This is a genomic window from Paraburkholderia sp. UYCP14C, assembly GCF_004197395.1.
In the GTDB taxonomy this organism is placed as follows: Bacteria; Pseudomonadota; Gammaproteobacteria; order Burkholderiales; family Burkholderiaceae; genus Paraburkholderia.
Genome location: NZ_SELS01000065.1, coordinates 1 through 40,717, shown reverse-complemented (window position 1 = coordinate 40,717; position 40,717 = coordinate 1). Strand labels below are relative to the sequence as shown.

Annotated in this window: 27 protein-coding genes and 2 pseudogenes; 5 read left to right on the top strand and 24 right to left on the bottom strand. The window is 57.2% G+C overall.

The annotated features are described in order from the left end of the window. Positions 1 to 248, top strand: a 248-nt coding sequence (locus tag EVC45_RS46285) for a hypothetical protein (protein ID WP_211193534.1), incomplete at its 5' end; no start/stop codon positions are given. Between the two features lie 1,001 nt (positions 249 to 1,249). Here EVC45_RS46285 and EVC45_RS36635 read toward each other — a convergent pair. The 6 genes from EVC45_RS36635 to EVC45_RS36610 form a co-directional block, all read right to left on the bottom strand. Beyond that, positions 1,250 to 2,059, bottom strand: coding sequence for a methyltransferase, TIGR04325 family (locus tag EVC45_RS36635; RefSeq protein ID WP_129963007.1), 810 nt, complete (start codon positions 2,057 to 2,059; stop codon positions 1,250 to 1,252). 991 nt (positions 2,060 to 3,050) lie between these two features. Then, complete coding sequence (locus EVC45_RS36630) at positions 3,051 to 4,427, bottom strand: undecaprenyl-phosphate glucose phosphotransferase (protein WP_129963006.1); 1,377 nt, start codon at positions 4,425 to 4,427, stop codon at positions 3,051 to 3,053. A gap of 87 nt (positions 4,428 to 4,514) precedes the next feature. Beyond that, positions 4,515 to 5,999 carry a mannose-1-phosphate guanylyltransferase/mannose-6-phosphate isomerase gene (locus EVC45_RS36625; RefSeq protein ID WP_248295405.1) on the bottom strand — a complete coding sequence of 495 codons (1,485 nt, stop codon included), beginning with the start codon at positions 5,997 to 5,999 and terminating at the stop codon, positions 4,515 to 4,517. A 93-nt stretch (positions 6,000 to 6,092) separates the two neighbouring features. Next, positions 6,093 to 6,278, bottom strand: a complete 186-nt coding sequence (locus tag EVC45_RS36620) for a hypothetical protein (RefSeq protein WP_129963004.1) — start codon at positions 6,276 to 6,278, stop codon at positions 6,093 to 6,095. A 1,246-nt stretch (positions 6,279 to 7,524) separates the two neighbouring features. Further along, on the bottom strand, positions 7,525 to 8,793 hold the full coding sequence (locus EVC45_RS36615; protein ID WP_248295404.1) for a glycosyltransferase family 1 protein: 1,269 nt from the start codon (positions 8,791 to 8,793) through the stop codon (positions 7,525 to 7,527). A gap of 73 nt (positions 8,794 to 8,866) precedes the next feature. Beyond that, positions 8,867 to 9,877 (bottom strand): GlxA family transcriptional regulator, encoded by a 1,011-nt coding sequence (locus tag EVC45_RS36610; RefSeq protein WP_129963003.1) that lies wholly within the window; start codon positions 9,875 to 9,877, stop codon positions 8,867 to 8,869. A gap of 611 nt (positions 9,878 to 10,488) precedes the next feature. Here EVC45_RS36610 and EVC45_RS36605 point away from each other — a divergent pair. Continuing rightward, the gene (locus tag EVC45_RS36605; RefSeq protein ID WP_129963002.1) at positions 10,489 to 11,256 is read left to right on the top strand and encodes a class I SAM-dependent methyltransferase; all 768 of its coding nucleotides are present in this window, start codon (positions 10,489 to 10,491) and stop codon (positions 11,254 to 11,256) included. A gap of 152 nt (positions 11,257 to 11,408) precedes the next feature. Here the strand turns inward: EVC45_RS36605 and EVC45_RS36600 are convergent. The 3 genes and pseudogenes from EVC45_RS36600 to EVC45_RS36590 all read right to left on the bottom strand — a co-directional run. Beyond that, positions 11,409 to 12,376 (bottom strand): annotated as a pseudogene (locus tag EVC45_RS36600) (IS1182 family transposase); the annotation flags it as partial. A gap of 305 nt (positions 12,377 to 12,681) precedes the next feature. Further along, a complete protein-coding gene (locus EVC45_RS36595) occupies positions 12,682 to 13,800 on the bottom strand; it encodes a DegT/DnrJ/EryC1/StrS aminotransferase family protein (RefSeq protein WP_129963001.1) in 1,119 nt (372 codons plus the stop codon). Beyond that, the gene (locus EVC45_RS36590; RefSeq protein WP_248295403.1) at positions 13,797 to 14,417 is read right to left on the bottom strand and encodes a hypothetical protein; all 621 of its coding nucleotides are present in this window, start codon (positions 14,415 to 14,417) and stop codon (positions 13,797 to 13,799) included. Before EVC45_RS36590 ends, EVC45_RS36595 begins: the two co-directional genes overlap by 4 nt. Positions 14,418 to 14,717: 300 nt before the next feature. Between EVC45_RS36590 and EVC45_RS36585 the strand changes: the two genes are divergently transcribed. Then, the gene (locus EVC45_RS36585) at positions 14,718 to 15,668 is read left to right on the top strand and encodes a GDP-L-fucose synthase (protein WP_129963000.1); all 951 of its coding nucleotides are present in this window, start codon (positions 14,718 to 14,720) and stop codon (positions 15,666 to 15,668) included. Positions 15,669 to 15,859: 191 nt separating this feature from the next. On the opposite strand, the gene EVC45_RS36580 is transcribed toward EVC45_RS36585, so the two are convergent. The 11 genes from EVC45_RS36580 to EVC45_RS36530 form a co-directional block, all read right to left on the bottom strand. Next, a complete protein-coding gene (locus EVC45_RS36580; protein ID WP_129962999.1) occupies positions 15,860 to 17,026 on the bottom strand; it encodes a glycosyltransferase in 1,167 nt (388 codons plus the stop codon). Continuing rightward, positions 17,011 to 18,390 carry a hypothetical protein gene (locus tag EVC45_RS36575; protein WP_129962998.1) on the bottom strand — a complete coding sequence of 460 codons (1,380 nt, stop codon included), beginning with the start codon at positions 18,388 to 18,390 and terminating at the stop codon, positions 17,011 to 17,013. Before EVC45_RS36575 ends, EVC45_RS36580 begins: the two co-directional genes overlap by 16 nt. 45 nt (positions 18,391 to 18,435) lie before the next feature. Continuing rightward, positions 18,436 to 19,554, bottom strand: coding sequence for a GDP-mannose 4,6-dehydratase (gmd, locus tag EVC45_RS36570; protein ID WP_129962997.1), 1,119 nt, complete (start codon positions 19,552 to 19,554; stop codon positions 18,436 to 18,438). A gap of 55 nt (positions 19,555 to 19,609) precedes the next feature. Beyond that, the gene (locus EVC45_RS36565; RefSeq protein ID WP_129962996.1) at positions 19,610 to 21,868 is read right to left on the bottom strand and encodes a polysaccharide biosynthesis tyrosine autokinase; all 2,259 of its coding nucleotides are present in this window, start codon (positions 21,866 to 21,868) and stop codon (positions 19,610 to 19,612) included. 509 nt (positions 21,869 to 22,377) lie between these two features. After that, on the bottom strand, positions 22,378 to 24,375 hold the full coding sequence (locus EVC45_RS36560; protein ID WP_129962995.1) for a hypothetical protein: 1,998 nt from the start codon (positions 24,373 to 24,375) through the stop codon (positions 22,378 to 22,380). A gap of 99 nt (positions 24,376 to 24,474) precedes the next feature. Beyond that, on the bottom strand, positions 24,475 to 25,902 hold the full coding sequence (locus tag EVC45_RS36555; RefSeq protein ID WP_129962994.1) for a lipopolysaccharide biosynthesis protein: 1,428 nt from the start codon (positions 25,900 to 25,902) through the stop codon (positions 24,475 to 24,477). Positions 25,903 to 26,713: 811 nt separating this feature from the next. Then, positions 26,714 to 27,883, bottom strand: a complete 1,170-nt coding sequence (locus tag EVC45_RS36550) for a glycosyltransferase (protein ID WP_129962993.1) — start codon at positions 27,881 to 27,883, stop codon at positions 26,714 to 26,716. Positions 27,884 to 27,933: 50 nt separating this feature from the next. Continuing rightward, complete coding sequence (locus tag EVC45_RS36545; protein ID WP_129962992.1) at positions 27,934 to 28,803, bottom strand: glycosyltransferase family 2 protein; 870 nt, start codon at positions 28,801 to 28,803, stop codon at positions 27,934 to 27,936. Beyond that, a complete protein-coding gene (locus EVC45_RS36540) occupies positions 28,766 to 29,515 on the bottom strand; it encodes a putative colanic acid biosynthesis acetyltransferase (protein ID WP_306770834.1) in 750 nt (249 codons plus the stop codon). The genes EVC45_RS36545 and EVC45_RS36540 overlap by 38 nt, the downstream gene beginning before the upstream one ends. Then, the gene (locus EVC45_RS36535) at positions 29,472 to 31,022 is read right to left on the bottom strand and encodes a GMC oxidoreductase (RefSeq protein ID WP_129962991.1); all 1,551 of its coding nucleotides are present in this window, start codon (positions 31,020 to 31,022) and stop codon (positions 29,472 to 29,474) included. The genes EVC45_RS36540 and EVC45_RS36535 overlap by 44 nt, the downstream gene beginning before the upstream one ends. Then, positions 31,015 to 31,827, bottom strand: coding sequence for an aldo/keto reductase (locus tag EVC45_RS36530; protein WP_168991603.1), 813 nt, complete (start codon positions 31,825 to 31,827; stop codon positions 31,015 to 31,017). Before EVC45_RS36530 ends, EVC45_RS36535 begins: the two co-directional genes overlap by 8 nt. A 798-nt stretch (positions 31,828 to 32,625) precedes the next feature. On the opposite strand from EVC45_RS36530, the gene EVC45_RS36525 reads away from it, so the two are divergent. Beyond that, on the top strand, positions 32,626 to 33,879 hold the full coding sequence (locus tag EVC45_RS36525; RefSeq protein ID WP_129962989.1) for a glycosyltransferase WbuB: 1,254 nt from the start codon (positions 32,626 to 32,628) through the stop codon (positions 33,877 to 33,879). A gap of 49 nt (positions 33,880 to 33,928) precedes the next feature. Here EVC45_RS36525 and EVC45_RS36520 read toward each other — a convergent pair whose 3' ends face one another. Both EVC45_RS36520 and EVC45_RS36515 read right to left on the bottom strand, forming a co-directional pair. After that, positions 33,929 to 34,861 carry a GlxA family transcriptional regulator gene (locus EVC45_RS36520; protein ID WP_248295402.1) on the bottom strand — a complete coding sequence of 311 codons (933 nt, stop codon included), beginning with the start codon at positions 34,859 to 34,861 and terminating at the stop codon, positions 33,929 to 33,931. Between the two features lie 1,007 nt (positions 34,862 to 35,868). Further along, positions 35,869 to 36,846, bottom strand: coding sequence for a helix-turn-helix domain-containing protein (locus tag EVC45_RS36515; RefSeq protein ID WP_129962987.1), 978 nt, complete (start codon positions 36,844 to 36,846; stop codon positions 35,869 to 35,871). A 589-nt stretch (positions 36,847 to 37,435) separates the two neighbouring features. Here EVC45_RS36515 and EVC45_RS36510 point away from each other — a divergent pair. After that, a pseudogene (locus tag EVC45_RS36510) lies at positions 37,436 to 37,632 on the top strand (ISKra4 family transposase); the annotation flags it as partial. A gap of 963 nt (positions 37,633 to 38,595) precedes the next feature. Here the strand turns inward: EVC45_RS36510 and EVC45_RS36505 are convergent. Further along, positions 38,596 to 39,540: a transposase family protein gene (locus EVC45_RS36505; protein WP_248295401.1), complete on the bottom strand. Its 945-nt coding sequence runs from the start codon at positions 39,538 to 39,540 to the stop codon at positions 38,596 to 38,598. A 63-nt stretch (positions 39,541 to 39,603) separates the two neighbouring features. Then, positions 39,604 to 39,939, bottom strand: coding sequence for a hypothetical protein (locus EVC45_RS36500; protein ID WP_248295400.1), 336 nt, complete (start codon positions 39,937 to 39,939; stop codon positions 39,604 to 39,606). Positions 39,940 to 40,717 lie beyond the last annotated feature (778 nt).

Here is a 40,717-nt window from a genome sequence, read left to right as displayed (position 1 = left end):
AATTGTGCGGGACATCGCTGGAAGCGGCAAGCACGCCGTTACCCATAAACCGCTTTGAAATCAGCGACTTAAAGGACATTCTCGGAACATGTCGGAACACCCCGGAAGCCTTGCCGGGCGGAAGGCAGCAGACGCCAACCGCCGCCCGGAAAACCCCGCCAGTTGCGACTCCCACCGTTACGGATCGTCCCCTACCCATGATCCTACCCATTCTTCCCGCCAAATCGATTGCGACTGACTACGCTTGATTGTCTGGTGCAGTATCACTCGTGAGTCGAACACACCCACTCAATCAGCAACCACCCGCCGCAAACCCAACGCCGGGCCTGACTCGGGTTTCATAGCGCCCGCCGATACCGTCAGTGATACCGTCAGGTCACAGTTGTCTAACTGATCCGCCGCTGCTCATCGGTCGCTCGTCGAGGGCGGCGACGAGCGATCGCGACCGAGTTCAACCAATGCGTATTGTGGTTAGGCTAGCATCCGCCCGGTTCTCCCAAAGCTGCACAGATCTTGTGCCACGTTGGGCCTCGAAAGTTGGGCCTCATCGCGACAGCGGCTAAGGCGCGAGCCATCCACGCCGGATCGGCCACGACTACATCCTTCGATACAGCGAGATAAGCAAGCTCATGAACGCATCGCCCGCACGCGCCGAGAGCGGTGCGAGGAGGGCGTACGTCAGACACGAGACACTCACGGCGCCTACCATATCGAGCGAAAAATGCACGCCAATGTGCACGCGTGCCAATGCGACCGCCCCGCCTGCGAGCGAAATGAGCAGTCCGGCGCAAACGAGCCCCGCGAGAAGCAATGTGAGTGCGATGCTCGCGAACACCGTGGCGTGATCGCTAGGAAACGAGGAATCCGGCGCTTGTTCGACGAACGTATGGCCGAGGCCGATCGAGATGGAACGGACACCGCCATAACGAGACGTTTGGATGACCGATCCGTTCCGGTAGAAGTCGCTCGAGAATCAGGTCAAAATAGGACATTCTTCAATGAATGAAGATTTGATCGCTTCGCATTGGCGAGCTTCGGTCAATTGTTGCTGCGCACCCATGGCGGAGAGTGGTCACCCGAACAGTTGATGCGGTTGTCGCGTATCGCTGCAACAGCCGCTTCCTCTTGTCGATTTAAGGCGCCTCAACGATTCACTGCGCAGGGCTCGGACGCGCGCTTGACCGCAGAACAACCCGCTACGATTTTCTGAAAGGCCACACACATGCTACGCCCGCACTGCATGCCGCATTCACCCTGAGCAACCGATTCGCCTCGCCATTACCCGTGCGAAGTACGCACGCCCCAAATAGCGCGAGCCGACATGCGCCTGATCGAACCCTTCCCATTCGCAAAACAGGTCATAACCGACTTGGGCCATGAAGCGCGCGAACTTTTCAGTCGAGATAAAGCGGTGTGGATAGGAAGCTTTGTAGATCGACGCGGGTACGCGCTGAACGGTGATGCGGTCCTCAGGCTCATCGATGAACGGTGTACGGTCGATCACGATGCAGTTCGATAAGGCTGCCGCCTGCCGTATATGGTCGAATGGGTCATCGAGATATTGCAGTGACCCGGAGAACAGGGTGACGTCGATGGCATTTCTCGCCGCCGCGCATCCCAGGGTGGAGTAGAACTTCAGCGTGTCATCTTCGAAATCTTCGCGTCCGACTGTGACGTAGTCGCTCTGCTCGACGATGGACCACTGCAGGCCTTCGATCTGTTGCAGAAACTGTCCGTGCTGGTAATAGAAACTGCCGAGCGATCCACCGAAATCGGCGACATGAAGATTGCGCTGCTTTATGATCGCAGCGTGAAGCAGGCAACCGAGTAGTGGCCAGCGGAATTCCTCGCGCTCAAAGCAGACCGAATCACGCTCGAACGCAGCCTCGCCGCGCTTGACCTTCAAGGCCGATGCACGCACGGCCTGAAGTATTTCCGGGGCATCATAGCCGTCCGCAGCTGCGCGCGCGGCCGACCAGGATGGGTAGCGTCCGATGAACTCAGGGGTCAGACGACACAGCCAGTACGTCGGTGAAAGAAGATGGCTTGGCTTTGGCATGTTCGAACTGTCCGGTGGCCGCTCATGAGGCGCCTGACGCGCGCACCATGTGCCTTTGACTTGTGACCCGATATCCCATGCGGCTTTCCCTGTCGGGGTGCTCCCACACTCGTCCTTTCGAGCGAGGTGGTCGGGGTCATCTTAGTCAAGGGTGACTGGCCGGATGGGCTCTGGCGGAACAAAGCATGAAAATGGCCGGAAGTTGCGGGCGTTTGCATGGACTAGGAGGCTACGTTCGGGTCCAATCATTCCATCAATCGCCTCAACGATTCTGCCGATTCGATCACATATCTGGTCGTGGCACCAGAACGATCGCTTACCCTCTAGCGCGATTGACCTTTGGCGTCTGCGGAAGGCTTTAGCTTACGACTCTCCGGGACCGCACTAGAGTGCGGTGGGAAGGCGGGCGTCAGGTCTCGCACGTCAAAGCGGCCCCACGCACTCCCATTGTCCGAGTGTCCGATTCTGGTCAACGACCTGAGCCGGACATGTCGGACCCGGTTCGCCAGGAAGCGTCATTGATCCGCCGCGTCGTTCAGTCGGCCAGACGCCCGCTCCTCTTAAGGTTTGTCCAACGCCTACCCGCATGCGCTGACGCGTGCTTGGATGCCCGCGGACATGGGCAGGCGTCGAACAAACTTTAAGAAATGTACGCATAGCCCGATCGTCAGTGCCCGGGATGCGTCGCGAACGCTTCAACGTGACCGCACGCTCTTTTTTTGTCCCTTAGATTTGGGGTCCTGCGGCCAGCCTTGCGGCAGCGATGAATCACTGATTCGCCCCCGAACTCAGCCTGTCGATCATCGTGCGGATCTGGACTTGAGCTGCTTTGAACTACTGGACAGTGGAGCGGCGGGGCGGCGAGTTCAGTGCCGCGGACCTGTCGGCTACCTTTGTCGCGAGAAAGCGAAGTTCCCTGTCATCGCGTGTCTGCGAGCGATGAGATCCGTCGCGCCATACGCCGTCACTGTCACATGACGACGTCCAGCCATCAGTAAGCATTGACGCTGCACAGCCCCTTGAATACGGTTGCACCGATGATCCGCATATCGAGCCAGAACGACCAGTTCCCCAGATAGTACAGATCGTGCGCGACCCGACCTTCCATTTTCTCTATCCGGTCCGTTTCCCCACGAAAGCCATTGACCTGCGCCCAACCGGTGATGCCGGGCTTGATCCGGTAGCGATGTATATAACCCGACACAACCTTCTGGTACAGGTCGTCATGTTCGAGCGCGTGCGGACGCGGGCCGACGACAGACATATCGCCGCGCAGGACGTTGAAGAACTGCGGTAACTCGTCCAGGCTCGTGCGGCGCAAGAATGCGCCGACGCGCGTCACGCGTGGATCGTTGCGCGTGGCCTGTTGGAGCACACCGGCTTTTTCGGTGTGCAGGCGCATCGACCGGAATTTGTAGATGGTGAAGACGCGCCCATCCGCCCCCTTTCTGCGCTGCTTGAAGAGAATCGGACCGCGCGAGCTGAGCTTGACCGCAATGGCGATGCCGATCAGCAGCGGCGAGACCGCGATGAGCGCGACGAGTGCGAAGATCCGGTCGAAAATCTCCTTCTGCAGGAGCGCCCTCTGCGAAAGCGGAGATGCAAGGAGATTGATCGCGGCCATACCGAGCAGTTCCGTTACCCCGCTTTCGAATAGCGCGAGGCTGCGGACGTCTGGAATGAAGCGCACGTTGACGAGATCGTCGCGAAACTCATTCATGAAACGCAGTAGGGTTCGCTCCTGCGACAGCGGAAGCGCAAGCCACACTTCGTGCACGTTCTGCGCACGAACATGACTCACGAACTCGTCGAAGTCCTCGAAGACAGGCACGCGCGCGGTAATCGGCGAGTCGGGCGATGCATTGAATATCCCGCTCCCCCGAAAGCCCGAATGGCTCGCCCGCTCGATCTTCAGCATGATGGACTCGCAGAGGCCGCCGCAGCCGACGACCGCTACGTGATGAAAATTCATGCCGGCCTGTCGCAAATGCGCGAGCACCACATGCGTAATGAAACGGCCCGCGCTCATCAAGCCTGCGGAGACCCCGGTCCAGTAGGCGAACCAAAGGCGCGAAACATCGTCGAGCCGATGCAGCGAGAACATCAGAACGAGCGCGCAAGCCTGCACGACCAGCCAGGCGAGCGACACCCGGCACGCCAATATGAGCTTGCCGCGACCGCGCCACGACTCATATACGCCGAAGCCCGGAAACAGCGCGAGCGAAAACGCCGCCGAAAAAGCGACGAAGGGCACGTAGTAGCCCGGCTCCGCAAAATAGTCGAACCTGATCCGCGACGCGACGGTCGCGCCGCCCACTACCATGCCGACATCGAATACACGTGCGAGCAACGCCTGTATATCGCGCATGTCACCCCCTGGTCTGAAAGCCCTGCTTCAGTTGCAATCCTAAAGTTGAAAGGATTCGCACCCGATGCGCTATGCGATGCGATAGGGTCAAATTCGGCCGTAGCAGTCGTCCAGGCGCACAATATCGTCCTCGCCGAGATAACTGCCCGATTGAACCTCGATGATTTCGAGCTGCACTTTGCCCGGATTCTCCAACCGATGCCGAACGCCGAGCGGAATGAAGGTCGATTGGTTTTCTGAAAGAAGAAACTGTTCCTCGCCCCGCGTCACGAGCGCCGTGCCGCGCACGACGACCCAGTGCTCGGCGCGATGGTGGTGCATCTGCAACGACAGGCGAGCGCCTGGCGCAACCACGATGCGCTTCACCTGAAAACGCTCGCCGCGCTCGATCGCATCGTAGAAGCCCCACGGACGGCGCACCTTCCGATGAGTCTCGGCTTCAGGCGCGCGCTGCTCGCGAAAGCGCGCCACCAGCGTCTTGATGTCCTGCGCGTGAGAGCGGTCTGCGACGAGCACGGCGTCGTCCGTGTCGACGACGACTACGTTGGAAGTGCCAACGCATGCAACTAGCCGCCCGCCCTCGGCGCGCGCGTAACTTGACGTCGCGCCTTCGAAAACGACACGCCCGCTCGCCACGTTGCCGAGCCCGTCCTTCTCCATCGCTTCCCACACCGCATCCCAGGATCCGAGGTCCGACCATCCCGCCGCCAATGGCACGACCACGCCTTTGCAAGGCGAGCCGGCCGCGCCGATGTGCTCCATTACCGCATAGTCGATGGAATCCGCCGGCACACGGCCAAACTGAAACGGGCAAGGCCGAATCAGGTTGTCGTCCGCTTTGCCTTCCATGAACGCCGCGGTGCAGGCCGCATGCATGTCGCCGTTGAGTTTGGCTAGCGATTCGAGCCACACGCTTGCTCGCATGATGAAGATACCGCTGTTCCACCAGTAGGTGGCTGCGGCGACGTACTGCGCGGCGAGTTCGGTCGTGGGCTTTTCGACGAAGCGGTCGATCAGATGTGCGCCGTTTTCGAGCGCGCCGCCGATTCGGATATAGCCAAAGCCGGTATCAGGCCGTGTGGGCGCTACGCCGAGCGTCACGATCATGGTGCGTTCGGCAAATTCAGCGGCAATTGCGATAGCGCGATGCAGGGCCGGAATGTCTGAGATGGAATGGTCAGACGGCATCACCACCATGATCGCGTCATTGTCCCGGCTAACGGCTGCGAGCGCCGCGAGGGTGAGCGCTGGTGCCGTATCGCGCCGCACAGGCTCGACGATTATCTTCGCGGAGACACCGCACAGCCGCACCTGCTCTTCCGTCTCGAAGCGATGTTCCTCCCCACACACGATAATCGGTTGAGTGTCGACATCGAAGCTGCCCGCGAAACCTTCCATCCGTGTGACGGTAGCCTGCAGTAATGAATCCCGTCCAACCACACCGATCAACTGCTTTGGAAACTGCTCTCGCGACATCGGCCAGAGGCGCGTGCCTGATCCGCCCGCGAGAATGACCGGGACGATACGCCGACAGGAGTGTCCGAGCGACGCTTCTGCGGTCGCCGCTGCCATTGCGCCTTCAGAACTCACTGCGTCTTCCATGGTTCGCACCTCTGGTCTTGCGTCGATCACGTACTTCCCGGCGTCGCCAATTCGATTCATCGGTTATGGGTTGGCCGTGAGGCGCACTTTCTCCTGCTCTCCATCATAGGGATCCCGCTTGGCTTCGGTGAAAGATACGTCGTCGATGATCTCGAACCAGTGCCCACCTGACGCCAGCAAGATGACATCACCCGCGCACAGCACGCGGCTCGTCAAAAAATCCCCATCGGCCGTATAGAGCTTGACCATCCTGCCGCCCGCTCGATTAAGAACACTTCTTGCGTGCGCTCAATCCGGCGCGGGAACCTAGTGTGAAGATGCGACTGAATCACCTTTCCCGCCGAATGCTCCAGGTCAGCAAGGTGCTGAGGAAACCAACTCGTTGTCAAGAAGTTGATACCGTCCTTCGAGAACGAATCCCGAATGATCATCGCGATAGTTGCGCCCGCAGACGAGATAACCTCGAGACTTGCGTCCCCAACGATCGCTACGTTGACTGCTGCCGATAGAGTTTCCATTTTTCTCCTCGACGAAAACGTGTCGCGACTTTCCGACACCGCCAACGTCGTGCGAACCAGTCCGCTCACGGCACACGATGAGCTGAGAACGACCTCACGCGTCTGCAAGCATAGGAGCGGTTCCAGGGTCACTAGACGGGTTGACCGAATATGCCATGACGTTGGCTGAAGCGAGTCGCACGGTACAAGGTGTTCTCACGCGGGTTCATTTAGTCAATGTCATCAGTGAGAGGAATCGCAGGCCGCGACGATATCCGGGCACCGACCGCCACAAGCTGAGACCTGTCTATCCCGATCACTAACCTGAGAATCGCACGTCGGGCCTTTCAGGATCCACGCTCCGCTTGAAATCACGTTCTGATCAATGTGTCTCAATGGACGATTGGGCACCAACATGAATAAAGATTCCCGGATCTATGTCGCTGGACACAAGGGTATGGTTCGTTCGGCCCTTCTCCGGCACATTGCCAGTTGCGGGCAATCATTCCTCTCTACGTGATTGCCCGTGGGATCGGTCAAATGCAGTCACCGCGCGACCGGCCCCGAATACAGTCCGCTTGCTCGGGTATCGCATTCAACGACGGTGATATCTGTGAGTCCAGCATGTCGTAGAAACCGGTCCCTTCGTCACGCGCCGTGTTCGGCGCAGTTATAGATTTCGTTGGTGCGGACGATGTTGTCGTTTCCCCTCCACCTTGACCTGCGCAACCGTCGCACCCACGAGCGTGCGTCGCTCCACGAGATGGACCGCATGGCGACGTGTACTGACTTCGTGAAGTTGATTGCCCGACACGCGCCGACCAAACCAACGGACCACCGCGCGGAATTCTGTCGAAAGCGATGCATCGCATCGACTAAGCTGACAACCGGTTGTATGACGCCGCCCTGCCCTCGTCAATCCGGACCTCGTGCTCGGCGCGGTGACAGCAATCATTGAGTCACCACCCGGAGTCGGCAGCTATCGAATGAGCCGCACTCTAATTAATCCAGGCTTCCTCTCCCCAACATACCGCGCGGATGCGATATCGCTCGAGCACTCGTTCCAGCGTCGACAGGCGTGTTGCGTCATCGTTGCTCTCGAGACGCCGCGTGCCACGCTCGATCATCAACTGGCGCAACGCAGGTTGGTCGATCAGACTGAAAAGCGCATCTGCCATGCTATCGGGTCGAGCCAGATCGATCAGCAGTCCCGCGTCGCCGACCTGCTCACGCAGCGCCTCGAGGTCCGGGTAAAGGACCGGTACGCCCAGACTGAACGCCTCGAGTGGCGGCAGATTGGTCGGGCCGAAATATGTGGGCATCACCAACGCGATCGACTCGCGATACAAGTAAGGCACGTCGCTATCCGGAACGAAACCGAGAAAGAACACACGGTCGCCCAGACCGAGATCGGCGGCGACCGAACGCACGTATCTCAGGTTGCCGAAATCGCTTCCTGTGAAGACCGCACCTACATGGATGCCGTAGCGGGACTCCAGCGCGCGCAGTCCCTTCAATAGAAACACATGGTTCTTGTGCGACCAGAACTGCGCTGGATAGTAGGCGTATTTCAGACCGCGCGGAATTTTGTACTTCGTCCTGACATCGACGAAGTGCTCCACGTACGCCTCTTTGGAAAGCACAGTCGCGCGGGCGGGCGAAAATGGCATCAAATGGACGCGGTCGTTGTCTACTCCGTACCGCCTGACAACCTTCTCGCGGCCGGCCTGCGAATCGACGAAGATGCCGCAGGCCTTCTTCAAGGCAGATCCGTACAAAAATTCTCGACGCTCGAATTCGTGCTTGATCCGGACTTCGGGAAACTCGACTTCATCACGATGGCACAGATCCCAAACGGTGAACAGGTAGTTGAATCGCTCAATCGCCAGTGCGAGGTGGGACGGCGTTGTGAAGTACGCAATGTCCGCGCGCATCACCGAAAGCAAGCGGTCCACCGAAGCCATCTTGCCCGGTTTCCGTAGCAAGGCACGCGGACCTCCACGGCTATATATTGAACCGAGTCTCGCCGCCAGCCCGCGCAAGCGGGACACCGGAAAATAAATAGGCTCAATGCCGCTGCTTCGCAGATCGTCGATGGTGGATCGCCGCGTCGTCACATACTCAACCACGCAAAGTTCCGGTGGAAGACTCCTTAGCAGCAAGGCCGCATTCTTCGCCTGCTGATAACCCCCGCCAAAAACATGTTCATAGTCTATAAACGCGACCATGCGGATAGGCCGTTCCAAGGAATCGTTTGAATTCTTCACTCCTTGCTCCACGTTTATGAGCCATCTATATGACGATTGCGGCGCTCGACAAAGGTTCTTGCCGGGCCAGTTCCTAAGTGCCGCTCTCTGCAGGATCGGCCGTAGCGCCGCTTTTCTTTCGAAGGCGGTATTCCGTCGCCGACATCGAGAATTGCCTCCTGAACACTTTCGATAGCCGCTCGCCATTCGTCAGTCCGACCCTGCGAGCAATCTTGTCTATCGGCAAGTCGCTTCTGACCAATAGTTCGCAACTGAGAATGAGGCGCGCTTGCAAAAGATATTGCGACGGTGTGACTCCCATCTCGCGCTTGAACAGACGCAGGAAGTTGCGCTCGCTCATCGCTACCGTACGAGCCGCCTCCCCTATTGAAATCGGCCGTCCGCAATTTCGCTCGAGCCAGCGCGCGGACTCCTGCGCCTTTTCCGCCAGCGTGATCGCTCCCATGGTACTCAGCATGGTCGTCAAATTCTGATCTTTCGAAACGGTGAAGTGATCGGCCACCGCTATCGCGATGTCGTATCCAAGATCCCGCTTCACGAGCGCGAGCGAGTTGATCAGCGCATCGCCACGTTCGGTCGACGCGGCGACGTTAGACGTCTCCGGGCCCCAGATTCCCCGATCGACCCAACCCCAGTCGCGGCGAGAAATGCCCGCCGCCGTAAGAAGCAAGTCGCCGTTGCCAAGCGGGTTGACCATGCCAGTTTGCGAACATGCGATCGTCAATAACCCGATGAGCACCTCGTCGGCGGCCGCACGCTTCGCCCCGGTACCGCCCGGGATATAGAGTGCGTCGAAGCCTTGAAACCGCTGGCCGCCCAGGCGCTCGGTCCAGACGCAAACGGACGACGAACAGGCTATCATCCCACCGCAGGCAGACACCAGACGAACGCTGTAAGTGACGTTTCTTCTCTGACCGGAAGACTGCAGTTCATTGGCGATATGAAGCACCTCGGCAAGCGTGCCCGCTTCCAGCAGCGAAAAACCGTCGTACAACAAAATTCCTATTAGCTTCACCGCGGGTTCTTTAAATGGGTGATAAAGGCCGTTGTCTCCTGCATCGCCCAAGGTGCTAGCGTCGGACATGCCGTTACCTCCTCTTTGCATCGGCTCAGGATCGCTGCTCTGGCTTGCGTTGGCATGCTGGGGAGAGCCTACGACCTCGGGAGCTTAGTGTCGATTCGACCCATAACTACCGCGCTGGCGGCCAAAAACATGCTTCTGGCCGAGATCGTCGCTCTCCATATAAACATGACCATAAGATCGCCTGATTTCTTCAGCTCTAAAAGTGAGGAGCATCAAGACGCTTACCGGCGTTTCTCGACCCGCTGGGTTTTCTGAGCGATAGATGGATCCGACGACGAACACAATAGACGCGGATTCACCGAAACCACTAGGTAGCCATTCGTTCACAGGATCAAAGTCATCCCCGCACTTTATTTGCGTTTGAAACATGTCGACTTGAATAACGTCATATCACGCAATTGGACCCTCAACGGATGCGTCACCAAGGAAATGACCCAACCCGCCAACACCTTGCCGAAAACGGTCATTCACGTAATTTTCAAAGCCCCGCTGATTACGCTTTCTCATAAGCACTCGGAGCTTTGACTCTGATTGCATCCGAATAAGCAAGAGCGATTCCGCGTCAAACGTGGATCTCGCCGTCGCTGTACGACCACACATGGAGTCGCTTCATGAGCTTCAGCACGAGATACTCACAATACTATGACCTTTTCTATCATGAGAAGAACTACAAGGCAGAAGCGGCTTTTGTCACCGGATTGCTCGGCCGGCACGGAATAGTTGGAGGTCACCTGATGGATCTAGGTTGCGGCACCGGACGCCACGCGGCCGAATTCGCAGCCGCCGGATTTTGTGTTTCTGGCGTTGACATGAGCCCCGATATGCTTGCCCGAGCGGATGCCAGGTGTATCACTCTGCCACGCACCATAGCGAAGCGACTGACGTTTCGGCAAGGCGACGCGCGGATCGTGCGCACGGACGAACTCTACGACGCAGTCGTCGCGCTCTTCCATGTTGCCAGCTATCAAACGACCAACTCCGATTTCATGGCGATGTGTCACACTGCTGCGACGCACCTGCCGCCATTAGGACTGTTCGTGTTCGATTGCTGGTACGGTCCCGCGGTCCTCGCCGATCCGCCCGACGTACGCATCAAACGTGCCTCCAGCGAAGAAACCGCGGTGATGCGGATCGCCGAGCCGTCAATGCGTCCTCATGACAATACCGTCGCGGTCAACTACACCATCCTGCTAACGGACTTGAAAACGCAGTCCGTTGAGACCGTTCTCGAGACGCATGTGATGCGCTATATGTTCAAGCCCGAGATCGAACTGATGCTGGATCTTAGCGGGTTCGAGGTTCTGGACAGTGTGAAGTGGATGGGCGGCGAGTTGAGTGCCGCCGATCTGTCAGCGACATTCGTCGCGAGAAAACGGTGATGCTTCGACTCGAATACGCCGGATCCCAGAGACGGTCCGATCAAGGAAACGCCGGGAAAGTACGACGTATGGCATGTCATGGCCGAGCCTGTGTGGAAACTGCTTTTTGTTGCTGAGGCGCACGGCCAGAGATGTCGATCCTGGTTTGCTAGGTCGCGTTTGGTAAAAAGACCTTTCTTCCTCGATGCCGACGTGAGTAGTTTGGAGACATACGCCTTGATGCCGGCCAGTTCGCAAGCGCGGATATCAGGGCCGCTGAAGTAACCCCGATCGGCTAGCGCCTTCAGTTCAGACTTGCCTATCGCCTCCTTTGCTGCCTGGGCTATCCTGCTGAGTTCTCCATGATCGCCTCCAACATTGGTCACCTCGTGTTCAACGATCAGATGATGTTTCGTGTCCACGGCGACCTGTACGTTGTAGCCGACAGTTCCGGGTTTCTTGCCACCACTGGTCATGGAACGGGAATCCGGATCTGTAAGCGACAACTGTCTGTCCGGCTGCACCTTCAACTGCTTCTGATCTGTTCGAGTTCACGCATCTGCTGCCGCAGGAGGGCGATCTTCTCGTACAGGTGCACGGTCTTCACATCGAAACCTGTTGGACTGATCCGGTCTGCGGTTTCAATCGCGTCGAGGTATCGCTGAACACTTTCCTCAATCTGCTGCCGACGCTCGTCGATCTTGCCTGCTGTGTAGTTCCGGTCGCGGCTGCTCACGGCCTTAAACTTGCTGCCGTCGACGGCCACCATGTCGTGGGATAGCAGCTTCAGCCCGCGACAGAGTTCAACGAAGCGTCGGCATACGTTTCGGATGGCCGCGCCATTGTCGCGGCGGAAGTCTGCGATCGTTTTGAAGTCCGGTGCCAGACGTCCTGTCAGCGACATCATCTCGACGTTGCGCTGGCATTCACGCTCGAGACGCCGGCTGGACGGCACCCGGTTCAGATACCCGTAGATATAGACCTTGAGCATCACTGCCGGGTGGTAGGAGGGGCGGCCCGTGACGGCGGGCGTAGCGCCATTGAAGCCGAGTTCCGCGAGATTCAGTTCGTCGACGAACACGTCTATGATCCTGACTGGATTGTCCTGCCCGATGTAGTCATCGACGCATTCGGGAAGCAGTGCGGCCTGCTAGCGGTCATCGCCTTCAACGAATCGCTTCATGAGTCACCCGGTCTGAATGCGTTGATTCAGTCCGATCAGTGCGTTTTCACACAGGCTCGGCCAGCCTCGGCCATCGAGTCGAGCCTGAACCACGAGGCATGTCACATGCTGGCTAAGCGCAACGCGCCAGAGCGGCTCACCGAAAGCCCGGTGCCACCACCAGCAACCTGGATTAAGTGTTTGTTTCGCTGCGCGTCGAGGCTTATTTGCTGTGGCGAGCAGTGGATCAGCACTGTACTGAACGCCTCACGTTGCGTCATCACCTACACATGGGTGGCCAGCATGTCGCGCAGCGCGCCCACAGTGTAGTCCTGCTGTGCCTCGCTAAGCGCGAGACCACTCGGCAGATACAATCCCCTGCGACTCATGCGCTCGGCAATCGGAAAACTCTCCCCTTTGAACATCCCTTGCTTGAGAAAAACGGGCTGTTCGTGCATCGGCCAGAAGAACGGCCGCGCGCTGACACCAGCCTCCGCCAGCATGGACCGGAACTGGTCCGCGCCAAAGGGCAAACTGTCGTCCAACATCACACCAAAAACCCAATAGATATTCTCGGCATATGGCAATGCCACCGGCGCCAGCTCGATTCCCGGGACTCCGCGCAAAAGGCCTTCGTACCGCCGCCCCAAGTCGCGCTTTCGCGTGACGTGCGCATCGAGGTTCTCGAATTGCGCTAGCCCGACAGCCGCCTGAAGGCTGCTCATCCGATAATTCCATCCAAGCTCTTCGTGGACGAATCGCCTTTCGGTCTTGAAACACAGATTTCGCAAACTTCTCGCGCGCGCTGCCAGCTCGTCGTCGTCGCAGACGATCATGCCACCTTCCCCCGTCGTGATGTGCTTGTTGGCGTAGAAGCTGAAGCACGAGATATCGCCGAAACTGCCGCACTTCGCTCCGTTATAGGTTTGGCCAATTGCCTGTGCGGCATCTTCGATTACAGCGAGGCCGTACTTCCTTGCGATATCCAACAGCGGACTCATGTCCACCGGCAAACCGAAAGTGTGCACCGCCATGATCGCGCGCGTTTGGCTCGTGATCGCGCTCTCGATCTTCGTCACGTCCATGTTCCACGTATCAGGACTTGAGTCGACCAGTCTCAATCGGGCACCAGTGCGAACTATGGCCGATGCGCAGGAAATGATCGTGTGCGTGGGGATGATCACTTCATCGTCAGGGCCGAGCCGCAAAGCCGCCACAGCCACGTCCAACGCAGCGCTGCCGTTCGCGACAGCAATCGCGTGTCTGCGACCGACGTAACCCGCCATCGCACGTTCGAAACGCTCGACGAACTCCCCGTCCGAAGAAATCCACCCGCTTTCAATGCACTCCTTCAGATAAACGCTCTCTTTTCCGTCGAGTAGGGGTTCGTTAACCGGAATCATCGCCCACCCTCCTTGACTTCAAGCTCGACGCCTGGACCGTCGCTCGCTTCACTGCATCGGCTCGGACCGGTGGACGCGAAGCGCAATTTCTCGTGCTCCCCCATATAAGGCCCTTGTTTGACCTCGAAAAAAGACGCGTCCTCAAGCATTTCGAACCCGTGGCCGCCCGACGCCAGTAAGATCACATCTCCCGCGTACAGTACACGGCTCGACAGGTAGTCCCTATTGGGCGCATAGAACCTCACCAGGACACGGCCACGCTTGACGAAGAGCACCTCTTGCGTACATTCGATCCGCCGCTCCAGCTTCATATGAAGATGCGCGTCGATCACTTTTCCGCAGGGATGTTCCATGTACGCGAGTTGCTGAGGAAACTCCTTCGGAGTCAGAAAACTCACACCACTTCGCGAGAACGAATCCCGGATGATCATGGCGAGCGTTTCACCTTCGAACGAGACTACTTCGAAATTCGAGTCATCAGCGACCTCTGCGTCGCCCGTTATCGATAGAGCTTCCATTTTGATCCTCGAAGAGAGCCGGTAGTATTCCACCGGCACGCCGATCCTTCTGGGAGCGAGGCCGATTACGACATAAGACGGCCCGCGGACGTCCTTCATGCGTCCCCGAAGCATAGGATCGATTCGGCGGTCACCCCGTGAGATGGCCGAATACGGAATGAAGTTGGCCGAGCCGGGGATCAAGTTGCAACGTCCCCTCGCGCATCTTTATTTCCTCGACAACAACCGCACAGAGGCGCACAAGGGTCGCGACAAGATCTTGGCACCGTCCGCCACGACCTTGAATGGTCGATCTGCATTGCTAATCTGATCACATCGCACGTCGTAGCCCGTTGAATCCAGTGGCGGTGGCAACTCACGTTCCGACCGACGCGTCTCTCTCGACTATTGGCCACTCACATGAACAAAAACTCTCGCATCTATGTCGCCGGACATAAGGGTATGGTCGGCTCGGCTCTCCTACGGCGCCTTGCCAGTTCTGGATACCACCACCTGATCACGGCCTCGAGGCAGTCGCTCGACTTGCTGGATCAGCGCGCCGTGATGGATTTCTTCGTCCAGGAGCATATAGATGTCGTCCTCCTGGCCGCAGCCAAAGTCGGTGGAATTCAGGCCAATTGGACTCAACCCGCTTCGTTTCTCTATGAGAACCTCGTCATCGAAACCAATGTCATCCATGCCGCATTCAAGAGTCACACGCAGAAGCTCGTCTTCTTCGGTTCATCGTGTATCTATCCCAAGGTTTGTCCTCAGCCTATAAAAGAGGATTATCTGCTCACGAGCGCTTTCGAACAAACCAACGAAGCCTACGCGATCTCAAAAGTCGCGGGCCACAAACTTTGTGAAGCGTACAACAGACAATACGGAACGCGCTTCATATCGGTGATGCCGACGAATCTCTATGGTCCGAACGACAACTATGATCTGCAGGGCGGGCACGTGCTGGCCGCGCTCATCCGCAAGGCGCACGAGGCAAAGCTGAACGGACTCCAATCACTCACCGTTTGGGGATCAGGATTGCCGAGACGGGAATTCCTTCATGTGGACGATTTGGCGTCCGCGGTACTCGCTCTGCTGAGCAACGACCTGGTCGAAGGCGTGTTCAATGTCGGATATGGAAAGGACATAGCGATTGCCGACCTCGCGCGACTGGTTTGCGATGTCGTCGGTTTTTCTGGATCGCTGCGATTCGACTCATCGAAGCCGGATGGGACGCCGCGAAAGTTGCTCGACGTATCGAAGCTCGCCGCTCTGGGGTGGGCGCCCACGATTACCCTCAGGGAAGGCATCGCCTCAACCTACGCCGACTTTGAGAATAACGTGCAACGTACCGGGCTCGCTAGCGCCTGACGCATTCGAGCGGTGTCCGCGTTTTGGACCCGATGATACGGGGTTTGATGTGCTGCGATATCACGACGCTGGATTCCGTCATCGAACATTGATAGATATTCGCATCGTCGCATTTCGCCTCGTGCAAGAGGTCGCTTTTTTGAAAGTCCTCCCTGCAGTCCGATTAGCTCGGCCTGATCAAAGGCTTCAGCCTAGTCCTTGATCCGGCTGCTCAAAGCCCCGGATATTGACCTTTCTAGCCCGTTTCGCGTCAGAAGTTGGGCAGCTGCGTTCATTGCCCGTTCAATGCTCGTGCGCTTACGGCGATACGTCTGCTCCGCGTTTGCCAACGCGTCGGCGATCGACCTTGCATCCGCGGAAACAAAGCATATGGCCGCGTGAATCTCTCCCATGCTCATCGGGGGAAGTTCGGTGGAAATGACCAATCTTCCCGACGCGACATATTCGACAACCTTGAAAGGAAACACCCCATTACCCATTTTCTCTATTGAAGCATGCGGGTTCACCAGCACATCACAGTAGGAGATCAATTCGAACAATACTCTATCGTCCACCCGACCGTGGAAGTGCACCGGATACCCTTCAGCGCGCAGTCTTACGAACTCGCATGCCAGCGGACCCGCTCCGCAGACGTGAAACATGAAGCGGCCGCCGGAATTCCGGATCAGGTCGAGAACCACGTCAGCACCCTTCTCGACGCTCAGGCCACCGAAATAGCCAACCATCGTTCTAGCATCTGCCGTTCGCGAGAATGGAGGCCGTTGTCCACAAACTTCAATGAGATCGTCCGACACCACGCCCGGACACAACACTACGGGACACCCGCTGCGTTGATGTTCGCGTGTCGATAAGTGATCGTTAACCGCAAGACATAACGATGGAGCGGGTAAGACGTATCGCCATGCGATGAAGTCGAGCAGCGGCTTCGGATGCCAGCGGCGTCGAGAAAGCAACCAATCTTCGAACTGGAGGATCAGATGCGCACCAAACCGACGCGTCAGAACGCGCGCGAGCATCGACTCGAACGCGTATGCGTTATAGACCCACACGGTTTCCGGCTTGCCAACCTTTGCTATCTCATCGCTCAGAGCCGAGACTTCGAAGAGGTTCAGCATTTTACCAATGGGTCTTACGGGATAGCAGCGAAGCGAAATCTCCCGAATGTGCTGCGTGCCGATGACAGAATCCCGCACTTGTCTACGTGACCATCGCGCGTCTATGTGGCCCGTATTGATCAACAGAACATCCTTCGAAAGTTTCGACGCCAACGCCAGAAAGAACTCCACCTTGCGTGCGGCGCCCAGGTTGACGTTCGCCCCACGATTGGAGGCGCTGTATGGCGCTATGAAAACAAGCATTTCTGCTCCAGGTCGGCGATTCCTGCTTCGGTACGACGAGAGCTCGCGCTACGAGATCGACGCCTCGACAGGTACGCGCCCAAAGAGCGCCAGTATATGTCCCCAAAGCAGAGCATCAGAGTCGTCACCAGTGGATACTGCTCGAATAGGTTGACATCCATACAGGCTGCAATCGTGATCCCAATGAACAGCACATATCGTACTGACTGACGCCTCGAATGACGCGGACGGATGCGCCAGATAAACGCAGTCGCACCCGTCATGAAAATTAGCATGCCTATTATTCCGATTTGAAACTGCATCGTCACGAAGGCGTTATCAATGATCGTATTGAACCGATATTGCTCCGGGTCGATGCCCGCACGATCAAGGAGCATGACCGCTGTGTTCGTGCCGACGCCGAGGCCTCTTCCCAGGAAGAGTTCTGCTGGAGCTGCCTCTGAGAGCTGCTCCGCTATCTTCCCCAGGTTGGATAGACGGCCGCCTTCGTCAAGTTGATCAGTCAGTACATCGCCGCGGCCGACCGCTTCGACCATGTGAGAATAGCCAACGAGCGCGAGGCAGATAGCAATCGGCAGCGCCGTCACCACCAGCAACATCCGGTCAGTGCGGCTCAGCCGTCCCCCAAGTGTTTCCCAAACTACTACGCCGACGATCGCCGCGATACTGAGCATAGCGAATCGCGTGCCCGAAGAGATAGCAATCACGACCGCGACGGAAAGCAGTATAAGCCTATAAAGCGGCCGCGCGCGGTCTAGAACGAGCACCATGCTCGCAAGCGAAATCGCATACATGCCTGCTAGCGCCGCGTTACTGAACAAGCCCGTGTACCGATCCTGCGTAAATAGAACTTCCCGAACTTGTCCGAGTTGTATCCATTGCCGCAGGACAACGTAAAAGTCTAGTGCGCCAAGCGCGAGCAACGCGAGCACAAGGGCCGTTTGTCCCCGCTTATCGGCCGGCAGGAAACTCGCAAACACGAATAAGCCGAATGACGCATGAACCAGCAGAACCCAGCGCAATCCTGCAGCCAGAAAGAACAACGGTGTCCAACCTGCGATGAACGGTACAACTCCCACCGACATGATGCAAAGAATCCACGTAAAGAACATCAGAATAACCGCACGTATTCTCCCCGGAAAGCGATTCAAACCGAGCGCAAAAGGCCATCCGACTCCGATCAAGGCGATGCTCGCGTCCTTCGCGTACTTGACAGCACCCGCCTCATCCATAGCGGCCGAGTTCAGGTTCCAGACGTTTATCGCGCCGGTGCCGAGCGCGCCAAGCGCCTGATCCGCGTATTGTGCCAAGGCTGCCGCGAAGAGCGCAAAGACAACGAGTGAAAATACGAGACGCGACGACATTTGACACGCTCCTGGGTTGCATGCCGACTCGGCCAATCTTCGTCCTTACTCGTGATGCTCTAACGCCCTGTAGCCCGCCAGGGTGATCAGCGCATCGCGCTTGGCGATCTGATAGTCGGACAACACCATTTCCCGGACAAGAGCGTTGAACGTGACGGTCGGCGACCAACCCAGCTTTGTGTGGGCTTTCGACGGATCGCCGAGCAAAGTTTCGACCTCCGTCGGTCTAAAGTAGCGAGGGTCCACTCGCACGATGACCGTCCCGGGCGTGACGCGGCATTCCCGGCTGCCCACACTTTCGACGATCCCGACTTCATCGACTCCGCTTCCGTCAAACCGAAGTTTGATGCCGAGCTCCGACGCGGCCTGCTGAACGAATTCGCGCACGCTGTATTGCGTTCCAGATGCAATGACAAAATCTTCCGGCTCCTCCTGTTGCAACATGAGCCATTGCATTTGAACGTAGTCGCGCGCGTGTCCCCAGTCGCGTTTCGCCGATAAATTGCCAATGTAAAGGCAATCCTGCGAACCGATTGCGATACGCGCGAGAGCGCGCGTGATTTTGCGCGTGACGAAGGTCTCGCCCCGAACGGGTGATTCGTGATTGAACAGAATGCCGTTGCAAGCGTATATGCCATATGCCTCGCGATAGTTGACCGTGATCCAGTATGCGTACATCTTGGCCACGGCATAGGGACTGCGCGGATAAAACGGCGTGCCTTCCCGTTGCGGCACTTCCTGAACCAGTCCGAACAACTCCGATGTCGACGCCTGATAGAACCGGGCCGTCTTCTCAAAACCCAGAATTCGCACCGCTTCGAGTATGCGTAGCGCACCCAGCCCGTCCGCGTTCGCCGTGTACTCAGGCTCTTCAAAAGAAACCGCAACATGGCTTTGCGCGGCGAGGTTATAGATCTCGTCTGGTTGCACCCGCTGAATAATTCGCAAGATGCTCGAGGAATCGGTCAGGTCACCGTGATGCAGATGAAAGCGGCGCTGCGATACATGGTCGTCCTCGTATAAATGGTCGATACGATCCGTATTGAACAGCGATGTTCGCCGCTTGACGCCATGAACTTCATATCCCTTGTCAAGCAGGAATTGAGCAAGATAAGAGCCATCCTGTCCTGTGATACCGGTGACCAATGCAACCTTATTCGACATCGTCCGTCCTCCTTGTTTTGATACTTTGCTGCGCCTCATACATCCTGCGATTTATTCAGGGGATCCTGACATTGGTCTCGCCGCCGCTTCTGCCGTATATGCCCGATGTGCCGTATGCCGAACCGTATCCCGAGCCGTATCGCGCCTTGTCGAGCGGTACATCGGTGAACAGTGTTCCGGCGACGTGTACGCCGCCATTCTGCAAGCGGCTAAGCGCTTCATACACTTCGCCCACGGGCTGCCGGCCGTGCCGAACGACAAGCAGCGTTGTACCGGCCTGCCGGCCGATCAGTGTTGCGTCAGTGACAGCAAGCACTGGCGGCGTATCGACAACGACTACGTCATATCGTCGCGATGCAACATCGAGTATCTCGCCCAGCCGGCCACTCGTGAGCAGATCTGCGGCGTTCGGCGACTCGCCCCCACGCGAGATCAGGTCGACGCCATCCATGACATCGCGGATGACCACGTCGTCAAGCGCCGCACCTTTTAGCAATTCAGTCAAGCCGGGGCCGCCAGCCGGGTTGAAGGACATGTGCATGTCGCCCATGCGCATGTCGGCATCGATCAGGAGCACTTTCTTCCCCCCTGTCGCCAGCACAGCCGCAAGGTTGGCCGCGAGAAACGACTTTCCCACCCCGGGACGGGAACTCGTGATCATCACGACATTCTTCCCGAGTTCGGATCCGATGGATTGCAACGCTGTTCGCAGGCTTCGCACGCCTTCGACCGCGACATCCCCCGGCCATACCGCAGCGAGCACATGTATTCCTGGAGCCTTGCGGCGCATTGCCTCCTGCAAACGAACTTGCCGTTCGCTGTGCGGCACGACAGCGCAAACGGGTATTCCAAGAGCTTCCTCGATCTCGGCGCTTCGTTCTATTCCACCCGACAACGCCTTGCGAAGAAACGCGGTGACGACTCCCATTACAAGCCCAAGAACGGCAGACAACGACAATAGCACCTGCCAGTTGGGCTTAGACGACCTCTCGGGCGGAACCGCGAGATCGACTATGCGCACGTTGCCGACGTTGCCTGCCTTGATGACGCGCAGCTGTTGCGCGCTGTTCAGGAGATTCGTATACAGCTCTGTGTCGACCTGAACGTTACGCATTAGGCGTACTGCGGTTTGCTCCATATCCGGCAAACTGGCAACGCGCTGGTTCAGCGCTTCGCGGTCTTGTTGCAATCGGGCGATCTTCGAGTCCACCGCCGTAAGCTGCGGGTAGCCCTCTCTGTAATGCTGAGAGATGTCGTCGCGCTGCTGCAAGAGTCCGCGCATGGCCGTATCGAGATCGACTTCCTGTTGCAGCAAGAGCCGGCTTTCCACACTCAGATCGACGGTACCCTTGCTATTACGAAAAGCGTTGTACCGATCCTCTGCTTGCTGTAACTCGTCCCGCAGCTTTGGCAATTGACTCTCGAGGAAGAGAAGCGAGTGTTCGGCCTCCGACGAGCGTCTTGCGAGATCCTGAGCGAGATACTCCTGAGCAATCGTATTGACGATGTCCGCAGTGCGCACCGGGTCGGGTCCTTCCAGGGCAATACCGACCATGCCCGTTTGCGCCTTTCTTTCTGAAATGACCAAAGCATCTATCAGCGCGAGGATCGCGGCCTCTATCGAACTCGTCTTCAGCGTAAATTCACCGCCGGGAGACGCGGACAACTTATTCACGAGAAGATGGAGCTTGCCGTCGGCGAAAGGCACCACCAGCTCCTGCCCGACTGCTCCTGTTCCGAGCGCCTTACCATCAGGCGAAATCAATTTGAAGTACGGAGCCCGGCCCGCCTTTACGACGAATTTTTGGCCGACTGCAGCATGAGGAACATCGAATTTCGATACTTCGATCGACTCGTCGCTCCAGGCGAACTGGCGCAATCCAAACAGGGGCTTCGTGCTGGGGGATCCGCTGCGAAGTCCCGCAATCCAACGGCCAATAAGCGGGAAGTACCGCGGCTGCGCCGTCGTTTGGAGATTCAGTTGTCGCACCGTCTCGCCGACCACCAGGCGTGAGCGAATGAGTTCGATCTCGGCGTCTGCACTGGCTTTCACCTTCGAATCGAATATCGAGGCAAGCCGGCCCATCGCTTCGGCATCGGAAGAACTGGACGTGGGTGTGCCAATCTGTATGAGTGCATCGGCCCGGTACAAGGTCGGATGCATCATCCCGTATATCGATCCCAACGCGAGAACGCTGAGCGCAATCATGCCGATTAGACGCCAGCTCTCGCCGATCGTACGAAGGTAATCCGATATGGAAACCTCATCGCTCTGCAGCGGATCGTCGCGCGTGATCTGTTTCATCGAGGCCATGGTTTCGCGGATAGCGTGTTTGCGACCGCCAGCGGGATAACGCCAGGGGCAACCGGTTGTGGGAGCGACGACGCGTTGACCGCGCGTCCATTTAGACAGGTACTCTGCTACCGCTTCAATGACCGAAATTCGAGGATGCGGAACATTTGTTGCCGTAGTCCATTTTAGATAAGCCTATTTGATGCGCTTCGTCGAGACCGAAATCACCAAGATGTTGTCGGGCGGGATAGGACAGTCGACAAGAAATGATCGACTGGCCAGTAGCATGCTGCGGCGAGCCTTTTCCGGCGCTCCGATATGCCGTTATGAATAGCACGCTGACCGTCGTGTGTGAAACGCCTTGCTCATATGATTATCCTTCCGCTCGGCGCAGCGATTCAGAAGAACTCATGCGAGAACGCAGTCCTCGGGAAAGCGAATCATCAAGGCGTTCGACAGGCGAGCCGCCACCGATCCGCACAAACGCGCGAGATCCTCAACGAGACGATACGGGACCCTTGATACGGGGGCTAAGTCTCGAACGGCCGGTTCCCAATCATTGCGACGTGGTATGCGCCAGGGACAATAGCTTGCAGTTGCAGCATGCTCCGCAGACTTACGGCAAAGCGCAGGACATCGCTTCCCGACACGAGCGTTCCAACTAGGGCGCCCTTGCGATCACGCGAGAGCTGCAGCAGATAGAGGCCGGACGACGCGCTCTCGAGGCGCTTCGCATCGCGTGACGCTAATACAAGCAGCACATGCACTTCTTCGTCCTTCGGCAAGGATATCTCGGTGTCGAAACTGCCGCCATCGAAATGCACGCTGTAGAGACCCAATCCTCCGATCCGATGCTTGACACCATCCAATGCACGAAGCGCTCCTCGGCGTATCGTCACATCGTCGGTGAAAGTCGTGGCAGGCAGGGTGTAGCGAGGATCCGGTTCTTTGAAAGCACAGTCCGATGACTGTATGGCTCCGACAGGACCATCAGTTCGAACGACCGAAACTCCGAAGGACTGTTGGATGTTGACACCGGAAACGCAGGAGGAGACGTCGAGTTCTCCTATGAACGCCGGAACGAGGACACCATGACCAAGGTAAGGATCGTCCCATCCGGCGCCAACGGCACCGGTTCGCTTGCGATGGTCGCGATAGCCTACGCGTTCCATATAAACGCCGTTGAAGACAGCTGACTGACACGCATCAACCAGCACCGCTGGGCGCGGCGAGTAAGCGTGCGTTATTTGCATGAACACGTTACTATTTGAAGGTCGCGCATAGCGCGCCATGACGCGTATGCAGAATCCGCAAATGCCCCGATACGGATACGCCCTCGCCTGTGACGTAGGATTATTCTGCGCGCTGAGTCTGCGCTCGCTGTTGATTGACTTGAAGAAGGTGGCATCGAACCATTGATCGATATTGCGCTCATCGTCGCCATAGACGCGATCAAAGATGTTGCGTACGTTGATGATGGTGCACTTGTCCGCAAAGCCGCCTCGTTCGTTGTAGTCGTCGTTGCGATCGACCCATTGACCTCCGACAAGAACAGGCACACCCGTGCGCTGCGCCTCGATATTACTGAACGTGCACTGTTCCAGCACCGCGGCATAGATACCCACCCCGCAGCCGATAAAGTGAAGTCTGTCAAAGATGCAGCCTGCGAGCGTCGCGGACAGGGCCCCGAAAGCCATGAAGCAATCCACGAAAGTCAGATTCTCTAGCCCTGCCTCCGTTACCGTGTCGGATTCATCGAGCAAGCCGAAGGTGACCGGCTGCGACGAGTCCGCCATGCCGTAGCGATATTTGCCCTTCACCACGGCGTTGCGCCCACATAGTTTGACCCCTGGCCACACGCCGACGCAATAAGGCTGTCGCATCCGAGGTTCAGACGGGAGTCTCTTGCCTTTTCCCTCCTTCACCGTGCCATCGTCGTGACACGAGATGGCCAGCGTTCCGCGCGCGGCTGCAAGGTAGTACGTGCCGTTATCGAGCACGACGCGCTGAGTCCTGCCCGTCGATGCATAGAGCGATCCTGCGAATGCGAGGGCGCGATTGAGCGCGTCGCCGTCATCCGTCGTGCCGTCTCCGCGTGCGCCGAACCATCGGGCATGGATGTCGCCTTCGAATACTCGCTTCCAGCGCTTTCCGCTCTTCGAAACCAGCACTGTACCGCCATTGTCAGCGCTCAAAAGGTCGGTAGGATCGAGCCAATAGTACGCCGCGTCGGAATCTCGATCGCCTGCGGGGTGCTGAAAAACGAGCAGTCTCGTTAGCGGTCCGCCGTAGTCCCGCAAGCTGGCGTAGCCCTGAATCGGACCTCGTGCAAGGACAAATTCAGCAAGGTGACGAACTTCGGTGTATGTGAGCGAAGACCTGGTTACTATCAGCCTGTCGTCCGGCGACAAGTCGCTCACGGGCTGCATCGAGGTCGAAGCGCTCTGCGTGTGCGACGACTGCAGTCTCGATGTCTGCCCCTGCGCCACTGGTCCAGATGCGCCAGACAAGCTGAAGCAGGCTGCCATGATTTTCCTCAAGGCCCGACGTCTGTTTTTGAGCGCCTCACCTGCCAACTGCAATTTTTCCCGAAAGTCGGCCATAATTTCAGAAGCTGATTGCGTGAGTTACGAGAGCGGTTCTAGCGACGCGTGCGCAAGGATCTGCTTCCTGCAGAGGCCGATATAGACGCCATAGTCGGCGATGATGCTTGAAATGATGGTTGACCAGACCACCCATTCCACGGTGCCGAACTTCATAAGGAGACATACCTTGAGCGGAATGGACACCACGCTAAAGACCAGCACGGCAAGCAACTGGGGCCGCAATTCGCTCATTCCATTCAGAAAGATTGTGAAAGCGTTTCCCATTGCTTCAACCACAACCAGCACCGCCACCGCGCACAGCAAAGAGACAGGTACATCCACGTGATTGCCAGTCCAAACCTTCAAAAGCCAGGGAGAAGCCGCCAGGATCAGCACGCTTGTCAGCAGCGCGGTGCCGCCCGTGACGCCCATGGACACCTTCAGCGTGTGCCTGATGAACACCTTCTCACCGCGGGAGTGGGCGTCGGCATAGAGACCCCACAGCGGCCCCGACAGCATGGCCATCCCTACGGTGATCGCCTGGAACAGGCGCTGCGCAACGGCCAGTCTCGCCACTTCCTTCGCGCCAAGAATATTTGAAACGATAAGCGGGTCGCATGCGCTGCCGCATATCATGCCAAGCTGAAGGATCAGGAACATGCCGCTCGTCCGCAGGAGCACCCGACAGTCTTGCAACCCTGCTCCCGGCCAAAGGCCGCGATGAACCCGAAAAATCTGCTCACGTCGAAGACGCCAAACGAGAATCAAGGTCGTACCGACCTGCATGCCGTATGTAGAGAGGACGAGATACGGCAATGGTGCGCGATGGCGATTGCAGAGATAAAGAAGCGGCAGCGAGAAAAAATATCCGATCGCAGCAACGATATGAGGTTCCCATGCTCGCTGAAGACCATGAAAGACCTTTCTCACGCCGCTTAGTGGGATGTTCACGCAAAACAGCCCGATGAAAACCATGGTCGACGCCAGCGCTTCTCTAGTAACGTCTGCCGATTCGATCTTGAACAGCCTTTGGAAGTCCAACGACCTCACGGCACCAACGAGCACGGCCCCAGCGGCCGCGCCGATCACGACAAGGAGTAGTACGCCGCGAGTGACTATCGTCTGCAGTTTCTCTTGATCGTCGCTCGTTTTCGCGTCCGCAACCAGGTTGACGAGGCCATTTGCCACACCAAGGTCAAGCACCGACAACATCACAGCGAGGCTTGATATTGTCATCCAGATGCCAAAGCGCTCCTGGCCGAGATACGGAAGCGTCAAAGAGACCGAGAGCAGCACTACGGCAAAGCCCATCGTGGCACTCACCGCATTGCATGCGGCCGAACGCGCGGCACGCACATAGCGATCCCTGTCGCGCCCTTCCGATGCCCCGATACCAAACGGCAAGCGACGAAAACAGAGCCGCAGTATGGAAACCGGTCCGCGCACGAGAAAATGATCTGCAAGCCGCATTGGAGCGCTTGATCCTCTGAGGCTGCTCTTCCGCGAATGAGATGGCTCGGGAAAGGGCAGCAACGGTTGAGCGTAAAATCGCGCCGACGAACTCGACTTCCGGCGACAGCCATCCGCCCTATACGCATTCTTGAGCATAGCGGCGCACTTTAGCGTCAGGGAAAGTGACATTCACCGGAATGACGTCTGCGTCCGGAGCGAGTCGTTCATCCGACTATTGATCAGATTTTGGACACCTCAATGTAAGCCTATCGTTGAGTGGGATCGGATGGCGTAAAATAAATCGTGCGTTTTTTAGGGAAAAATCTGTGGAGCCCCCGTGGACTGAGCATAGCGGTGAGGAAGCTCATCCTGTCCGCCACTGACCGAATTCAGCAAGGTGTTGGCCGATTTGCGGCTCTTATTCGATCATCTACGTCCGCATCCCTATCGTTCACAGCGACACATGGTCAAACGAAAAACAGGAACGTTCGCATAAGTGCCACGCACCGACAGAAACGCGGCCTCATCGATACTCTCAACGGCCGCGACATCACGATTTGGAGCACTTGGCCACCTTTTTTTGAATACCGTCGGCATCAGCGCGGCATTGCGCTTCGAAGCACTCGGGTCTGACGGCATCCTGAGAGAGTTGCCGAGGTCTCGACCCAATAGAAGCCGGGTTGGCGCCTCGATAGATTGGGGGACGGACATCGAGTTGACATGCCGCCCATATCTGGAGCGAGTGTCCGGGACGATATCCAACCCGTCGAGTGCGGGGAAATATTTAAGGTTCACTTGAAGACGGTCGTGAAAAGGCGCGGCCATCCTGTTAAAGCAGAGAAGCTTGCCCTATCTGTTTGCTCACCAATGCGATATAGCTCTGCGCGACTCTGGAGATATGAAATCGATTGTTGAAACACTGTTTTGCCGAACATCGCATCGCAACCTTCTCGTCCTCCGCCAGCTTTATCCATTGCGTCAGAAGGCGGGTGATACCCTCTCGCGTGTCGTCGTCCACGAACCCGGCACGATCGGCAACGATCTCCTGCCAGATTCCGACCTTGTCCGTTAAGAGCACCGGCACCCCACACGCTAGTGCTTCGGCCACCACCACGCCGAAGTTTTCCTGATGCGAGGGCAAAACCATGACGTCGGCAGCCCGCAGCAGGGACCACTTATGCGCCCCCGTTACCATGCCAGGCCAGCTAATGCGATCCGCAATGCCGAGCCGCACTGCCTCACGACGCAATCTCGCCCCGAGTCCGTGATCGTCGGGGCCTGCGACCACGAGGCGATAGTCGGCGCTCAAGTTCCCAAGATCGTGAAACGAACGGATTAGCAAGTCGCAACCCTTCTTCTCGTGAATTCGGCCGAGAAAGAGGATGACTTTCTTGCCCGGTTTCGCTGGCGAATCCCGCTCTGCAATGTCAACCGTTTCCGTCGAAGGAGGTGGTGCTGTGCCAATCATCATCATCACCTCCGTCGCCCTGTACAGCGGAAAGGCCAGGCGCGCCAGTTCGCGCTCGCTCTCGGTGGTGAAGAGAACCCCCTTCGCATTGCTGATGACATGACGCTCCACAAACATCCAATAGGCTAGCTTTTTGGCGTGTTTCAACGGGCGGCCGATGTTGAACCATGGATCGAGCATGCCGTGCGGCATCACGAAGTAGGGAATCCTTTTCGGAAGAAGCGAGATAACGGCCGCCGCACTGTGGAACTGCCATATGCCGTCTACGATAATTGCATCGTACTGTTTCGCATGCTGTGCCAACCACCCAACAAGCCTGAAGTTGAGCATGTATTTGCCAGCGTGGTGGCCTAGCCTGACAACGAGATCGAAAGCGTTGTCGTCCGATTTGTCTGCATCAATAGTTGAGTCAAGACAGACAATGTCGACAGTGTGTCCGGAAAGCCGGAGCTCTGCCGCGAGCCGTTTGAGCGCCTCGGCAGGACCACCATATCTTCGCTCGATTGACGAGATAATGTGAAGCGTTCTCAAGGTATGATCTCCGGCTGACACTGAAGTTCATCATACTGCGCATCCGCGGCTCAATTCTTCACTTCTTCACCTAACGTAGAGCCACCAACTTTCATTCTCGCCGCTCTCATCTTCTCCCTGACTTTCAGAACGATGAAATACTCATAGACCGACTGCAGCGTCGCGTAGACCAAGCCGGGATGTCCATCGAGGAAACCGCGGCGAACGAAGTAAAGTAAAACGAACTTGGTCAGCGGGCGGCACGGCAGTTCGTAGAAGAGGCGCTTTTGATGATAGCGGCGAGTCTGGAAATCGCTCGCCAACAGCGCCTTGGATAGGCTGAACTTGTTGCCGCTGGCCTTGTTGCGAAGGAATTGATCTGCTTCCAGCGAACTGTAAGCGTTATGGCGCGAGAGCCAGTGCGATATGCCCTTACTGAAAGGGAAGTGATCGAGATAGCCGTTGAGGCGGCCAGTCTCACCATCGACCACGGTGACTGGATTGACGAGCCGTTCATAGTGGATATGCTGGGGTCTGAAAAGCCGAACGAAGTACGGTGACGCCTGCACGTGCCTGAGCCACCGGTCATTGAAGAAGTCACGGCGTCTAATCCGAAACGCCACGGCATCGCCGGGGTTGCAGACCGCCTTTTCGATCTCCGGCACGAGCAACGGCGGAACGCGCTCGTCGGCATCGAGGTATAGGACCCATTCATGTTTGAATGGAATATTCTTCAATCCCCAGTTCTGGTGAGTGGACCAGTCGTCGAATGGTCTAGAGATCACATTCGCGCGTACCGAGCGAGCGTACGCGACGGTCCCGTCCGTGCTGAGCGAATCAAGTACATGGATGTCGTCGGACCATCCGATGACGGATTCAAGACAACCAGGTAAATCCTGCTCTTCATTTCTCGTCAACACCAGTACAGACACTTTGCTCATTGGTCTCTCCGTGCTTGACTCTAATAGATATCTTTCTTGCTGGCATACCGGCATAGACAGTCCATTCGTCCAGCAGACTCCTGGTTACCACTGATCGCGCGCCGATAACCGCTCCCGGCGCGATTTGAATGCCAGGGCAAACGAAGACCTCAGAGCACACCCACGCGTCGGATCCCACAATAATCGGCTTTGCCGTTAGCTGAAATGTCGGATCGTTGTAGTCGTGACTTCCTGTACAGAGCTGCGCGCCCTGCGATACCGTGCAACGCTCACCCAACGTGATGCGTTCGATGGAATACAGGTTCACTCCATTGGCAACGCCTGTAAAATCGCCAATCGAAAGATTCCATGGCGCCCAGATGCGCACACGCGGATAGACGTGAACACCTGCGCCTATCGTCGCTCCGAATAACTGCAGTATCCAGCGACGCCACGCATGAAAGACACGTGGCGTCGGCACGAAAAAGACGATATAGGTGACGCCCCAAAGAACCCTGAGAAATCTGTTCGATAACGAAAACGAAGGTCCTTGTCTCGAATTCACGCCTTTCAGGATCATGCTCGAACGGAAGCCTCCCCGGTTGATTGCATCTTTAGGCATAGAATCCTCTCTCAGCTGACCATCGTAGTGTCCAACACGGCTCAACGCCTGCGTGTGGCGGAAAGCATCAAGCTTTTGTCGAGGTGCTTCGGGCGGCATGCTGATTGACACATCGCATCGCCAGCAGCAGGAGCATCATGGTCGGATTCGCCCCGCCTCCCGTTGGCAAGACGGACGTGGCAAGCAACTGGACATTCGCGACACCGAAGAGGTTGAGGTTTTTGTCGACCACACCATCGGCGGGACTCGCCCCCATGCGAGTCGAACCCGTCGGATGGAAGATCCCTTCTGCGTTATCGATGTTAGCCCAGATTTTCTGCGGCTCGATCGACTTCCATACGCCAAGCGAGGCAAATTTGCTCGTTTTCCAGGTTCTTTTAAAGAGTTCCGATGTCGCGATTACGTTTTCTTTGTCTTCCCTGGTCAACGTCCAGTTGATCTCCGCGAGCGGCAAGCCGAAGCGGTCGCAGCACGTATCGCTGAGAGTGATACGATTCCTGCGAGATGGAAGTTGCTCAACCACCGCATGGACAATCAGGCGCGAGTGGGCCGGAAACAGCAGACGTTTGTTGACGAGCCGCCACCACACGGCGCGCGCAAGCCAAGGAGTGTTCGCTATCAAATCCAGGATCATTCGTGGCGACGGTGACTTACGACGCTGCGCATTCCGAAGCATCTCTCGTAGCACATCAAAGCCACCTGGCTTCTCAACCTTGAACCCGATGTGGCAGAAACTTGGCGGCAGATGCCGTCGCGCCGACGCTCGCGGCGCTAGCTCGAAACGAATATTGCGCATCGAACCGGCGGCGCCGAATCGAAAGCCGACGATCTTATTTAGCAACGCGCTTTCGGAGGCGACGATCTCCGCTACTTCTGCGGAAATATGATCCGTGAAGTTATGACCGAGCGCAGACGTAAGCGCGGAGACGGCTCCATTGTTCTGACGGTCGATTAGCAATGCCAGACGGGTCGTTTCGATCGCGCCGGCGGCGACGATGAGTTTCCTCCCCGAAATAGCAAGCCTGTCATCATTTTGCGATACCGCTTCCAGTCGCACGCCTTCAGCGAGAGTTTTGATTTTAACGACATGGGCGTTCAACCAGACCTGAAGGTTGGCTGCCGCGGCGACGTCAGCGTCCAACAACGCCGCTACATTACGCTTGCGGAATTCCGGCCACTTGGCGAGACGATTGACATGGGTTTCCCCAAGCTCGAACGGAAAGGAGACGTCGAAATACGGGCCGGGTTCCAGGGAGAATAGCCGTTCGACGTCACCGATAAACGGGGTTAGTTCATCGAGTGAGATCGGCCAGTGGGCGTTGCAGAGATCAGAGTCCTGGAATGGAATGAGGGCACCACCCCATCGCATCGACGTACCGCCTAAGCATCGGTAACGTCCGTGCGAGGCGCCCTTGTAGAACATCCCCCGCTGGACAACTTCATTGAGTGGATGGGTGTCCTCTTCCTGGCGCAATCCGCCGCTTTCCAGGCAGATGACGGTTGCGCCTGTCTTCCGCGCCAGTAGTACGCCGATCGGTAGGCCGACGGTTCCGGCGCCGATGACGATGAAGTCGGCTTCCCGTGAAATCGCTCCCTGCCCGTCCAGGTCCTTAAGCATCGGTCGTCTCCTCCACGAGCCGGGTATATTGCTGCAGGCGTGCCAACTGCTTCGTGCTCACGATGATTGCGCCGTTCGCGTTGCGAAGCAGTGCCCGACGCAGAACCTCAGTCACGGACAGCGGCGATCCCTCCTTGCGGGACGCGGAGACATACCCGTAAGTGATCTGGAACGGCTTGCGGTAGCAGGTCAGAACATCAGCCTCGCGCCCAGTGAGACTGTCGTGGACCTGAATGAAACGGGTTAGTTCAGAGCCGGCAGCGAGGAACGGTTCGACCTGATCCGTGGTTAGTGCGAGGCCGAAAGTACGGACCGTTCCGTCGCGTAGGAGACTCTCGAGCCATTTCAACCATTCATCAGTATTGAGCAGGGAAAGTTCCGGTTCGTGCAGCGCGTAGATGTCAATTGAGTCTCGCTTCAGACGACGCAAACTGCCCTCAAGGGTTCTCTTCGCTCGGGCGACTGAGAAATCCACCGTTGGCCTCGAGATGGCCTTGATGAATCGCCCTGTCGACTTGCGAACAAAAACAGCTGCCCCGCTTTGCTCCTCGCCGCCGGGCGGATAGATACCGACTTTGGTGGTGACAGTGACTTCCGGTCGCGCTTTGAGAACGTGCCCGAGGTCGCGCTCGGCCAAGCCAAAGCCATAGTAGGGGGCCGTGTCAAAATGGGTGAACCCGGCGTCCACTGCAGAGAATAGTAGCTGGCGCCTTGCCTTTTCGGAACCACTGTTGAAAAGACTGGCGGTGCCGAATATGAATCTCGAGAGTACGATGGGAGTTCCGGTCAACTTAACGCTTTGCACAATTAGCTCCCGCTAGGTACTCGTCAAGCCCACGCCTTGACCTAAGTGACGAGAACGTTCAATCGAAAGTATGTCGCGCATCGCCCGTCATCGACGACACGAGCACCTTTCTCATTGCGGCCCATTCTGCCAATGATCTTCCTTAGGAAGGCGACGAGATGGTTGGCCAGTGCAGCAGGCAAGCGATGCAGCGCTGCTGTTGAGGCGTCTTCCGTCTGACCTCTGCTCCGTTAAATTCGACACGACTAGCGGCAAGTCGGACAAAAATTCGGTCTCTGAAGAGCTTACGCGGTCAGTCTCGATCTAAATCACACGTCAAAAGCATTTATGGAAGATTCAAGCGCCGAATACACGAAGTCGATCCCAGCGACGATCGTGTTTATCCGATCACATGTGTGACGACCTTGAAACTCGCCGACGTGAAAGGAATATAAGCGCCGCACCTTGACGCCTCCGGTCGGGACGGAAATTGGCAAGAAGTTGTCGGCTTTCGCCCACCGCGACCGGGAAGGAACCGGCTCCAGGGCCCCAGCGCACACTCCCCACACGACTTCCGATCATATGTCCCGGCTTGTGAAGCCTCTCCAGGCGAGGCACGACCAGCATTTGTCCGACCGGGCAATGAGATATCTGCGATCTTCGAATCGCGAAGGCGAACGCGCAGCTTTGACACAACGCTAATTCGAGCGCGAGTGCGAGCAAGCCACGGATAGATAGCTTTCCTCCGAGCGCATGGGTCTTACATTCCCGTGCCCGACGCAGACTTGATCTTCTTATTCCTACAACGTGGATAGCTCCATGAAAGTGCTGATGATCTCGCTCAACTATGCCCCAGAGGTGACAGGGGTGGGAAAGTACTCCGCAGAGCTTGCTGAGTGGCTCGCATTACAGGGGCACACGATACGCGTGATCACGGCGTCTCCTTACTATCCCGAGTGGCGCATCAAGGCTGGCTATAACCCGTTGACGTACTCGACCGAGCAAATGAACAACGTTTCCGTCATACGCGTTCCCTTCTGGTGCCCCAAGCGTCCGTCGGGTCTGAAGCGCGTGCTACATTTGATGAGCTTCGCGGTCTTCGCGAGTCCAGCCGCTCTTTGGCAGATCGCGTGGCGTCCGCACGCCGTGTGGCTCGTAGAGCCGCCTTTGTTCGCGTCTCCCGTCGCGTTGTTCGCCGCCCACTTCGCCAGTGCCTCATGTTGGCTTCATGTACAGGACTACGAAGTCGACGCAGCGTTTCGACTAGGCATCCTGAAAGGCCGTGTCGCAAGGAAGCTGGCTTTGCGCGTGGAAAGATGGCTGATGTCACGCGCCGACGTCGTCTCGACACCCTCCGCAGCAATGACACGGCTTGCCGTGCAGAAGGGGGTCTCCTCGGAAAAGGCTTTTACCTTTCCCAACTGGGTCGATATCCAACACGCGCATCCAAATAGTGCGGACAACCCCTATCGCGCACAACTCACCATCGGCCCCGGAGTGCTGGTCGTCCTCTACTCAGGCAATCTTGGACTGAAGCAAGGTCTGGAAATCATTGTGGACGCTGCAAGGCTTCTCGCGTGGCGCGCGGACATCATGTTCCTGATCTGCGGCGCTGGACCAGCAAAGGATGTCCTGCTCGAAAAGGCCCGTGACATACCGAACGTCAAGTTTCTCGGGCTGCAACCTAAAGAGCAGTTCAATGAATTGCTATCGCTTGCGGACATACACGTCCTTCCGCAGCTTGCGGGTGCCGCGGATCTCGTCATGCCTTCGAAGCTTGGTCCAATGCTGTCGAGCGGGCGACCGGTCATTGCGACTGCGAATGAAGGTACCGAGTTATGGAGCGTCGTCAAGTCGGTCGGCATCGCGGTCGAGCCCGGCTCTTTCACGGCATTGTCACATGCGATTCTTCGTCTCGCCGACGATCCGTCGCTTCGTGAGCGCCTTGGCGCCTGCGGACGAAAATACGCCGCATCCAATTTCTCGAAAGAAACGATTCTTCATCAGTTTGAGGCGCGGCTCCGTAGCTCGGTTCTCGGCAAACGAGACCTCGGAGACCGCGCTACGACGTAAAGCCGCTTCGACTACACAAGTCACAGAGCCGTCCGACGCTCTCCGTAGGTCAACTCTTTCGTCGACTCCGCGTCCGGAACTCAGTAGGCGACATCGAAAGCTCTTTACGGAAAAGCTTCGACAGTCTCTCTCCGTTGCTAAGACCGGCTCTACGAGCGATCTTATCCACTGGAAGATCGCTATTGGCGAGCAGCTTGCAAGTAAGATCGAGCCGCGCCCCAAGAAGGTACTTTGAAGGCGTAACACCGATCTCCCGCTTGAAAAGACGCAAGAAATTGCGTTCACTCATCGAAGATGTGCGCGCTGCATCTCCCACTGATATGGGCTTCGCGCAGTTCTGCACAAGCCAACGCGCCGACGCCCGTGCTTTATCGGCGAGCGTCTCTGCATCCATCTCTTCGAACGCCGAGGCGAGCGTACGCCCGCCCTCCGAGCCGAGACGGTCCGCCACGCGCGCGGCCACGTCCGTTCCTAGATCCATCTTGACCAGTGCGAGCGAGCTCATCAAAGCCTGGTCGCGATCATGCTCTGCGGCGCTCGCGGATGACGATCGGAGACGAATATCATGCTTCATCGAAGGCCAATCGCACCGCGCCACGCCGGCAGCCGACAAAGCCATGTGCCCATTCCCGATCGCGGTGACACTGGCGCCTCTCGCAGAAACCAGTCGCAAGAGATCAATGAGGTTGTCGTCGACGCAGGCGCGCGTGACACCACTTCCGCTGGGAATGAAGAGGGTGTCGAGACGATCGAAGTCACGCGTGGAGAAACGCTCCGTCCAAACCATCATCGATGATGAGCACGACACCGCTCCACCACGAGTCGAGATAAGGTTCACGTGATATCTGACCGAATGATTCGAACTTTTAGATTGCAATTCGTTAGCGACATGCAGAGCCTCTGCGAGCGTACCTGCATCCAGCAACGAAAATCCGTCATACAAAATAATCGCCACGTGCTTCACGATTGTCGAACGCTGCACAGACCGAGTGTCCTGTCTTGGACAATCAATTGATGCTAGCGCGTCAGATGAGGTTGACGTCATGGAGCCTCCGATTCGACGTAAATGTCCTTCCGTACGAAAGATGGCGGTTGGATCAGAAAACAGGCAAATATCAGGGGCTTGCGTTTCCACACTTCGTTCAAAATCACATCGAGGGCAAAGCTTTGCCGCTGGCGGCTCGGCACGTAGCCGCCAGTTTTCGCGCAAAAGGTACGCTTATCTGCTCCCGATCTCTCTGCCGATCCGGGATCAAATGGCAGCATCTCCTAAGCAAGCTTTATGCACGACCACAATTTGAAGGGGGAATAAGCGCTTTCAGGAGTCAGGCTCTCACTCTCTAAGCCTATGTAAGAGAGCGTGCCGAATTCGGTCACTGTTGTCGTTGATTCCGCCAAATCTGACCTGTGAATGCAGTGGCTCCGAGAATCAGTTAATGAATTAAGATTTTCTTTACCGGATTAAGCCAAAAACTTGGCGGAACCAGACGGCCGGTACGTTTTTGCATTATCGCGGTTCGAAAAATTGATCTAAATTGGTGGAAACGCTTTCGTATGCGCCACCATGGTGCTTGAATCCCTAAAATAGTTAGAGACGGGCCGCCATTGAATCAGGATTCAGACGGCATTCGCCAGATCCATCTGCGCAGCAAATGACAAGATGCGCCGTTAAGTACGGACGGCGTATGTATGTTGAGCCTCGACGTATGATCGATACATGCCACGAGAATTCAGACCGGTGTGACTCCGACGCATTTCGCAGAACGATGGGTTCTGCGGTCCCCTTCGGGTTCGGCCGGGAGTGTTTGTACCGATACCACGCGCCGCGGGCATTCACGCAGGATGCGCGATTGACGAGCAGAGTACAGACACAACGACACACTGCCAACGCACAGCGACTGCGCGCCGAACCGGTAATGTGAGTTGATCTGCTCTTATTCGTTGTAAAGCGACGTGCCGGGACCGCCAGGCATGAAGTAGTTCGGGGCGTTACAGAACTTCTCGAGATCGATTGAGCCGATAGTGTGTCGGCGTAATTGACAGATGCTTCTTAAAAAGCTTTGCGAGTTGTCGTCCACTGCCAATCCCGCAACGACGCGCAATCTTGTCGACCGGGAGTTGCGACTCGATCAGCATCCGGCAACTGAGCTTAAGTCTCGCGTTCTGCAGATAGTCCGACGGTGTCACACCCATTTCTGCCTTGAAGCGACGCAGGAAGTTGCGCTCGCTCATGGCGGCTACGTCCGCCGCCAATTCGATCGAAATGGGGCGATCGACGTTTTCGTCGAGCCAGCGGGCAGAAGCCATGATCTTGTCGCTCACGCGTTGGAAAGACGGCGCCCGAGCGGCCGCGTCATCTGAGTGCGCCACGGTCCAGACGGGAAGCGGACGAGTCACATAGCAAATCGTTTGCGTACTGAGATCTTCCTTGACGATCTGGAGTGCCGTTTGAATCGGAGCAGTTGGGATTTCCGACTGTTCGTCATCAATGGCCCCCCCGCCGCGCCGGCTTCTTGGGGGTAAATCGGAGCGACTCGACAGCGGGATCGCATCCAGAATCAGCTTGCCTTCAGAAATCGGACACACGATAGCGCTAATGGGATAACGGCTGCGTATCCAATCGGACAGGCGCTCGTCACGCGCCGCCCGCATGGCACCGGCGCCTCCGGCAATAAACAGCAAGATCGTCGAATTCGGTGCACGGTCGACACCGATCTGTTCAGTCCACACGCTTACGGCCGATGAGCTGATAATTGCCCCTCCTGAGGAGGACAGAAGCGAAACGGCGTAGCGAAGTTCCCCATTAGCTCGAGTCCCTGTCAATTCGTTGGCACTCTGAAAGATTTCGACGATCGCGGCGACCTTTGGTAATGAAAACCCATCGAATAGAACGATTTCCACAGCCGTAATAGCACTCGCCGCAGACAGGTGAACTGAGGCGCGCCCTTCATAACTTGTTGGATTCACTCTAACTCTCCAGACAGCCAGGCATGGTTGGCTACGCGCGGTCCGGGTCTACTCCTATCGCCTTGTTGATTAAAGCACCCTCGAAGAAGTCGCAATTGCCGACTTATGCCATTGCGGCCGGCATGTTTGTTCATCCATACGCTAGACGATCATTTGTTAGTTGTCGAGCATACTTTCCTAGCTAAACCGAAAGGTTTCCTAGAAGCTATCCGTCAATGCCCAATGGCGTCTGCGAATGCGTTCTCTTTCATTGCCTCGGTGCCGGCAGCTCAGAGAGCCCTTCTGGTGGCGCATCCCACGATCTTCCAGACAAATCGACCGAGCAAGTTTCGCAGGCGGACAGAAGCTGACCGAATGATGCGAAATTACCGGGTAATCCCCGAGACCTAACGGTAGATTTTTCAGCAGTGCTACAACAGGGCACCAAATGCGACCTGTCGACTAACGAGGGTGTCGTGAAACTATTTGATTCCGGCCAAACGGGGCCACCGCCCATCGCAAAGCTTCGTCGATCGAGTGGGATGCCCTTATTTGCCCTTGCGTTGCATCTGTGCACTCCACTGCACTACACGCCACATGCGTGGCACCGCGGCGTGGCGAGCCGATCACCTCGAGCTTCGTCGAATCGGCGGTCAACCAGATGTTCAGCAACCGCTTAGTGCAAAGCGGCGGTAGATGGCATGGAGACCGGCTCATGCGCAGGGCCTTCTGCAGGTGAGGACAGCCGTCCTTATTGAGCAGTTGCGATCACGCCTCGAGCGACGGTATCCGATGCTCGCGGGCAGCAGATGTGGAGTTCAGCAATTGATGTCTCGATTTCGTTTGTGCAGCGAGATCGACCTCGCGAAACGCGTGAGGTCCGCAAAGGCAGGCATTGCCTTTCGTAGCACACGACCGCTTAAGAAGACGGTGAACCCACCCTATTTGTCGACAGCATTCGCAATCTTTAACGCTTTTACCGAATTTTTCCGGGAGGCGGGGTTTGTGTACTGCGTAAGATCGTCCACGCTTCAGGCGCAGCACTTCAAACGTTGAGAAACCATGAGTCAAAAAAGGCGAGTCGCGCCCGGATTCGATCGGGCCACGACTCGCCGGCTGCGATCAAGGGTGTTGCCTTTGCCGCTGCGGTGCGCTGTCGTACTTGTGGAGCATCTTTAACAGCCTTCTCCTCTCATGCTCGTAGCGGCAGTGTTACGGCAGCGTCTAGTTTTGTCGCCAACGATAACTGTCCGATCGTTAACCATAGAAATGTATGGTCAGCCTGATTTTTGCAACCGAGACCAGTGACCTAAGATAGAAAGGCTTGCGCAAATGTATCCGGGCTCGTAAAGGGCGCGGATCGCGCCCGGCCCTCGATGAGAAGCCGCGCCCTGCCGCGCGTCAAACAAGATGAGAGCCGTGTTGCCTCACGGGAAGATGTTACTCCAGGCTAATTGTCGTTTTCCGATTGTTTTGCGATGAAGGCTGGCGCTGCGTAGCGGCACCAGCCTTCATCGCATCGGCGTCGCCCAGTATCCGGGTCACCAGCTCTCGTGCGCGGTTCGATCTCCATGCTTTCACGCGGCGCTGCAGGGTAGCTGGGCACTGGAATCCATCGCGGGTGCCAGCGCGACGAGGCGCTCGTGCAGTTTCCTTGCTGTAATTCCGGGCTCGGATTCGAGCCATTGCTGGATCGTCGGCCATGTGTGCTCGAACGGATCTTGCCGGCTGCGCCACGTGTGGGGCACGCCGGCCTTTTGCTGGTGGGTCTCACCTCGCCGTCCTGCCACGCTGTTCCGAGGCTGACCAGGAATTCCGCCAGGGCAACGCGGTCAGGTGTCTTTGTCTCGGCCGGCGGGGTGCCGCATTCACTGCAGGTCGCAACGTGCTGCTGTGCTTACGCATCCTGGACAAAAGATCCAGCGGGTCGACCGCCCTGAATCGAGTTCGCAGTTTCCGTTTGGTTGCCTCCGGCACTGAGACCGATCGCAGGACGCGTTCGAGCGGCGTCAAGGGTGATTCATAGTGCTTCGTCACCTTCGCGCCGTGACGGGTCTTGGATTTCAGCTTGAACGACGGCTGGAGGAAGTTGATGTAGAGCCGCGAGACCTTGTAAAGGGAGGCAAAGATTTCCGTGGCCTCCAGACCTTGCAGCCTTCCGTAGCCGACCAGGCGGCGAACGATAGCGCCATTCTTCTGCTCGACCCACGCCTGGTCGTTCTTCTTGTATGCACGCGATCGCGTAAGCTCGATACCCGTCGCTTTGCAGAAGTCGAACACCGTCTCGTTCATGAAGGCGCTATCGTTGTCGCAATCCAGACCGCGCAGGGGAAACGGCAACGCACGGCGGACCTGCTCGATATGCTCCAGAACGAATGCGCCGCTGCGGAATGGCATGGCCAGGCATTCGGGCCATCCCGTCGCGATATCAGTCATCACAAGCGTGTGCACAAGCTCGCTGTCGACCTTGCCGTCACCACGATGATGCACGAAATCGATCTCGAAATAACCGGGCAGCGGATCGTTCCAGTCCGAGAAGGTCCGGATCGGCACGGCACGGCGAATAGCACTGCCGACTCCGCTGGCGCGTCGGTGTTGGCCACCGAAAGCCTGCTCGCGCACATCGTGCAGCAGTCGGTCAATGGTGGCGGCGCTGATCTGCTTGAGCCGCTGGTGTACGCCCTTCGATAGTGACAGGTGACCATGCCTTGTCATCGACTCGATCAGCGTCGGGATCAGCGCTTTCAGCCGCTTGCCGCAGATCCGGTCAGCGGCCTCTCAAAGGATGCTCAGCGCGGCGCGCACCTCATCGTCATAGCGTGGCTGCGGGCCGGGCTTTACCTTTGGCGGCCGCAACTCCCGGCAGCACACGGATCGCGTGCTCCCGTACTTGACGGAGCCAACACTAAAATCGACGCCCTTCTTCCTTGCATGTTCAACGATTTCTTCCAGCGTATATCCCTTCTTCCTCACAGCACCGATCACCAGACGCATCTCTTTCATCGCATCGGCAATAGAGAGGCGCTGCTCGGCCTCTGGCTTGACCGGCAGTGATTCCAGAGAGCGGACAAGCTCATCCCATTGCGCCCGGGTATAGCTCTTCGCAACTGGCATGGCTCGCTCCGTCGTGCTCTATTCATCCCATCTTGTTCACTCAGGAAGACGCCGTCAACACCTGTTTTTTGCTGGATTTTCGCTATCGGGACATCATGGAATTGACGGATCGCGCTGGAATAAAAGAAATATTTTGAACGCGTCTGCCACAAGCAACAGACCGGGCCGATGTTCAGAAAACGTAGCGAAGGGATTCTGGGCAGACCTTACGACGGCGGAGGCGTAGAACGATCACAGGCAACGGGCTGAATCGCTCTGGCCATCAGGATGCGCACAATGGAACTGCGAGTCGACAAAGACACGATATTCTCGCGGACCATATCCCTTGTACTGCGAACTACCGATAGCCGTGCCTGCATGCCTTCGGAAAAGAACCCGCAGATTCTGATAGTCAACAGCCACCCGGAGCTGAATCGCCGTTGCCGATCAAGCACATGCGATTACCGACTCCAGTACGCCACCCCCGCAGACATCTGTCATTCAGGTAGCCGCAGTGGACCGGATCACTAAACAGAAATCGCCCTGCCAGGAACTTCGCCCTGTTCGATCGACGTCCCAGACCACGCGATACGGTGCACGGTCGAGCAAAGGAAGACCAGCGGACTCACGGGGTACCCCCTGCAAACGGATCTGACCTCCTTACGGAATTTTCCGGCCGAGCTTCCTGAAAGCGTTTAGCCGGCAGGCTAAAAAACGATATGAAAACGAGGTATGGAATATCAGGGACTTTCGAGTCGGTAGTGGTACGCGCAAACTGGCGCGCACAACGGCGCGCAAC

Bases quoted from the DNA above. Each gene is read 5' to 3' on its own strand.
- EVC45_RS36635 (WP_129963007.1), bottom strand. From the start codon at position 2,059: ATGCCAAAGCCAAGCCATCTTCTTTCACCGACGTACTGGCTGTGTCGT.
- EVC45_RS36630 (WP_129963006.1), bottom strand. From the start codon at position 4,427: ATGCGCGATATACAGGCGTTGCTCGCACGTGTATTCGATGTCGGCATG.
- EVC45_RS36625 (WP_248295405.1), bottom strand. From the start codon at position 5,999: ATGGCAGCGGCGACCGCAGAAGCGTCGCTCGGACACTCCTGTCGGCGT.
- EVC45_RS36620 (WP_129963004.1), bottom strand. From the start codon at position 6,278: ATGGTCAAGCTCTATACGGCCGATGGGGATTTTTTGACGAGCCGCGTG.
- EVC45_RS36610 (WP_129963003.1), bottom strand. From the start codon at position 9,877: ATGTCCGACGCTAGCACCTTGGGCGATGCAGGAGACAACGGCCTTTAT.
- EVC45_RS36605 (WP_129963002.1), top strand. From the start codon at position 10,489: ATGAGCTTCAGCACGAGATACTCACAATACTATGACCTTTTCTATCAT.
- EVC45_RS36595 (WP_129963001.1), bottom strand. From the start codon at position 13,800: ATGATTCCGGTTAACGAACCCCTACTCGACGGAAAAGAGAGCGTTTAT.
- EVC45_RS36590 (WP_248295403.1), bottom strand. From the start codon at position 14,417: ATGAAGGACGTCCGCGGGCCGTCTTATGTCGTAATCGGCCTCGCTCCC.
- EVC45_RS36585 (WP_129963000.1), top strand. From the start codon at position 14,718: ATGAACAAAAACTCTCGCATCTATGTCGCCGGACATAAGGGTATGGTC.
- EVC45_RS36580 (WP_129962999.1), bottom strand. From the start codon at position 17,026: ATGCTTGTTTTCATAGCGCCATACAGCGCCTCCAATCGTGGGGCGAAC.
- EVC45_RS36575 (WP_129962998.1), bottom strand. From the start codon at position 18,390: ATGTCGTCGCGTCTCGTATTTTCACTCGTTGTCTTTGCGCTCTTCGCG.
- gmd (WP_129962997.1), bottom strand. From the start codon at position 19,554: ATGTCGAATAAGGTTGCATTGGTCACCGGTATCACAGGACAGGATGGC.
- EVC45_RS36565 (WP_129962996.1), bottom strand. From the start codon at position 21,868: ATGGCCTCGATGAAACAGATCACGCGCGACGATCCGCTGCAGAGCGAT.
- EVC45_RS36560 (WP_129962995.1), bottom strand. From the start codon at position 24,375: ATGGCAGCCTGCTTCAGCTTGTCTGGCGCATCTGGACCAGTGGCGCAG.
- EVC45_RS36555 (WP_129962994.1), bottom strand. From the start codon at position 25,902: ATGCGGCTTGCAGATCATTTTCTCGTGCGCGGACCGGTTTCCATACTG.
- EVC45_RS36545 (WP_129962992.1), bottom strand. From the start codon at position 28,803: ATGAGCAAAGTGTCTGTACTGGTGTTGACGAGAAATGAAGAGCAGGAT.
- EVC45_RS36535 (WP_129962991.1), bottom strand. From the start codon at position 31,022: ATGCTTAAGGACCTGGACGGGCAGGGAGCGATTTCACGGGAAGCCGAC.
- EVC45_RS36525 (WP_129962989.1), top strand. From the start codon at position 32,626: ATGAAAGTGCTGATGATCTCGCTCAACTATGCCCCAGAGGTGACAGGG.
- EVC45_RS36505 (WP_248295401.1), bottom strand. From the start codon at position 39,540: ATGACAAGGCATGGTCACCTGTCACTATCGAAGGGCGTACACCAGCGG.
- EVC45_RS36500 (WP_248295400.1), bottom strand. From the start codon at position 39,939: ATGCCAGTTGCGAAGAGCTATACCCGGGCGCAATGGGATGAGCTTGTC.